Genomic DNA, 57,671 nt, shown 5'->3' with positions numbered 1-57,671 from the left:
TGCCTTGGCCTATAAAGCTGTGGTGAAATAGACCCTAAGCCGTTTTCAGCAACCTTCTGATAGGCAGATTTTTCACAACTCCCTATACTTGATCGCAGCGATAGGAAAGAAATTTAGGAACGTGTATGAGTAGTTTAAAAAAAGCCATAATAACGCTCTGTATGCTTTTTACATTAGCGGTACCGATGACATCGGTATTGGCTGAGGACAGTACCGACCAATCAAATGACACGGCAGCGACTAAGGTGGATGCCTCGGTCGAACTGCCGAAGATGCAAGTTATTCTCGATAAAATTAAAGGGCAAGTATCAAGCGTCACGGATGAAACGCAACTGGCACAATTAAATGATATGGCGGTCGAGCTGGGCGAAAATGCGAGCACTCTATCGCAGAACTTGGTTCCTCAAAGTCAACAGATTGACGCGCAGCTTGCGGTCTTGGGACCGGCCCCTGAAGCAGGAAGTGGGGTAAAAGAAACGTCTGACGTTACCAGTAAGCGTCGCCATCTACTGGCGCAAAAATCACGTTTAGATGATCAGGTTAAACAAGCGAATGCGCTACAAAACGGTGCGTCGGTATTGTCGTCACAGATTTTAAATTACCGTCGTGACCGCTTAAAAAATCAAGTGAGCTTAAACACTGGCAGTATAGTAGCCGCGAAATTTTGGCAGCCTCTTTATAATAATCCTGTTGATGGGCCCAAAATTATCGCTTTTGCACGAGATCTTGAACAGAGTGTGCAACTCTCTTTCTCACCCGGCTACCGTTTTGGTACGGCAATGTGGTTTGTTGCAGCAGTACTGGTGATGGCAATAGGCCGCCGTTATATGGAAGAGTTTCTGGCTTGGGTCAGTATTAATAAACTCTCTGAGGGGAGACTACGCCGCAGTTTTTTAGCCTGTGCGATTGTTATGACGACACTGCTCGCGATAACGCTATGCTGTAACTTCTTAGCATTAGCCTTCGCTCGTCATCCTGATGTTGCCGATGATGTTCGTGATCTGGTCTCAAGCTTAGGCATTCAAAGTTTATTAGCAGGACTTATCGCAGGCTTAGGTCGAGCGTTTCTTTCGACCCGGCGTCCGAGCTGGCGTCTACCGGTCATCAATGATGAGTTAGCAAAGGCATTAAAACCTTTCCCGATTGTGATTGCTACCTTGGTATTTATCTTTCAAGGGCTTGAAGCTTTTAATCGGGCAATTGAAACCAGTGTCAACACAACTATTTTCGGCAATGGTCTTACGGCAATCCTCATCGGTTTACTCTGTTTGATGATGGTAATCCGCACACGTCGTATTCGCCGAAAATTAGAAATTAACGGCCATGAAGTTGAACGTTCACGTATTGCCGGGTTAGTGGATATTGCAATGATCCTTACCGGCATAACGATCCTTATCTGTTTGGTTATCGGATATGTTGGACTGGCTCGATATTTAAGCTACGAAGTTATTTGGATAGGTATTTTATTAAGTACTTTTTACTTCCTGAATGCACTTGCGATTGATGGTTGCCAAGTCCTTTTCTCCACCAATAGCGGCCCCGGAAAATTAGTGACTCGTTCACTGAATCTGAACGAAAAGACTTTACTGCAATTAGGTAGCCTGTTTTCTGGCTTATTAAAATCGGCATTGATCATTATGCTGATCTTGTTATTGATGAACGGCACTATCTCGTCATCAAGTCCTGGTGAGATCCTCAGTCGCATTATTGATTTCTTTGCGGGCCGTGGTCTAGAGAAGCTAAATTTAATCCCGTCACATATTGTTATGGCCTTAGTGACGTTGATTGCAGGGATTTATGTCCTGCGTTCAGTGCGTAACTGGCTCGACAATGATTTCCTGCCGCAAACGTCAATGGATGCGGGAATGCGTGTGTCAGTAGTGACACTATTTAGTAATATTGGATTTGTTCTAGTATTGCTAATGACCTTATCGGCTATCGGCGTACAGTGGAATAAGCTGGCATGGATTGTCAGTGCCCTCTCGGTGGGGATTGGTTTCGGTCTGCAAGAGATCGTCAAAAACTTCATCTCGGGATTGATCTTATTAACTGAACGACCGGTCAAAGTAGGGGATTTGGTGACAATAAGTGGTATTGAAGGGGATATTCGTCGTATTAATGTCCGTGCCACCGAAATATTACTCACAGATAAATCGACGGTTATTGTGCCAAACTCACAATTTATTTCACAAAACGTACGCAATGCCACCATGGGGAATGCTCAAGGCGTGGTCACCATTCCGTTAACCTTCCCCTTGGATATTGATCCGGTACAAGTAAAAGAGATTTTGCTTGGAGCGTTCAATGATAATGAGAAAATTTTAGATAATCCTGCACCCTCGGTGAGTTTTAAAGATCTCTCAGCGCAAGGAATCCTTTTAAGCGTCACAGGTAATGTCAACTCACAGCGATTAATATCTTCCACCCGCAGTGAATTATTGTTTGAAGTACTGGTGAGATTACGAGCAGCCGATGTTGAGCTATCGTCCCCACAAACCATGGTTATTGAACAAAAAGTTTTAGAACCGGTTCAACCCGTCGATCAGCAGTAAGTCTTAATAAGGTACGACGTATGACGTCGTGCCTTATTAATTTATTTTCTCTTTTTTACAGGATTCTGACATTATCATTACTCAATCATCTTCTCCCCTCAGCGCGTGAGTGGTGGGGGGTATCTCAAAGAGAGTTGTTAATGAAATCGATGTTTCCACAGGCTGTTGTCTTCCCTCTCGCACTTTTCTCAGCATCCCTCTTTGCCGAGCCACCCACTCTTCAGGCCTCGAATGAGACTCAGCGTGATCACTTTGTCTCTGCATTATTAAAAAAAATGACGTTGGACGAAAAAATTGGGCAGTTACGACTCATCAGTGTCGGTCCAGATACGCCTAAGTCAACGATTAAACAGATGATCGAAAAAGGGCAAATCGGCGCTATCTTTAATACGGTTACTCGCCCAGATATTCGTATTATGCAAGACCAAGTCATGCAGTTAAGCCGTCTCAAAATACCCTTGTTTTTTGCTTATGATGTGGTGCATGGCCAGCGCACCATATTCCCTATTCCTCTTGGCTTAGCAGCAAGTTGGGATACCCAAGCCGTGACAACCGTTGGCCGTATTTCCGCGTTAGAAGCTGCACAAGATGGACTGAATATGACCTGGGCACCGATGGTGGATGTCAGTCATGAACCACGCTGGGGTCGAAGCTCAGAAGGATTCGGTGAGGATACTTACCTGACGTCAATGATGGGTCAAACGATGGTTAAAGCGATGCAAGGTAATGATCCTGCCGATCGTAATTCTGTCATGACCAGTGTTAAGCATTTTGCCTTATACGGCGCGGTGGAGGGGGGCAGAGAATATAACAGTGTTGATATGAGCCCCCAGCAGATGTTCCAGCACTACCTACCTCCTTATCAAACTGCATTACAAGCAGGCAGTGGTGGGGTAATGGTCTCGCTTAATTCGATCAATGGGGTGCCCGCGACAGCCAATCGTTGGCTGCTCACCGATCTCCTACGTCATCAATGGCATTTCAAGGGGATTACCGTCAGTGACCATGGTGCGATTAAAGAGTTAATTAATCATGGTGTTGCCAGCGATCCCGCCGATGCGGTACGGATTGCGATCAAGGCGGGTATTGATATGAGTATGAGTGACCAATACTACAGCCAATACTTACCAGGACTGGTGAAAAGTGGTGCGGTCACTGCTGCGGAAGTCGACAATGCTGCCCGCCATGTACTCAATGTTAAATACGATATGGGGCTATTTCGTGATGCCTACAGCCATTTAGGTCCGGTGGGTAGCGATCCTAAAGATACTAATGCGGAGGATCGCTTGCATCGTGCACAAGCTCGTGAGGTGGCAGCGCAAAGCCTGGTGCTACTCAAGAACTGGCATCATATTTTACCGCTCAAAAAGCAGGGAACCCTGGCATTGATTGGTCCTTTGGCCGATAGCCAGCGGGATATTATGGGGAGTTGGTCGGCAGCGGGCGTGGCAAAACAGTCTGTTACCCTGTTACAAGGGATGCGTGAGGCTGTAGCCGGTAAAGCCACGCTACTTTATGCTAAAGGATCGAATATTACCGATAATGCCAAGGTTCAGGCCTTTTTAAACCTCTACGAACCTGCAGTAGAAGTGGATAAACGTAGTCCACAGCAACTCCGTGATGAAGCGATCTCAGTGGCTAAGAAGGCAGATGTTGTAGTGATGGCGGTGGGTGAATCACAAGGGATGGCGCATGAAGCCTCCAGTCGGAGTGATATTCGTCTTCCCAAGGCGCAGCGCGATCTGATAGACGCGATCAAAGCGACAGGAAAACCGATAGTATTAGTCCTGATGAATGGCCGTGCGCTGGACATTACGCAGCAAGATCAGCAAGCAGAAGGGATTTTAGAGACCTGGTTTAGTGGAACAGAAGGGGGGCATGCTATTAGCGATGTGTTATTCGGTGATGCTAACCCATCCGGTAAATTACCAGTGACCTTCCCTCGCTCAGTCGGACAATTACCGCTTTATTATAATCATCTCCCCACGGGACGTCCTTACGATTTTACCCATCCCAATAAGTATACGTCTCACTATTTTGATATCGATAATAGTCCGCTGTATCCCTTTGGATTTGGATTAAGTTACACCGAGTTCACGCTATCACCGATTTCTCTCTCGTCGTCCATGCTCACGGCGAAAGGTCAAATGGTGGCGTCGGTGACGGTAACGAACAGTGGTAAACTCGCAGGTGGCACCATCGTTCAGCTCTATTTACAAGATCCTGTTGCATCCATCAGTCGCCCAGTAAAAGAGTTAAAAGCATTTGAAAAAGTCCAGTTGCAGCCGGGTGAGTCAAAAAGGGTACAGTTTACCCTGAGTAAAAATGACTTAAGTTTCTGGAACCAACAGATGAAGTGGGTCGTCGAACCCGGGCAGTTCGTCGTGATGATCGGCACTGACTCTGTGCATACTGAAGTGAAATCATTCACCTACCAGTAGCGACATCGCTCGGGAATAACGCAGCTGCCTTACGATAAGGCAGCTTTTTTTTATGTAAGACTGCTACACTTATTCTTCAAAATGCCAGAAATGTGGTGAAAGCATGGAAAAAATCGACGTTATATTGGTGGATGAACACGATAATCCACTGGGGCAAATGGAAAAATTGGAAGCGCACCGTCAAGGTCGACTGCATCGCGCCATCACCGTGTATGTGTTCAATACACAGCAACAGCTTATGCTGCAGCAACGGGCGTTCAGTAAATACCATTGTGGTGGTTTATGGAGTAATACTTGCTGTGGTCATCCTTTTCCTCATGAAGGCACACAACAGGCTGCCGAGCGACGTCTCGACGAAGAGATGGGGCTAAAAATGCCACTGAAGGAGATCACGCAGACTTATTATAATTTACCGGTGACGGATGGTTTAATTGAGCATGAATATGGGCATATTTTCACGGGGTATACCGATCAGTTACCGGTACTGAATCCAGACGAAGCAGAAAATTATCGGTTTGCTTCACTATCAGAGATTGAGAAAGAACTCGTCTCCTTCCCTGAACGTTTCACTCCTTGGTTTAAAACAACCTTTCCGATGCTTGCTAAGCAGTTGAGAGCGGGGGACTAAAACTCCCCCCAACGCTGAGGGTTTATTTTCCGATGACAATCGAGTATCCTATTAGCGCTACGCCGCCGATACCCCCCACAGCCATCAGTAAGAAAAGAAGAATAAAAAAAATTTTTTTGACGTTCATTTAGAGAATCTCGGAGATATTTTAGGGGAATGATACTCCTAACCAGATGCTGAATAAAGACATCAGCGGCATCAGGTTTTTATAAGCGAATCCTATGACACTTTAGGCGGTTGCACCGGTAGAATCGTGTTTAAAGGAGAAAATAATGATTATTTCCCGTATGACTTCACCCATAGCGAGTGAAGACTTGAGGCAATTAACAGCATTAATGCAGGAAGCGGTCAGCTTGGGAGCGAGTATTGGTTATACCGATGCCACTCAGCAGGTTGATGCAATGCATCATTATTGGCAGCAGCAGAGTCATGCTATCACTGAAGGCAATGTCCAGTTTTTCTGTGCACGTGTAAATGATCAAATAGTGGGTGTGATCGGTTTAGAGCGTTGTGGAAAATATAATGGGACACATCGCGGTGAGATATTCAAGTTAATGGTCAGTCAAGCATGGCGTCGTCAGGGCATTGCAAAAAAACTGATGCAAACCGCCATCGATAGCGCGATACAGCTAGGGCTAAAGTTATTAGTACTCGATACACGCAGTGAAGATTTCACAGTGAAACTTTATCGATCCTTAGGCTGGATCGTCGTTGGGGAAATTCCGCACTATGCGCAGTCGACCTCAGGGGAGTATCAAGCGACCACCGTCATGTTTCTACACCTCAGTCGCTAATTAAAAATATTCCTCACAATTACTGACGTTGAGTAGATACTGTGTAAAAATACAGTCTGTTTCAATTTAACGTTGGTTGTTATGGCACTCACTTCAGCAGTAAAAGCGCAAATCAGCGATTGGTATAAAAAACTTCAGCGTAATGTTGATGATTTTATTCCTCGGCTGGCACAGCGTCAGATGATGGCGGAAGTAGCCAAAACCTTAGCCGGAGAATCGGGACGCCATTTGGCAATCGAAGCTCCCACCGGGGTAGGTAAAACCCTTTCATACCTCATCCCAGGTATCGCTGTCAGTCGTGAAGAGAGTAAAACCTTAGTGGTGAGCACGGCTAATGTCGCGTTACAAGACCAAATTTACGGTAAAGATCTTCCTCTCCTTAAACGCTTTATCCCCGATCTGACCTATACCACGGCATTTGGTCGACGGCGTTATGTCTGTCCGCGAAACCTCTATTTTACAGGCGATAATAGCCAGCCGGATCTTCTCTATTTATTGGATGATGACTCATTAAGCAGTCAAGCACCCGGAGCCATCACGCCGCTTGAACAACAGCAGTGTGAACAGTTACAGCAGGTGTTGGATGCCGGTAGTTGGGATGGTGTGCGGGATCACTACCCAGAGAATATCAGTGATCGTCTATGGGCCCGTTTATCGACAGATAAAGCTCATTGCCTGGCTCATCATTGCCAATGGTATAAGGAGTGCCCCTTCTTCTCGGCACGACGCGATATTGATAATGTCGACGTGGTGATTACTAATCATGCACTGGTCATGGCTGCATTGGAGAGCGATTCAGTACTTCCGCCGGCTAAAGATCTTTTGCTCATTATGGATGAAGGGCATCATCTACCCGATGTCGCCCGTGATGCATTAGAAATCAGTGCGGAAATTACGCCGACCAGTTTATCATTCCAACTCGATCTTTTTGCTAAAACCATAGAGCAGATTACCGCGCAATTTACCCTTAAGTCCCCCCCAGCTTTGGCAAAGCCTGAACGGTTTGCCGCACACCGTGAGACGATTGACGAGCTGGTCATGTCCTTTGCCCAGATTCTGTTGCCACAGGTTAAGGCAGCACCTGAGCAGCGTTATCGCTTTGTGATGGGGGAGCTTCCCGATGCGCTCAGAGAGCAATGCGAACAACTTTATAAGCTCTATGATGGATTGCGTGCAGCAGCAGAGACGCTCCTGAATTTTCTTGGGGAGCAGACAGGTAAAGCGGATATGGTGAGGATCCACCGTGGGATGCTACAACTTAATCGTTTCTTCGGCCACTTTGAAGCGCAGTCGAAATTATGGCGCTTGGCAGCATTACGGCAACTTTCTGGGGCACCTGTCTCAAAATGGGCGACGCTGGAGACGGCAGAAGAAAAACCGCAACTTTGGTTACATTGTGCAGGGATACGAGTGAGTACTCAGTTGAAGAATATTCTCTGGTCAAAAGTGCCGCATACCATTTTAACCTCGGCAACTTTACGTAGCCTAAATACCTTTAGTCGTTTTCAGGAACTCTCCGGGTTAAGCGAAAAATCAACAGACCGCTTTGTCTGTCTTGATAGCCCTTTCAACCATGCAGAGCAGGGTAAACTGGTTATTCCTACCATGCAGTATGAGCCTGACTTCCAGCACGAAGCGTTGCATTTGGCTGAGATGGTGAGCATTTTCCGACAGATGCTAGTCGAATCTGAGCATAAGGGGATTTTAGTTTTGTTCTCCAGTATGCGAGCATTACAGCAATTTGTGACATTGATGGTTGATAAGCGGTTGTCTATGTTGGTGCAAGGCGACCAACCTCGTACTCGATTGATCGAACTCCATCGTGAGCGGGTTCTGGCAGGACAACAAAGTATCTTGGTTGGCGTACAATCTTTTGCAGAGGGGCTCGATCTTAAAGGTGAGTTGTTGACGGCGGTGCATATTCATAAAATTGCGTTTGCCCCTATCGATAGCCCTGTTATTGTGACGGAAGGTGAGTGGTTGAAGAGCAAGCAGCGTTATCCTTTTGAGAGTCAGAGTTTACCTACGGCTTCCTTCACGTTAATCCAACAAGTGGGAAGGTTAATTCGCAGTCATCATTGCCATGGTGAGATCATTATTTATGATCGTCGGTTAATCACGCGTAATTACGGTAGTCGACTCTTAGCCTCTTTACCTGTTTTTCCTATTGAACAACCTAAGTTTACGCCAAGTGAAGTCAGCGTTGTTCCTTCAGCGTTAAAAAAGAAAACAACACATCGCCGCGCGTCGCGTAAGTAGAGAAATCATGGATATTAAACAAATTATTAAAGAGATAGGTCGTGGCAAACTTCATGCGCGTCATCTCGATTTAGACAATGCCACGGCACTTTATCGCGCGATATTGGGGGATGATGTCGACGATCTCTCTTTAGGAGCGATCTTGATCGCATTACGCATTAAAGGTGAAGGCGAAGAGGAGCTACTCGGTTTCTACCGCGCACTGGAGGACTGTTTACCTCAGTGGTCAGCGCTGCCACATACCGTCGTTATTCCCAGTTATAACGGTGCTCGGCGACAGGCAAATATGACGCCACTGTTAGCCTTGTTACTGCACAAGTTTGGGGTGAACGTCTTTTTGCACGGGATTCATTGTGACCCGACTCGTATTACCAGCGCAGAGATCCTTGCGGCAATGGAGATTAAGCCTGCAGAGACTATCGCTGAAGGGCATCGACAAATGTTGGACACAGGCTTTTCGTTTATGACGATCGATACGCTGTGCCCGCCGTTAGCCAAGCAACTCGACCTGCGGTGGCACTTAGGCTTGCGCAATAGCGCCCACACGCTGGCCAAGCTAATATCACCTTTTACTGCGCAAGCGGGAGTGAGACTAACGAGTGTGTCGCATCCTGAATATTTACCAAAGGTAACGCAATTTTTTCGCGATATTCACGCTAAGGCACTGGTGTCTAATGGGTGCGAAGGTGAGGTCTATCTCAATCCGCAGCGCCCTTCAGCGATACAGTATGTGAATAATGATGGCAGTGACGTATCAGAAATGATCCCACGGGGAGTACCTGCACAAACGCCGTTAGCCTCCAATAAAGACATTGAGACGACGGTTAACTGGATGCACGCCGTTTTAGAAAAAAAATATCCCATTCCGCTACCGTTACGCGAGCAGATTATCAGTAGTTTAGTCGTCTGCGAACGTTTTAATTCGCTGAGTGAAGCAGGTTCATGGCTCGCAGAGCAAGGTTACTAATGCATCCAAGAAATCGTTATCAAGGCCACTATGATTTAGCGGTACTCTTTAAACTAGAACCTAGGCTCGAAGCTTGGTCAATGTTGACCCCTAGTGGCAAGCTAAGCCTTAACTTTAGTGAACCTGAAGCCGTAAAACTTCTCAATAAAGCGCTATTAAAACAGTGGTATCAATTGCAGTGGGCGTTGCCCGATGATCACCTTTGTCCCCCCATCCCTGGTCGAGCCGATTATATTCATCACTTAGCGGATTGCTTAGCAGAAGATCTCCCGACAAATCATGGCCCCCAGATTTCGGTGTTAGATATTGGTTGCGGGGCCAATTGTATCTATCCATTAATTGGCAGCGCTGAATACGGTTGGCGTTTTACTGGAAGCGATTGCCAACCTGAATCTATCCGCGCTGCCCAACAACTGCTAGCGATGAACACTGGCTTGACGCGATCGATTCGGTTACGGCGTCAAAAAGAGCAGAGTAAGATTTTTGATGGCATCATTCAGCCTAAAGAGTTTTATCACGCTACGCTGTGTAATCCTCCGTTTCATAGCTCTGCACAAGCCGCTGCAGAAGGGACAGCTCGTAAGAATAATCATCTGGGGATAGCTGAACATCAGCTCAATTTTGCTGGCCGTTATCACGAGCTATGGTGCCCTGGGGGAGAAGTCGGATTTATCACTAAAATGATTGAAGAGAGTGTGTTATTCCAACAACAAGTATTGTGGTTTAGCACTTTGGTCGCTAAGCAGCAAAGTTTAGCCCCGCTAAGAAAAGTATTAACGGATCATTCAGTGCCAGTGAGAAGAGAAATTGAAATGGCGCAAGGAAATAAAAAAAGTCGTTTATTGGTTTGGAGTTTTCATAATAAACGGCAGAGAAAGGAGTTAGTGAAGCCAGCCTGAACTGGCTTCATAGCTATTACTCGATGTTGGCCTCGATGAACCATAGGAATTTGTCTAAATCACGTGATGCTGCAGTAAAGATATCTGCAGTATCTTCGTCATTCACATCGCTGATTGCTTTACGAACATCGTTAGCCACTAACGCGTAACGCTCAGCCAGGGCAACGAGGTGATCCTGAACACTATGAATGTTCAGCGGGTAGCTTTTCAGAGGGGTCTTATCATTAACAACTTGAGTTGAACCCAGTGCCACACCACCTAATTGCACCGCGCGTTCAGCGACGTTATCTTGGTGTTCAGTAATAGCTGTACGGAAACCGTCCAACATTTCATGAACCGCCATAAAGTTCGCGCCACGCATATTCCAGTGCGCTTGCTTGGTGATCAGTGATAAATCAATCAGTTCAACCACGATCTTATTTAAGACTTGAATCGTTGCCGCTTTATCTTCATCAGAAACATCGTTACGGGTATAAAGCAGTTCAGTATTATTTGTTTTAATAAGTTTTGCAGTACTCATGAAAAATTCCTTCTCGTTATGAACCTATTGAACTCTACTGAAATGAGTATAGCAGCGCTTTTTAAAACTGCAGCAAGGTGTGGCCTATTAGTGAGATAGACTGAATGATAAAACCCTAATGAGAATGATTTTTCTTCTTAATCTTAATCCGTTTCATGCGGCTCGCCTTAGATTTCATGGTTAATGCAGAACCTGCAGAAGCCAAAATTATCGCCAGCAGCCCGGCAAGTTGAGTGAGTGTTAGGTGTTCGTTGAGAAATAAAAAACCTGAGAATGCGGCAACGGCGGGCTCCATACTCATTAATGTGCCAAATACTCTGGCGGGTAAGCGCGTCAGCGCCATCATTTCAAGAGAATAGGGAATCGCATTCGAAAGTAAGGCGACTAACAGCCCAATGGGAATAATTGACCAATGCCAAATTCCCGGTTCTGCCATGACTAAACCGGTGGGCACAAAAACCAATGAAGCAATGAGTAATCCTACCGCTACCGTAGCTGCCCCGTGTTCAGACCCGGCTTTTTGGCCGAAAATAATATAAATTGCCCAACAAGCCCCAGCAGCTAGTGCAAAAAATGCACCGAGTGGATCAATATTATTCGCACCACCGTGCACAGGTAGTAACAACCATAGCCCGCTTACCGCTATAATAATCCACAGAAAATCAGTCACCTTACGAGAATTCGCGAGCGCTAGCGTCAAAGGCCCGACAAACTCAAGGGCGACACCGATCCCTAATGGGATGGTACGTAATGCCATATAAAAGAGAAAATTCATTCCTCCCAATGCTAAGCCATAAAAGATTAGTGGCCGCCGCTGCTCTGGAGAAAAATGTAAACGCCAAGGTTTAAACATTACCCATAACATGATGGTGGAGAGGCCCAAGCGCAGCGCAGCGACACCTGGGGCACCCACCTCAGAGAACAGCGATTTAGCTAGGGAAGCTGCTCCTTGTAATGTAAACATTGCAATTAACAGCAGGCCGATAGGATAGAATACCGATGCAGTGCTTTTTTGTGGATTGCCCATAGAAAGCCCGAATTGGGTGAATGATGGGGTAGAATTGTATTGAAACGTGAAGAAATAGCTATAGAGATTCAGAATATGCTTAAAGATTTATTATTTTAGAAAAAAATTGCGCCGCTGTTTTTTAGCAACTTAACGATGTATATCAGTTAGATAAGTGTCGTTGTACACGTTATGTTACATGTTACTCGGGGTTGGACAACAAAATTCGGGCAGAGTTTCTTACTTTTTTTTGTTATATTTCATTTGTTGTCAGTAAAAATAAAAGTAATTTCACATTGAGGTTATTATGAAAAAAATTGCATGTCTTTCAGCTTTAGCTTGTTTACTCGCCGTTTCTGCAGGTTCTGCAATGGCTAAAAGCACCGTTACTGGTGGTTACGCACAAAGCGATTACCAAGGTGTTTTAAACAAAGCTAACGGTTTCAACTTAAAATATCGTTACGAAGATGAATCTAACCCATTAGGTTGGATTGCATCATTCACCTATACCGAAAAAGACGCTAACAAAGATGTTAACGACTATCGTAAAGGTCAATACTACGGTATCACTGCAGGTCCAGCTTACCGTCTAAATGACTGGGCAAGCATCTACGGTGTTGTAGGTATCGGTATCGGTCGCGTTCAAAACAACGCTGAAGGCCATGGTCCTGCAGGTTACAACAGCAAGAGCAACAGCGATGTTGGCGTTGCTTACGGTGCTGGTCTGCAATTCAACCCATGGGAAAACGTTGCACTTGACGTTGGTTACGAGCAAAGCCGTATCCGTAACGTTGATGTGGGTACTTGGATCGCTGGTGTTGGTTACAGCTTCTAATTGTACTGTTCCTAAAAAACGACCCTTAGGGTCGTTTTTTTTTACCTAAAAAAATTCGACCTAACCGTTTCAAAAGGTAAAGGCGTAATTGGAAAGGGGAAAGTGTAGCGTAGCCGAAAAAGGAAGGCTGAGAAGATGAGCGGTGAGCACAGGTTGACGTCTGAGGCAACTCTTTATCATAGTTCATGTTCAACCCCCTAATCAATGAAGGCAAAAATAATCAGCTATAGTGATTTATATATAGCACAGGCTATATTCTTTAGCTAATGCTATATGAGAAAAGAGTTGAGCTTGATCTCATCTCGTTTAAGATAGTGAGCATGGTCGACTTGGTCGACATTGGCCTTTGTAAGGAATTTCGATGAATCACCCAAATACTCGTGTAAAGCCATCAATTGGTCCGATTAAAAATCTTGAAAACCATGTTGAAGGTTTTAAGCAGGTTAGAGAAGCGCACCGACGCGAACTAATCGATGATTATCTTGAGTTAATTTCTGATCTCATTCATGAGTTTGGTGAAGTACGTCAAGTTGACATGGCTGCACGCCTAGGGGTTTCTCAACCGACTGTCGCAAAAATGCTAAAACGTTTAGCTGCCGCAGGGCTAATTCAACAAATTCCTTATCGTGGAGTTTTCCTTACCCAGGAAGGGGAAAGTTTAGCGCAACAGAGTCGCGAACGTCATGCTATCGTTGAAGATTTTTTATTGAGTTTAGGAATCTCACCCGAAGTTGCTCATTGTGATGCAGAGGGAATCGAACACCATGTCAGCGATGAGACGCTAGCGGTGTTTAAAGCCTTTATCAGTAAACAAAATTGTCGGCCTTAGATTTTTTCGCGATATCTTTATCATTACCCTATGAATAGTAGGGGATAAATACTAGTTTTTACTTTTACTCCCTTGTAAGTTTCGGTCAGTATTTCAACATCATCGAAAACTTACCTTTACCCCTAATTATTGTTTATCAAAAGAATTATACTAATTAATCAAAATTCTCTTACACAATAAGAGAATGTATTGAGCACAAATGGAGAATGGAATCAGTCCCAGAATTATCTGAAACTGGTTTTTTGTAATAAAAGATATTTAGCCTTTAGATTAAGAGTGTTTAATGATTACCAATTTTAAAGGTAATGAATTTGTAATGAAGGTGTCGGATTTCTTTACCTAGAAATAGTATTTATTTTTAGAATTATTATTTTCTAATTTTCTATTTATTTTCTAAACTAATTTCGGTAACCTTGCCGATATTGTGATTTTTTAAGTTTATAGAAAGGGAAAAATAATGAGCGACATTTTTAAACTACTGAACAATATCCGTACACTTCGTGCGCAAGCTCGTGAAGTTGAGTTAACTGATCTAGAAGAAATTCTAGAAAAATTAACCACTGTTGTGACTGAGCGTCGTGAAGAAATTGAAGCCGAAGAAGCATTAAACCGTGAGAAAGCAGAAAAGCTTTCTAAATACCGTGAGTTATTAGCAGCCGAAGGTATTGACCCTAGTGAATTATTAGGCGCGGCTGAGACTAGCAAAAAACGTACTAAACGCGCACCTCGCCCAGCTAAATATGCTTACACAGATGAAAACGGCGAAAAGAAATCGTGGACTGGCCAAGGTCGTACCCCAGCTGCGATCAAAAAAGCGCTTGATGAAGGTCAATCACTAGAAAGCTTCTTAATCTAAGTTTTAGTGCTACCTAAGAGCCAGCGTTCGCGCTGGTTTTTTTATTGCTTTTCTCTCTGTACTATACAGAGAATCCTTCAAATGAGTTATAATCTCTTCATTGTGTAATGATTATACAGCGGTAATTACTGTTAAGTCATACTCCATCAGTGCCCAATCCCATTAATTAAAAGGCTTAAACGTGTTAGTAACCAACAACGTAACTATGCAATTTGGTAGTAAACCACTATTTGAAAATATTTCCGTGAAATTTGGCGGTGGTAACCGCTACGGGTTAATAGGTGCGAATGGTAGCGGCAAATCAACCTTTATGAAAATTTTAGGACGTGATTTACAACCAACAGCAGGTAACGTAGCGTTAGATACTAATGAGCGTATTGGTAAATTACGCCAAGACCAATTTGCTTTCGAAGCTTTCAGTGTTTTAGATACGGTTATCATGGGCCATGATGAACTTTGGCAAATAAAACAAGAAAGAGACCGTATCTACGCTTTACCTGAAATGAGCGAGGAAGAGGGTTATAAGGTTGCTGATCTCGAAGTACTGTACGGTGAGATGGATGGTTACAGTGCGGAAGCTCGCGCGGGTGAACTTCTATTAGGCGTGGGTATTGAAGTAGATTTGCATTATGGTCCTATGAGCGAAGTCGCTCCTGGTTGGAAGCTGCGTGTGCTACTCGCACAAGCGCTTTTTTCAAATCCCGATATTCTTTTATTAGATGAACCGACGAACAACTTGGATATTGATACGATTCGCTGGTTGGAACAGACGCTTAATGAGCGTGACAGTACTATGGTTATTATTTCCCACGACCGTCATTTCCTGAATATGGTCTGTACGCATATGGCAGATTTAGATTACGGCGAAATTCGTGTTTATCCGGGAAATTATGATGAATATATGACCGCTGCGACGCAGTCTCGTGAGCGTCTGCTCTCTGATAATGCGAAAAAGAAAGCGCAAATTGCTGAGCTACAGTCATTTGTTAGCCGTTTTAGCGCGAATGCCTCAAAGTCTCGTCAGGCAACCTCTCGCGCTAAACAGATCGACAAAATTAAATTGGATGAAGTAAAAGCCTCAAGTCGGCAAAATCCATTTATTCGTTTTGAACAAGATAAAAAATTATTCCGTAATGCTTTAGAAGTTGAAGCGTTAACGAAAGGATTTGATAACGGCCCGCTATTTACCAAACTGAGTCTTCTGCTCGAGGTTGGAGAAAAATTAGCAATTATTGGTGCAAACGGCATTGGTAAAACGACGCTACTTAAAGCGCTAGTCGGAGAACTGACTCCGGAAAGTGGTAGCATAAAATGGTCTGAAAATGCGTCGATCGGTTATTATGCCCAGGACCATGAATACGAATTTGCGAATGATTTAACTGTTTTTGATTGGATGAGCCAATGGAAACAGGCGGGCGATGACGAGCAAGCGGTAAGAAGTATATTGGGACGATTGCTCTTCAGCCAAGATGATATTAAAAAGCCAGCTAAAGTTCTTTCAGGGGGTGAGAAAGGGCGGATGCTATTCGGTAAATTAATGATGCAAAAACCCAATATTCTGATTATGGATGAGCCAACTAACCACTTAGATATGGAATCCATTGAATCCTTGAATATGGCGCTAGAAATGTTTGAAGGGACCTTAATTTTCGTTTCACACGATCGGGAGTTTGTGAGCTCCCTCGCTACGCGTGTACTGGAAATTAAACCTGGTAAAGTCAGCGACTTTACTGGTAATTACGAAGACTATTTAAATTCCCAAGGGATTGCCTAGTTTGCGTTGTGCCTAACGTAAGTTTAGGTTAGGCACAAAGAGAACAGTGTGGATTTCGCTTTACCTTTAATGGGGTAAAGCTGAAATTCATTGCATCATACAGTAAATACCTTCCTTCGGTTTGGCATCCATAGTGCGTTAAATGCCGTATGGCTTCCATAGCTTGTAAACTGCCAATTACCCCCGTCAACGGTGACATTACGCCGTTCTCCACGCAGCTCCCAACAGAGTTCCCAAAACGATGGCTAAGGCATTCATAGCAAGGTTCGTCTTTCTTCCAGGTAAAACTGATCACACAGCCTTCCATACGAATTGCTGCCCCTGATATGAGCGGGACTGAGGTGGTGAAACACAGGCGATTTATCTGTTGGCGGCTGTAAAGTTGGTCGGTGCAGTCAATGATCATGTCATGTTCTGCACAACGCTCAAACCATATCTCGGAGTCATCGATTGCATACGGATAGGTAACGATGTGACAGTCTTTGTTGCGTAAGGCGAGCTGTTGTTTAGCGACGTCAACTTTTGCTTTCCCACAGTCGTCCTCAGTGAACAGTATCTGCCTCGGTATATTTGAGAGGCTTACGGTATCGGGATCGACCAGCGTCAGCCGACCAATACCGCTCGAAGCCAGGTAGGTTGCTACAATACAACCTAAGCCTCCCATACCCACAATCATCACGTTAGCCGTTGCGAGTTGCTGCTGTTTTTCAATATCAAAGTCTTTTAGGACAATTTGGCGATCGTAGCGTAATAACGCTTTATCGGATAAAGACATTATGCACCGTCTAAGAAATCAGGGAAAGGTTGAATAGTGACTGTCTCTCCTTGCTCCACTGAGCCTGTTTCACGCGGTAAACAGATAAAACAGTTGGCATGAGTAAAGGTGCTAAACATATGCGATCCCTGCTTTTCATCCGCAGTGACGTGATACTCTCCTTGATGAGACGAGAAAACCCCACGCTGGAATTCAGTTCGACCTGGCTGCTTAGAGATAGGGGCGGTGAGTACAGCCGTGAGTGGTGTGAAGGGCGCTGCGGCAATTCCTTGTAGACGAAGGATCATCGGGTAAACAAGCTGACAAAAGGTCACTACCGCAGAGACTGGATTGCCGGGGAGCCCACAAAATAAACTATCGCTTAATCGGCCAAAGGCAAAAGGCTTTCCGGGTTTCATGGCCAATTTCCAGAAAGTGATATCACCACATTCGAGCAACACATCTCTTGTGTAATCAGCAGCCCCCACAGAGACTCCCCCAGTGCTGATGACGAGATCGGCTTGTTGATCTGCGCGGTGAAGAGCATCAGTGAGCAGTGTTTTATTATCGGGGATGATACCCAGGTCAATTACTTTGCAGCCTAAGCGTTGTAGCATTAGATCAATCGCGAAGCGATTCGTATCATAAATCTGTCCGGCAGCAAGTGGATTACCTGGTGAAACCAGTTCATCACCGGTGGAGAGAATAGCCACACTAAGTTGTCGTTTAACCCTAACTTGCTGAATACCTAAAGAAGCTAAAAGGGGAAGATCTTTAACTTTTAGGCGCACACCGGATTCAAGCACCACTTGTCCCTGACGGATATCCTCACCGATACGGCGAATATTTTGGCCTGCACTAACGGCTGCCGTGAGTCGAATACCTTGTGCTTCTTTTTCGGTCTGCTCTTGCATCACCACGGCTTCGCAGCCTTCTGGCACAGGGGCTCCGGTCATGATCTGAATGACCTGTCCTGTTGGAAGAGGGCCTGAATAGGGGTGACCAGCGAAAGCTCGACCGGCGACAGGTAAAGGTTGCTGGGAGTCAATATCAGCGAGGCGTAAGCCATAGCCATCCATCGCAGAATTATCGAAACTCGGGACATTAATCGGTGAGATAATAGGCTCAGCCGTAACCCAGCCCAGCGCCTCATTGATACTAAGAGTTCGCGACGCCGTGATTGGGGGTAAGTCACGCAGTAACAATGCCTGAGCAGCTTCAACAGAGAGTAGGTCAGCTGTGAAAGGTTCCATCTCAACTCCATTCAGTGTGGGAATCCAGTACAGAATAACACGTTAGTGACTCATCATTGGTGGATTGTCATGATTATTATCCTCCCCCTTATCGTGTCGGGAGAGAAGGAGTATTATGGCTAAGGCAAGGCTAACATACTTTTAAATATGTCCTTCATCTAACACTGACCCGACGTCACGACTCTCTAAATCCCCACGCATAGGGGAGGCAGTTTGATACCTTGGACCCGTGTTAGCGACAGCAATGGATTATGCTCAAGCTGAGGAACATAGTAATGTAAGTCGCTCGGTACTATTTCATCACTCAGCGGGCCAGTAATTGCTAGTACTTTGCGGATGGGTGTCCAAGCCGCCCGTTGCAATCACTTTACCGTTTACGTTTAGCGTTTCGGCTATGGCTTGCAAGGATTTTTGCACCGCACTATCGATAAATTGGCAGGTGTTGACGATGACTCAATTTTTGTTTTAAGGGCATTATTATCTAAAAGAGTCGAGATGACTTAGCTTCCAGTATCAGTAGCGCAGCAACGCGCGGGTTTAATTCAACCTAAAAAAGAGAATATTTATTTAATGGATGCAAAAAAAATGTAAATATTTTAACACGACTGTAGATACCAACACTCCGGCAGGATATCCTCATTTTCAACGAGTTAAATTAGGACTGAGTGAAAAATAATGCACCCATCAAAGATATCGACCCCGCTACGCCCAGCGTTACTTGCTGTAATGCTCATTACCCCATGCGTTACTTTTGCAGACCCTCAACCTAATGCACCTCAGGTTGATGCGAAAGCATGGATTTTAATCGATTATGATAGCGGTAAGGTGCTAACAGATTCTCACGCAGATGACCGATTGGACCCGGCGAGTTTAACGAAAATGATGACCAGCTACGTCGTCGGTCAAGCGTTGAAAAGCGGTAAAATTAAGTCAACTGATAATGTAACTATTGGGCAAGATGCGTGGGCTACAGGAAATCCAAAACTTCGTGGTTCGTCGGTAATGTTCCTTAAACCAGGCTCACAGGTCTCTGTTGCGGATCTCAATCGCGGCATTGTGATCCAATCGGGTAATGATGCTTGTATCGCGTTAGCCGATTATGTTGCCGGTAGCCAAGATACCTTCATTGGCTTGATGAATAATTATGGTCAAAAACTCGGTCTAACGAACACACATTTTACGACCGTTCACGGTTTAGATGAGCCGGGTCAGTATAGTACTGCACGGGATATGGCGTTGCTCGGCCAAGCGTTGATCCGCGATGTACCGGAAGAATATAGCCTGAATAAAGAGAAAGAGTTTAGTTTCAATAATATTCGCCAACCTAACCGTAACCGCCTGTTATGGAATTCATCACTCAATGTCGATGGGATCAAAACCGGATATACCTCAGGCGCGGGTAATAATTTGGTCGCTTCGGCAACTTCTGGCAACATGCGTTTAATCTCAGTGGTGCTTGGTGCGAATACCGATAATATTCGTTTTCGTGAAAGCGAGAAGCTGTTGAATTGGGGTTTTCAAAATTTCGAAACGCTTTCGCCGATTAAAGCGGGTAAACCTTTTGTACAAGCCAAAGTCTGGTTTGGTGATACTAAGCAGGCTTCACTTGGGGTGATGAATAATGCCTCAGTGACAGTGCCTAAAGGTCAAGTTAATGCTTTGAAGGCAGACTATACCTTAACTCAAACCCAGCTTTCTGCACCACTCACTAAAGGACAAGTTGTAGGACAGGTTAATTTCCAGATCAACGGAAAAGTGGTCGATCAAAAACCACTAGTGGTATTGGAAGAGGTTAAGGAGGGCGGAATGTTTAGTCGTTTAGTCGACTACGTATGGCTTCATATCTCCTCACTGTTTGCGAAATGGTTTTAATCGTCTTTTGACGAGATAAATAAAAAAAGCCAGGGTAGTGAAGTCACCTGGCTTTTTTAGTCTCAGACATTGTTAGTGTTGTATCCAACCCCAGCGGATCGGCAACGCAAAAAGTTGTCGGTAAATTTTACGGGCAATGTTTAATAGTGCTTGACCATAAAATTTCCAACCGAGCTCCGCGGTTAAACAGCCGATCATTCCGACCAATAGACCACCCAACATATCAAGCGGCCAATGTACGCCAAGGTAAATTCGCGACCAAGCGATTAATACACCCACCGCGAGTAGAGCTACTCCAGACCAAGCGCGATGCCAGAACATAAAGGCTAAGCTAAAAGTAAAGATAAAGGTGCCGTGATCGCTAGGGAAGGAGGTATCTGGTGAATGATTTAACCAGTGATATCCAAGGCCAATAGCAAAAGGACGAGGGTGTGGAAACACCTTACCAATGACAAAAGAGAAAACGATAGCATAGACAAGCGCGGTAGCCGTTTTAAGGACGAGTTCACGGCGTGAGTCGATAAATTGTTTCGGTGACCAAAGCCATAAGCCGACGACCAGAAGTGGAATGATACCGATAACATCCTTAGCTAAAATAGTGGCAAAATTAATCAGCCAACGTGGAGAATCTGGAGTCGCATTAAGCCATAAAAAAAGCTGAGTGTTTAACTGCTCCATAATATAAGTGTTCTCCTAAAGGGGATAGCATTAAATGTTAATTTTCAATGTTAATATAATTAATGTTTATCGGCTAGGGTGAAAAGTCTTATCTTTTCACCTTACAAGGTCAACCACCCGGCCACAACATCACGACTAGCGTTCCAGCGAGCGTTAAAATGACGTTTGCAATAGCATAGGTTCCTGCATAGCCTAGTGCTGGAATGCTGCTTCGTGCCGTATCGCTAATAATTTCTAGCGCGGGCGCACAGGTTCGCGCACCCATCAATGCACCGAAGAGCATTGCTCTGTTCATTCGTAACACGTAAGCGCCAAAACAATAACAGATCACCACCGGTAACAGGCTGACGACAACGCCGCATAACAGCATGGAGATGCCGTTCTCACCTAATCCGTGATGCAGTCCACTGCCTGCGCTTAAGCCGACACCGGCCATAAAGACCAGCAAACCAAACTCTTTTACCATGGTCAGAGCCCCTTGCGGGATATAACCAAAGGTTGGGTGGTTGGCTCGTAGGAAACCGAGCATGATCCCCGAGAAAAGCAGTCCGGCGGCATTACCAATGCCAAATCCAAAATTACTAAACTGAAAGGTAACCATACCGATCATCAACCCAATGATAAAGAATGAGCAGAAGGCAAGTAGGTCGGTCATCTGACTATGAATTGCGACGAAACCAATACGGTCGGCGATACTTTTAACCCGTCTTGTTTCACCACTAATTTGTAAGATATCGCCCTTATTTAATAAGATATCGTCATCAATTGGCATTTCGATCTGGTTACGAATGACCCGGTTAAGAAAGCATCCATGGTCGGTAAGTCGTAATTTCCCTAATCGTTTATTCACGGCATTATGGTTTTTCACCACGATCTCTTCTGTGACGATACGCATATCCAAAAGATCGCGGTCAAAGACTTCTTTACCATGTCGAAAACTTGGATCTAGCCGAGCGTGAGCATCGGGATAACCCACTAATGAAATATCATCCCCTTCTTGCAGTACAGCATCGCCATCTGGGCTAGCCAATATCCCGTTACGTCGAATACGCTCGATATAGCAACCGGTGTGGCGATAAATCCCTAGTTCGCGTAAATTTTTACCGCCACTCCACTCCACTAACTCTTTTCCAACTCGATAAGCCCGTATAACTGGTAAAAAGACCTTACGTTGGCTGTCTGCATCAAGTCCGCGTTCGCGTGCGATTTGTTGCGCACTTGTCGGCAGGTCTTGGTGTTGTATGCGCGGAAGGTAGCGGGCGGCAAATATTAAACTTACTAATCCGACCAGATAGGTCAGTGCATAGCCCAAGCTGAGGTTATCTTGAAGTAACGCTAATTGTTGTGGGTCGGTAATGACTTGCCGCAGAGTGTCTCCCGCGCCAACCAGTACCGGGGTTGAAGTCAGGGATCCTGCTAAGATTCCGGCTGAAAGACCAATATCCCAGTGAAAAAGCTTACCCAGACCTAATACGATCAGCAATGCACTGCCAACCATAACCAGTGCGAGCATTAAATAGTTTTTTCCATCGCGGAAAAAGATTGAAAAGAAGTTAGGTCCGGCTTCAATTCCTACGCAGAAAATAAACAGCATAAAACCTAAGCTCAGCGCATTAGTATTAATAGAGTAATGTTGTTCGCCTAGCAGTAGTGAGACCACCAGTACCCCGATTGAACTGCCGAGTTGGATACTCCCAAGCCGAATTTTTCCTAGACAAAGACCAAGAGAGAGAACAACAAAAAGAAGCAAGACATCATTGGCGCTGAGCAGATTTGCAACGTTTATATTCACGAGTCAATTTTCATTTAATAAGTCGGAGAAATGATGCCGTCAGTATGCCATCGGCTAATACTGACGGTTCTAAAAAAACCGTCTCATTCTAATCGTTCACTTACACAACTGCTATGACTGATTGATGGAAAAATGGTTTTACTCAATGGGATGATGGGTACTGATTACTCAGTACCCGATGGGATTATTGATATAATCCGAGATGTTGTTTGGCATAGGCTTCAAATTCGGTGAAGCCGCCGACGTGAGATTCGTCGATAAAGATTTGTGGAACAGTTTCCACAGTCTTGCCTGCACTTTTCGACAAATCGTCTTTACTGATTCCTTCAGCGTGAATATCCACATAGCGATAGCTAAAATCATCGCGCTCGTCAGTCAATTTATCGGCTAACTCTTTCGCGCGGACACAATATGGGCAGCCTGGGCGACCAAAAATTACCACAAACATAACAGCTCCTTTGAGAAATGGAAGATTTATCATGCCTTGCCAATTGAAAGATTGGAAGCCGTGAAGAGACGTGCATACTGATTTCGCACAATCGGTGAGTTCATAAGGGTGTCAGGCAGTGTAGTAATGACTACACTTACCTCTTTGTGACATTTTTTGGAGCCAGTCATGACACCGACCATCGATCTTCTTCGCCAACACCGTTCCATACGTCACTATAGCGACGAACCGATAAGCGCTGAGCAACGTGAGGCGATCCTATTAGCGGCGCAATCTGCTTCCACCTCTAGCCTGTTACAGTGCGCTTCGGTGGTGCGGATTACCGATAAAACGAAACGTCAACGCTTGGCAGAACTCGCCGGTAACCAAAGTTGGGTGATAGAAGCTGCTGAGTTTTGGGTGCTATGCGCCGATTTCAACCGGCATAAGCAAATCAGTGAGCAAGCGGAATTGGGCTATGCGGAACAACTGATCTTGGGCTGTGTCGATACAGCCCTTTTAGCGCAAAATGCTATGGTTGCTGCCGAATCGTTAGGCCTAGGCGGTGTATTTATTGGTGGGCTACGTAATCAGCCGCAGGCGGTCAGTGAATTACTCGATTTACCTAAATTCGTATTACCGCTATTCGGACTTTGCTTAGGCTGGCCAACTGATAAGCCTGTGCTAAAGCCTCGCATGTCACTCTCTATGCTGGTTCATGATAATACCTACCAGTCTATCGAGACTGAAACACTTGCGGCTTACGACCAACACTTAGTGGATTATTACCAACATCGCAGCAGTGCCAATCGGCATGAGACTTGGAGCGAAATGGTGGAGAGAATGGTGACTAAAGAGAGCCGACCTCATATGCTCGCATTCTTACAGCAGCAAGGATGGATCACTCGCTAACCGATACGGCGGGGTGAGAGAAATAGAATTTCATCCCGCTTCAATGCTATACTACCGCGCCCCAATTCACTATCTTCCATAGGTAATCTATGTTTTGCCCTCGTTATGACGCGGGTCAGTGCCGCTCTTGTCAATGGCTCCCCAAAAAATACGTCACGCAACTTGCCGATAAGCAGGCGAAGATTGAACAGCTCTTAACAGATGTACCTGTGGCAGAGTGGCGGCCCCCTGTTCCGTCGGCGCAAGAGCGATTTCGTAATAAGGCAAAAATGGTGGTGAGTGGCTCTGTGGAGCGGCCTATTTTGGGGATCATCAATGCCGAGGGTGAGGGTGTTGACTTAATAGATTGTCCACTCTATCCAGAGACTTTCGCACCGGTCTTTCGACAATTGTTACCCTTTATCGCCAAGGTAGGATTAACGCCTTACCATATTGCGCGGCGCAAAGGGGAACTCAAGTATTTGCTACTAACGGAAAGTACCGAAGGCGGCATGATGCTGCGCTTTGTCTTACGTTCAGAGAAAAAGTTAGCACAACTCAAGTCCGTCCTTCCTGAACTTCAGCAATGCTTACCGCAATTGATCGTGATTTCGGTGAATATTCAGCCAGTGCATATGGCGATTATGGAAGGGGATCAGGAGATCATCCTAAGTGGTGCATCGGCTTTAGCAGAGTCTTTCAATCATATTCCTCTTTGGATCCGCCCACAGAGCTTCTTCCAAACCAATCCCAATGTTGCAGCCAAACTCTACCTGACCGCGCGCGAATGGACCCAAGGGTTAAAGCTTGACACATTATGGGATCTGTTTTGTGGTGTGGGCGGGTTTGGGTTACATTGCGCTAGACCAGAAACACAACTCACGGGTATTGAAATTTCACCCGAGGCGATTGCCTGTGCACAAGACTCCGCGACCAAACTTGGATTAAAAAATACGGAGTTCCGGGCGTTAGATGCCACCCGTTACGCCCTTAACGAGACCAATGCACCTGATTTGCTCCTGGTCAATCCACCTCGACGCGGTATTGGTCAGGAACTCTGTGAGTTTATTGTCAGTGCTAAGCCTGCAGCAATCCTTTACTCAAGCTGTAATCCAGAAACCTTGGCAAAAGATATTGCTAGACTGAGTGGGTATCGGCTTGAGCGTGTTCAATTATTTGATCTGTTTCCCCATACCGCACATAGCGAAGTACTCTCATTACTCATTCGAGAGGAATAAGTTGCCCTAGGGCAACTTATTCTTTATGTACGACGCTCAAAGCGTAGGGCATATGCCTCGATAGCGCGCATCAATAACGTCAATAGGCCGTTAATGCAGAGATAGATGATACCTGCCGCAATGAAGACGTTGACGTCATAGGTTCCGCCATAGAGTTGCTGACTTAATCCCATCACGTCCATCAGGGTAATCGTATAGGCTAACGAGGTGCTCTTAAAGACCAACACAACCTCATTTGAGTAGGAAGAGAGGGCGCGTTTGAAAGCATAAGGCAACAGCACCTTTAACGTTTCTCCACGCGTCATACCCAAGGCGTAACAGGACTGCCATTGTCCTGCCGGAATTGCCTTAACCGCCCCGTACAATAATTGCGTTGTATAAGCTGCACTATTTAACGACAACGCCACCACAGCACACAATCCGGGTTGAGAGAGAATCGACCATAAGGTTGGATACTGTTGCAATATTGGAAACTGTCCTGGCCCATAATAGATCAAGAAGATTTGCACCAATAGAGGTGTACCGGTAAATAGCGTTAAGTAACAATGGATCACTGCATTGGTCAAGCGGTTACGCAGCGCTAAAAGAACGGTTAGGGTCACGGCAATCAGCAAAGCGATAAGCGCTGCACTGAAGGTAAGACCAAGGCTGACTGGTAAGCCAGCACTGAGTTTCAGTAAATAGTCACTCATCATTGTTGCTCCAACTCAAAGCGCGTAACGCGGCGCTCAGCAAATTTAAGAATTGCTTGGCTCAACAATGTAATAATGAGGTAGATCCCCGCCGCGACGAGATACCAGGTAAAGGGCTGTTCGGTACGGGTCGCAATACCCTTAGTCTGTAGCATTAAATCATTCACACTGATTAGCGAGACTAATGCGGTATCTTTCAAAAGAACTAACCACTGATTACCTAACCCAGGTAACGCGTGACGCCACATCTGAGGCAATACAATGGTGAAAAATACGGAACCTTTACTCATTCCGAGGGCAAACGCCGATTCACGTTGCCCTTGAGGGACCGCGCGTAATGCACCGCGTAGGGTTTGTGATGCATAGGCAGAATACAGCAGCCCAAGGGCAATCACCCCGCATAAGAACGGACTTACATCAAAATTTTCGATGTTAAGCTGTAGGTGCAGGGTCGTGAATCCTAATGGCAGGGTAAAGCCATCGGAGAGGGTAAGTAATAATTGTGATGAACCGTAATAGATACCCAACACCACTAAAATCTCCGGTAAGCCACGAATTAACATGACTAGTAGACTGCCTAGCCATGCAATCGGTTTACAGGAGAGGGATTCCCAACTGGCGAAAATCATCGCAAGCGTTAAGCCAACGACTAGCGCGCAAAGCGCAAGGCCGACGGTTATCCCGCCGGCATTGAGTAAATAAAGTAATTCATTCATCAGCAATTATTTCTGAAACCACTTGTCATAAATTTTTTGGTATTCACCCTCGGCTTTAACTTTTGCTAAACCTTGGTTAAATTGCTGTTGTAACGCGCTATTCCCTTGGCGTACCGCAATCGCGACACCCGTACTAAAGTAGTCTTTGTCTGTGACTTTATCACCCACCGGGGCCAGTGAAGGGTTGTTCTTCAATGACTCATTAATCACCGCGGTATCACCGAATACGGCATCCACGCGGCCATTTTTTAAGTCAAGAATCGCGTTTTGATAACTATCATAAGGGACCGCTGTAATTTCGCTGTGTTTATCGGCAAGGTATTTTTGGTGGGTCGTTCCATTTTGTACGCCGACTTTTTTGCCTTTCAGCGCGGCTAAACTCGCTACTTTCCCTTTTGCTGCGACGAATAGCGCAGAGTTAAGATAGTAAGGAGTACTGAACAACACCTGTTTTTGACGCTCAGGCGTAATGTCCATACCCGCCATTGCGGCGTCGATACGACGGAATTTCAAGCTCGGGATTAAGCTGTCAAACGATTGGTTGGTAAAGCTACAGCTTGCATTAATTTGTTTACAAACTGCCATCGCCAAATCAACATCAAACCCTTGAATTTTGTTATCACTGCCGACAAATTCAAAAGGTGGATACGACGCTTCCGTCCCAAAACGGAGCGTTTGAGCCGCGAATGCAGAGGCTGACAGGCTGGTAAGAAGTGCAGCGATAAGAATTTTTTTCATGGTAACCCTGTCCTTAATGTGAAAGATAGTTCGCAAATTCGCGTGTTTGAGGATGTGTGAAACGTTCAGCATTTCCTTGCTCAACAATACGTCCATTTTCCATATAGACAATATGAGAAGCGGTTTTTTTTGCTACCTCAACTTCATGTGTCACGATCACTTGTGTGATGTTGGTGGCCGATAATTCATTGATAATCTGCACCACTTGCCCGGTAATTTCAGGATCGAGGGCCGCGGTCGGTTCATCAAACAGTAAAACCTGCGGCTCCATCATTAGCGCGCGGGCGATAGCCACCCGTTGCTGCTGTCCTCCTGAAAGATGAAGGGGATAGCGATGAGCGTAATCGGTCAAGCGTAACCGCTCAAGATACTTTTTAGCACGTGCTTGGGCATCGGCTCGGCTTAAACCCAATACTTTACAGGGGGCTTGAATAAGATTTTGTTCAACGGTGAGGTGCGGCCATAAATTATATTGTTGGAAAACCATCCCAACATCTTGGCGTAGCGTTCGAATCGCCGCAGTGGAAGGGCGTTGTGCAAAATCGAACTGTTGATGAGCAATGGATAACTGGCCTGAACGCGGGATTTCTAATAAGTTTAATACACGCAGCAATGAGCTCTTTCCTGCACCGCTCGGGCCGAGCAGCACTAGCGTCTCTCCCTGAGCACAGTTCAAAGTAATATCGTACAGGGCCTGTTGACCACCGTAGAAACAATTTACGCCTTCTAAATGAATGCTCATGCGATAAATCTGACTTTTATAAGAGTGTATTTGCCCAGATAGTAATTCATTATGCATAAGTATGCAATTATGGTGCGGGCTTTTTCTTACCTCAACCTTATCCCATTTGGTCAATCGTGCGAACAAAGGTAAAGTAAAGCATCACTCGTTAAAGGGGGTAAAAATGAAAAAGGGATTTCTCATTATGCTGGCGTTATTGTCGGGTTGTCAGGCTCATACGCCGCCCCTGAACTCTGCACATCAGGCAATAAATACGACTTACGTCGCGTTGGGTCATCAACCGCGAATTAACGCTATTGTGATCCATTACACGGTGGCAGATGAGCAGCGTGCTTTAACGCTGCTCACGGGCAAGGAAGTCAGTAGCCATTATCTTATTGCTCAGTACCCTAAGGGTAATGCGTCGTTACCAGAAATTTATCAGCTCGTACCTGAAGACCAGGCTGCTTGGCATGCAGGGATCAGTGCATGGCGAGGAACCTATAATCTGAACAAAACCTCAATAGGGATCGAGATAGTTAACAAAGGCCTCACCAAACCCACTGACCAGCACTATGGATATTGTGAAAGCTACCCGCCTCAACAAATCACGGCGTTAATTCAACTGGTGAGTGATATAGCCCACCGCTACGGTATCGAGCCTGAAAATATTATTGGGCATAGCGATATTGCGCCATTAAGAAAAGTGGATCCAGGACCTTGTTTCCCGTGGCAACAGCTGGCTAAACATGGACTGGGGGCTTGGCCTGATCATGAATTAGTTAAGAAGTTATTAGCGGGGCGTGCACCGGATACCCCGGTCGCCAAAGCATTGTTGCTACCGCTACTTAGGCAATATGGGTATGCCATCAACGCACATGCTACGCCGGCGGAGCAGCATCAACTCATTCGGGCGTTCCAAATGCATTTCCAACCCGAGAACAGCAGTGGCTACGGCGATCAATTAACCCTTGCTCGTTTGCAGGCACTTTTATTGCAATATCCATGGCGTAAGTAATCACCAGTACCAGGTGGGAAAGAGATGAGACGGGCCAAGGTAAGGCGCGTAAAATCGTTCTAGTCGTTTAAATGTGAAGCGTAAGGGTCATTCAGTGTTGCAGTACTAACTGTGCTGAGCAACCAGCAGCCCTTTACAGTACAAGCACTGATCTCCTATTTGCAGCAGGAGTAATGCGGTGATGGAAAACTTCTTCGGCACACTGAAATCGGAGTGTTTTTACCTGAACAGGTTCAGCGATCTGAATGAACTTAGGAAGGCGATAGAAGACTATATCCATTACTATAACAACGAGCGGATCAGCCTGAAGTTAAAAGGCCTGAGTCCGGTAGAATACCGAACCCAGGCCCAGAAAGCCGCTTAATATGAACTGTCCAACTTTTGGGGTGCAGTCCAAACAAGGGGCTGTTTATTAACCAAATTGGGCTAGCGGAAGAGATTAGTTTTCGCTAAATCGATGATTTCACTGCCTTGGCCATTGATGATCGCTTTTAACATATAAAGGCTGAATCCTTTTGCCTGTTCAAGTTTTATCTGCGGCGGCATAGCTAACTCATCTTTAGCCGTCGACACATCGATAAGTGCTGGGCCCGGATGGTCGAAAGCCTGCTGTAAAACATCGCTCAACTCTGAGGCTTTTTGCACGCTAAAGCCTTCTATATTACAAGCCTTAGCGATCGCGGCGAAATCAGGATTATCTAGCTCGGTACCATTAGTCAGATACCCACCCGCTTTCATCTCCATTGCCACAAAGCCAAGTACACTATTATTAAAAATCACGAGTTTTACCGGTAACTTATGTTGGGCAATCGTTAATAAGTCGCCCATTAACATCGCAAACCCGCCGTCGCCACATAACGCCACAACTTGGCGCGACATATCGACCGATTGGGCACCCATGGCTTGGGGCATAGCATTGGCCATCGACCCGTGGTTAAACGACCCCAGTAATCGTCTTTTACCGTTCATGGTCAGATAGCGAGCTGCCCAGACAGTCGGGGTGCCTACATCGCAAGTGAAGATGGTCTCATCAGTGGCGAGCCGGTCAATTTGTTGGGCAAGATACTGAGGATGAATGGGGCGATCATCATTAGCCACCGCTAAATCATCTAATTGTTGGCGGCTTTTCTGATAATGTTTGACGGATTTTTCAAGGTGCGTTGAAGCATGGGAGGTGGTGAGTAATGGTAGCAAGTCAGTCACCGTTGCCTTCACATCGCCGATTAGCGGGAAGTTAACATGGCAATGTGATCCGATGCTTGAGGGGTTGATATCTATTTGAATAATCTTCGCCGACTCGGGATAGAAAGCACGGTAAGGGAACTGTGTACCGAGTAACACCAGTGTATCCGCGTCAAGCATCGCATGATAACCTGAAGAAAATCCAATCAGGCCAGTCATCCCGACATCATAAGGATTGTCGTATTCCAGATGCTCTTTGCCCCGCAATGCATGCACTATTGGCGCTTGAAGTTTCTCTGCCAAGGCAACCACTTCATCATGAGCGCCGGCACAACCACTCCCACACATTAGCGTTATATTGTGAGCGTTGTTCAGTACATCAGCCAGCTGTTCGAGTTCTGAGGTGACAGGTTTCACTTCAGGAAGCGAAGGCGGGTACCACTCGAGGTTATCCGGAATCTTAATGCTTTGTAGGGCAACATCGCCAGGAAGTACGATGACCGCGACACCTCGTTTAACAATTGCCGTGCGTAACGCAATGGCGAGAATTTGTGGAAACTGTTCTGGGTTGCTGACGAGTTCACAGTAATGGCTACACTCTTTAAAAAGTTCCTGGGGGTGGGTTTCCTGAAAATAGTTACTGCCGATTTCACTCGAAGGGATATGTGCAGCAATAGCGAGGACCGGTTGATGGTTTCGATGGCAATCGAACAGACCATTTATTAAATGTAAGTTACCTGGGCCACAGGAGCCTGCGCAAACAGCCAATTCATTAGTGACTTGTGCTTCGGCACCGGCAGCAAAAGCCGCCGCCTCTTCATGGCGCGTTGACATCCAAGTAATTGCTGACTGCTTATTTAAACTATCGCTAATACCATTAAGCGAATCACCGGTTACCCCCCAAATGTGCTTAACGCCTACCTCTGTTAAGGTCTCGACCAGTAATGCAGCGACTGTCTTTTCCATTTACCACTCCGATTGGATTCACGTTATAGTCTTTTAATATAGTTCATCAATGACCACTGATAGTCGTTGCGCCTAAACCTAGAATGCGATCGTGCAAAGAAAAGTCGGCTAACGGCTTGTAATGAGGTTTTTTTTGGTTGTATTGTTCCAATAGGGCTAGACTGAAATAAGGTCGGTTCTGCTAAACGCCATGGTTCGTGGTAAACTGGTCGTAAAATTGCGCTTTTCTTTCAAGTATTGCTGGGTAATTATGGCTAACACGCATCATGGTTTTGACTTCGAACAACTTTTAGAGAGTAATCTCGACGAGGCGCTAAAACCGCCCTCAATGTATAAAGTTGTTTTACTGAATGACGATTACACCCCTATGGAGTTTGTGATCGAAGTTTTACAGAAATTCTTCTCGCTGGATATTGAGCGTGCAACGCAACTGATGCTTACTGTGCATTACGAAGGCAAAGCGATCTGTGGTGAATTTACCGCGGAAGTGGCTGAAACTAAAGTGATGCAAGTGAATCGTTACGCGAAGGAAAATGAGCATCCGTTGCTATGTATGCTGGAAAAAAGCTAAACAGCCCATATATCTAGGCTGAGACCTAAGCGTTAACCGATCGGAGGTACCTAATGCTCAATCAGGAACTGGAACTCAGTTTAAATATGGCTTTCGCCAGAGCGCGTGAGTACCATCACGAATTTATGACAGTCGAGCATCTGCTTCTCGCGTTAATCAGCAACCCTGCTGCGCGTGAAGCGCTTGAGGCCTGTTCTGTCGATCTCGCCGCACTGCGTACAGAATTGGAGACGTTTATTCAGAAAACGACTCCAGTGCTTCCCGAAGCGGATGAAGAGCGAGAAACGCAACCTACGTTAAGCTTCCAACGCGTTCTGCAACGTGCGGTTTTTCATGTCCAATCTTCCGGGCGCAGCGAAGTGACTGGCGCAAATGTGCTGGTAGCGATATTCAGTGAACAAGAGTCGCAAGCGGCTTACTTACTAAGAAAATATGAAGTAAGCCGATTAGACATTGTCAATTACCTCTCCCATGGTACGCGTAAAGATGACAGTGCCGAGGATAAGCCGTCTGATAACGCCTCTTCATCGGATGAAGCAGCTAGTGGTTCCAGTGAAGAGCGTATTGATAGTTTCACCACGAATCTTAATCAACTGGCTCGCGTGGGCGGGATTGATCCGTTAATTGGTCGCGAGCAAGAGTTAGAAAGAACGGTACAGGTCTTCTGTCGCCGTCGTAAAAATAACCCGCTGCTGGTGGGGGAATCTGGCGTAGGTAAGACGGCTATCGCGGAAGGGCTAGCGTGGCGAATCGAGCAAGGCGATGTGCCTGATGTCATGAAAGAGTGCGTCATCTACTCGTTAGATATCGGCTCTCTATTGGCAGGCACAAAGTATCGCGGTGATTTTGAAAAGCGCTTCAAGGCACTGTTAAAGCAACTTGAGCGAGATGAGAACAGTATTCTTTTTATCGATGAAATTCATACTATCATCGGTGCCGGTGCGGCATCAGGTGGGCAAGTCGATGCCGCCAATCTGATTAAGCCACTGCTTTCGAGCGGTAAAATTCGAGTGATGGGTTCCACCACTTATCAAGAGTACAGCTCAATTTTTGAAAAAGATCGTGCCTTAGCGCGCCGTTTCCAGAAAATTGATATTGTCGAACCTACTATGGATGAGACAGTAAAAATTCTCACTGGTTTGAAACCGAAATATGAGAAGCATCATGATGTGCGCTACACCGCTAAAGCAGTCCGCGCAGCAGTGGAGTTGGCGGTGAAATATATCAACGATCGTCATCTACCCGATAAGGCTATTGATGTGATCGATGAGGCCGGCGCACGGGCGCGTTTATTACCTAATAGTAAACGTAAAAAAACCATCAATATTCAAGATATTGAAACCGTTGTCGCGCGAATTGCTCGGATCCCGGAAAAAAGTGTTTCCGCCACTGACCGAGATACCTTACGCAGTCTCGATGACCGCTTGAAGATGTTGGTATTTGGTCAAGATAAAGCGATTAATGCGTTATCGGAAGCGATCAAAATGAGCCGTGCGGGCTTAGGAAATGAGCACAAACCTGTCGGGTCATTTTTATTCGCTGGACCTACCGGTGTGGGGAAAACAGAGGTTACGGCACAACTTGCCAAATCACTGGGTATTGAGTTATTGCGGTTTGATATGTCCGAATATATGGAACGCCATACCGTTAGTCGCTTGATCGGTGCTCCTCCAGGTTATGTCGGTTACGAACAAGGTGGCTTATTAACGGACGCGGTGATTAAACATCCGCACTCGGTGGTGCTCCTTGATGAAATTGAAAAGGCGCATCCAGACGTATTCAATCTGCTGCTGCAAGTGATGGATAACGGTACGTTAACGGATAATAATGGCCGTAAAGCCGACTTCCGTAATGTGATCTTAGTCATGACCACCAATGCGGGTGTCCGTGAAACTGAACGCAAAACCATTGGCTTGATTCAACAAGATAACAGTACTGATGCACTGGAAGAGATTAAGAAAATCTTCACTCCTGAGTTCCGTAATCGGCTTGATAATATCATCTGGTTCGAGCATCTCTCTACGGCAGTCATTCACCAAGTGGTGGATAAATTTATCGTGGAACTTCAAGCTCAGCTTGACCCTAAAGGCGTTTCGTTGGAAGTGAGTGATGAAGCCCGAGAATGGCTAGCTGAGAATGGCTACGACAAAGCAATGGGCGCTCGCCCCATGGCCAGAGCAGTACAAGAAAACTTGAAGAAACCGTTAGCGAATGAGCTACTGTTTGGTTCGTTAGTCGAGGGTGGGTCAGTATCGGTTGGATTAGATCGCAAAAAAGACCAACTGACATACCATTTTGAAAGTGCGGCAAAGCAGAAAGCGGAAGGGACTGTTCACTAGAAAATAAAAAAGGCCGGAATATCCGGCCTTTTTATGGTAGTCATTAAACTAATGATTAACGACTACGGAAGACAATGCGACCTTTGGTTAAATCGTAGGGGGTCAGTTCAACGGTGACTTTATCACCGGTAAGAATACGAATGTAGTTTTTACGCATTTTACCTGAGATATGAGCAGTAACAACGTGCCCATTTTCGAGTTCTACACGGAACATGGTGTTGGGTAACGTATCTAATACGGTGCCCTGCATTTCAATATTGTCTTCTTTGGCCATCGAATCCTCTGAATGGACTAACTAAGTGTTTACTCGACAGAATAATGCCGAAGTCTTATACCTGTGTAAAGAAAAGGCGACCAATTTGGTCAGCGCTTGGCGTCAAGCGAGCGATCTTTACGTGAATTTGGGTGTTATGTCGTTTGCAGAACACGTTAGTAGTAGGGCATTGATCACCATCTACCATAACGTTATTCCGCAAGGGAAGGGTGGGGTAAAAAGAAAATAGCGTGTTAACTAAACCGCCACCAGCATAACAAGCGCCAGTATTATACTACCTTTTTCTTGAAAAAGCCTGTTAAACATTCACCCTGATTTAAAATAACCGCTTTTTAACCCAGCATTCTGGCGGGATAATCTGTTTCTGAAGTTCTGTTAATTGCGTCAGAAACTGCTGGCGAGAAATTTCGCGCGCACCTAATGAGCGGGTATGTGGATTCAATATTTGACAATCGATGAGTTTGCCACCATAAGCTGAAAAATGACGGCAAAGTTGAAATAATGCGAGTTTGGATGCGTTAGGTTGGCGGCTAAACATTGACTCACCGCAGAAAATTCCGCCTAACGCCATCCCATAAATACCGCCAACCAGTTCATTCCCCAACCAAACTTCTAGCGAGTGTGCCCGGCCCGTTGCTGCTAATTCGCACCAAGCGGTAGTGACGTCTTCAGTGATCCACGTCCCCTCGTGATGGGTGATGGCGCAGCCCTCAATAACCGCTCTGAAATCGTGATTAAGCGTGACCTGATAGGGGCAGTTACGTAAAAAACGTTGCATGCTACGACTAAGGTGAAAAGCATCTATCGGCAGCACCGCGCGCGGATCTGGGCTCCACCATAAGATGGGATCTTCCTCTGAGAACCAAGGGAAAATCCCCTGCTGATAAGCAGAGATTAACCGCTCTGGAAGAAGATCGCCGCCGTAAGCGAGCAGCCCTTGCGGAGAAGTCAAGGCTGAATCCGGGGAAGGAAATTGGGATAGCGGTTGATGATCTAAGCAGGGCAGATAGATGGCCGTCATAGTCCGTATTGACCTTGTTGGCGCTGACGGAAGTCGTAATAACGCGCTTTTTGCGTCATAAGTTGCTGATGAGTCCCTTCTTCAATGATATGCCCTTGGTCCATAATGCAAATTTTATCGACCGCTTCAATACCCGTCAGTCGATGTGTGACCATTAATACGGTTTTCTCTTCAGTCACCTTGAGTAAAAGTTGCATAATCAGATGTTCAGTTTGTGCGTCTAAGCCTTCAAGTGGCTCATCCAGTAACCATATCGGCGCGTTATGCAATAAAGCCCGAGCAATGGCTAAACGGCGTCGCTCACCACCGGAAAGCGGTCTACCACCTTCCCCTAACCAACGGTCTAAACCGGCATCAGCGAGAAGATTACTTAATCCCACCACACGAAGGCTTTCAGCCAGTTGTGCATCATCAGCGAGAGGTTGGGCAAGTGTCAGATTGTCACGCAACGTTTGATTAAATATAGCGACACGCTGACTGACCACAGTGATCATTGAGCGCAGCTGTGACTCAGAATAGGCAGCCAATGGCTGATGATTAACGCGAATCGCGCCAGTTAATGGGTCCCAAGCTCGCGTCAACAATTGTAATAAGGTTGTTTTTCCACATCCAGTGCTGCCCAGCAATGCCACTTTCTGTTTAGCCGCAAGATGAAGGGTCAATTGATGCAAAACCCTAGGTCCTGTGGCGGTATAAGCAAAATCAATGTCCTCTATAGATATTTCACCGGCTGTTTCATTGAGAGTAAGCGTCTGTGGGGAAAACGTAACCGTCGGCGTTTGCGCTAACAAGTGATGCAGGCGCTCTGCGACGATAGAGACTTCCGATAAATGCAGGAAGGCGATTGCTACAGGTCCAAGAGACTCGAAGGCTGCGAGTACACAGAAGATTAATAAAGCACTATCGGCCGTGGCGATTTGCGCCAATTGATGGCGAGACATAATGATAAAGACAGCAACAATAGTTAAGCCAGTCAGCAAGATAATAATACTTTGCGCGAGGGCATTGAGATTCTGTTGCCGTGCTTGGGTCGCCAACCACTTTTTCTCGGTTTGTCCGAGTATCGCTCGCCAATCTTCCTGAGGTGGGAACAGTAAGAGTTCAGACATCGCGCTTAGGTGTGTTGTCAATTGTTGGCGATAAGCGCTACTTAATGTGGCAATTTGTTCACCAGCCGGTTTCCCCACACGGTAAAAAATAGGCGGGAATAATAGGATAACGCTTACCATCACGCTGGCGACTGCCAGCGCAGCTTGAAGATTGATATAACTTAATCCCACTCCCACTGCCAGCGTTACGAGTAGTGCGCCGACCATCGGTGAGATGACTCTTAAGTATAAATGGTCTAGCGTTTCGACATCGCCGACAAAACGATTCAGTAAATCACCCTGACGAAATTGCTGCGTGCCTGCAGGCGCGAGGGGATAAATTTTACTGAAGATTGTTACACGCAGATGTTTCAAGACCTTAAAGGTAGCGTCATGGCTCACTAAACGTTCGAGATAACGTGCTACCGTGCGCAGTATAGCCGCCCCGCGCACCCCTGCTGCGGGCAGCATGTAATTGAAAGTATAAATACCGGCACTCCCGGCCATCGCTGAAGCAGCGAGAAACCAGCCAGAAAGGCTCAATAGTCCGACACTGGCGAGTAGGGTGAGGGTTGCTAATAAGATACCCAGCAATAACTGCCAACGATGCCTACGCCACAGTATTAAAAAAGGGAATAATGCTTTCATTATTCAATCTCTCCTGAGCGATGACTTAACAACCGTTGAAATAGGCCTGTTTCAGCTGCGAGATCTGTAAAATCGCCCATCTGAATGATTTTTCCTGCTTCCATTACTATGATGGTGGGCCAGTCCGCCAATTGGTCAAGCTGATGGGTGACCAGTAAAGTCATTTGTTGATGGCTCGCCTGTTGCAAGCTCTGCATAACGTGCTGTTCATGATGGCGATCTAAACTGGCGGTGGGCTCATCTAAAAGCAAGAGATCACCTTGTTTCGCCAGAGCGCGAGCCACCGCAATTCGCTGTGCTTGGCCAACGGATAAGTTCTGACTATCTTCACTGACCTCGGTAGCTAAACCCTGTGGTAAGCGTTCAAGAAACTCATCAATGCCGGTCTGTGCGAGCAGCTTATGTAACGTCTCTTTGTTTAGCTTTGCTTGAGGAGAAATATTCTCTGCGATGGAGCAGGGGAATAGGCGGGGATGCTGCCCCACCCAACTCACCGATTTCAGCCAATTGTCACGCGAAAGCGTTTTCAGCTCTTTGCCATTTATCAATAGCGATCCGTGATAGGGAAGAAATCCAAGCAATGCATTAAGCAGCGTACTTTTACCGGAACCGCTAGGACCCACTAACGCGATCCGTTGGCTCGCCTTAAAATGAAAACTAAGCGGACCGACTAACTGTACGCCATCCACAGAGGTAATCACCCAATCACGTGCCTCTATCGTTAACGGGGCAGTATGATGACAGGAAAGACTGTGCGGTTGCGCTGACGGGAGTAAAGTTTCCGTTTCAGTGAGGAAGGTTTCAATCTCATCGGCGGCACCAGCCGCTTGCGCTTTAGCGTGGTAGAAACTGCCTAAGTCACGCAGCGGTTGGAAAAATTCTGGCGCAAGAATTAAGGCAATAAAGCCAGTAAATAGCGTCACTACATTGTGATAGCTACCAAAATGAAAAACGCCGAGGTACGAGAAGCCAAAGTAGACGGCGACAATTGCGATGGAGACAGACGCGAAAAATTCTAGGACAGCTGAGGAGAGAAAGGCTATACGTAATACTTCCATGGTCCGTAAACGAAACTGTTCCGAACTTTCAGCAATGGCTTGCTCCTCCGCCCGACGTCGATTAAACAGACGTAAGGTATCCAAGCCGCGTAATCGATCTAAAAAATCGCCGCTCAGCCGAGCAAGAGCGGCGAAATTTCGACGATTTGCATCTGCCGCCCCCATACCCACCATTGCCATAAAGAGAGGAATCAGTGGGGCAGTGAGGAATAAAATGGTCGCAGCCGCCCAGTTAATCGGAAAGAGGGTTATGAGAATTAATAACGGGATCACTGCTGCCAAGGTCATTTGAGGAAGATAACGGGCGTAGTAGTCGTGCATTTTTTCAATCTGCTCATGCAGCAACGTCGTCCAACTTCCGACAGGGCGAGAAGCGACCCAAACTGGCCCTAACGCCTCTAAGCGGTCTAAAACAATTTGGCGAATAGCCTGACGCAAGGCCTCGCCTGCTTTAACGCCGACTTTTTCACGGCAGTAATGCAGAACAGCCCGCAGAGCAAAACAGCCCAGTAGCAACGCTAGCCAATGATAAAGATGGGGAAGCGGCTGGTGATCGATTAAGGCACGTTGCAGGAGTTCTGCTAGACAATAGGCCTGGAAAAGAAGAGTGAGTGCGCTACAGGTGCCCAATAATACGGAGAGTTTACGCCAACGTTTAGCATGGAAACGTTGTGCTTTAAGCCAGCGGGTGAGCTGTTTTTGTCTTGATTTATCCACGGAAGAGTCACTGACCTGTTGGAATTGAACATCGACTATCTGAAATTTCCGTTAACTCTAGCACGTGAGGGATAAAAAAGGCGACAGATAACCTGTCGCCGGGATTAACCTAGATCATACAATTAACAAATTAGCGATTTTCGCTTACTAATCCATCTAAATAACGTTCAGCATCGAGGGCGGCCATACAACCGGTCCCTGCCGAAGTGATGGCTTGACGGTAGTTATGATCCATTACATCGCCCGCTGCAAATACACCTGGAATGCTGGCTTGGGTAGCGTTACCTGCCAAGCCGGATTGCACAACAATATAGCCGTCTTGTAACGTCAGTTGTTCAGCAAAGATGGCAGTATTGGGTTTATGTCCAATAGCGATAAACACACCAGCTACCGCGAGCTCATCGATACTCTCATCATGAGTCGACTTCAGTTTAACGCCCGTTACGCCCATTTCGTCGCCAACGACTTCTTCAAGGGTGCGATCGGTGTGCAGGATGATATTACCGCTGCTCACTTTATCCATGAGTCGGTCGATTAATATTTTCTCTGCGCGGAAATTATCACGGCGGTGGATTAAGTGAACTTCCTCAGCGATATTAGATAAATAGAGCGCTTCTTCAACAGCAGTATTCCCGCCGCCGACGACAGCCACTTTTTGTTTACGATAGAAAAAGCCATCGCAGGTCGCACAGGCAGAGACGCCACGGCCTTTAAACGCTTCCTCGGAAGGAAGACCAATGTAACGCGCTGAAGCACCCGTGGCGATAATTAGCGCATCCGCAGTGTATTCTTCGCTATCGCCAAAAAGGCGAAATGGGCGCTGTTGTAAATCAACGCGGTGAATATGGTCGAGAATGATCTCAGTCTTAAATTTAACCGCATGTTCGTGCATACGGTCCATGAGGAGAGGGCCGGTTAAATCGTTTGCATCTCCTGGCCAGTTTTCGACTTCCGTCGTCGTGGTCAATTGCCCTCCTTTTTCAACACCCGTAATTAAAACAGGGTTTAGGTTGGCACGTGCAGCATACACCGCAGCGGTATAACCCGCAGGACCTGAGCCTAGGATTAAGAGTTTGCTGTGTTTGGCCATTTTTATTCCTCAGTAATAAATCATAATTTTGTTGATTGTAGGGAAACTTCATCTCGAAAAAAAGCATCTGGTGATTTTGTTCTCTATTACTGCGATAGGTCACGTAAATGTCAGAGGAATTTATCGGAGAAATTTGTAGGAAAGCGCGACAAAACCCGTTTCTATGTCTCTTATAATCGTACCTTACGGATAAAAATAAAAAAAATACCGAATGTTGTACTGAAAAAAGATGTTTTGCTTTGACAATCCGCTATTGTTTTGCGAAAACAGGGGAGGTCGTTAATCGCATCAGCATAACGCCACTAAGCTACGACACAACATAAGCGGGCCAAACAATCCCCGGGCACAGGGGCGGGCTTTGCATTCAAGCTCGGAAATAAAAGAGATAATCAAAAATGGTAGATAACAAAAAGCGTCCTAGTAAGGACCTTGATCGTATAGATCGCAATATACTTAATGAATTACAGAAGGATGGGCGAATTTCTAACGTAGAACTTTCAAAGCGAGTGGGTTTATCGCCAACACCTTGCTTAGAACGTGTACGTCGTTTAGAGCGCCAAGGTTTCATCTTGGGTTACACTGCGCTATTAAACCCTCATTATTTAGATGCCTCATTACTCGTCTTTGTTGAGATAACTCTGAATCGTGGTGCACCTGATGTCTTTGAACAGTTCAATGCTGCGGTTCAAAAATTAGAAGAAACCCAAGAGTGTCATTTAGTCTCTGGCGATTTTGATTATCTCCTTAAAACCCGCGTCCCTGATATGTCTGCCTACCGTAAACTCCTTGGCGAAACGCTATTGCGTTTACCGGGTGTGAACGACACAAGAACCTATGTTGTGATGGAAGAAGTTAAACAAAGTAATCGTTTAGCGATTAAAACTCGCTAAATCTGACAGGTGCAAAGGCTGAATTTTTTCGGTACACTCCTGTAAATGCATACAGGAACAACGTCATGAACGTTGTTCCTTCCTCCCTAGACAGGCACCTGGAGAGTACTCTTGAGCCAGGAATACATTGAAGACAAAGATATTGCATTAACCCCTATGAGTAGTGGACGTCGGTTATTAGAAGCGTTACTGATTCTGGTTGCGTTGTTTGCCGTCTATTTAATGATCTCATTAGTGAGTTTTAACCCTTCTGATCCAAGTTGGTCGCAAACCGCTTGGCACGAACCTATCCATAATTTGGGTGGTGGAATCGGTGCATGGCTTGCGGATACCTTGCTCTTCATCTTCGGGATGATGGCCTATGCTATCCCTGTCGTTATTCTCGGATTATGTTGGATTGCGCATCGCTATCGCTTCAAAGAGCAACATTATATTGACTTTTTCGCTATTGGATTGCGTTTAATTGGCGTACTTAGCTTAGTGGTAACAACTTGTGGCTTGGCTTCGCTCAATGCAGATGATATCTGGTATTTTGCATCAGGTGGCGTTATCGGGAGTTTAGTGAGTAGTGCCATGTCGCAGTATTTTGCTCCAGCCTTAGGCACGCTGATTCTGCTCTTTATCTGGGCTGCGGGTATCACGCTATATACTGGCTGGTCCTGGCTCACTATCGCCGAAAAAATTGGTAATACAGTGATGCGCATCGTGACCTTCGCTAGCCATCGCCGGGGAGAAGAGTACTGGGAGGAAGAGGAGGAGTCTGAACATCCTACTACTCAGACCGCTATCAGCGCGGACGCTCCAGCACCTAAAAGTGGCAGGAGTATATTCCGACGCTTCGTGACTAATACCAAACCTGATATGATGGTTGCAGATCAAGATGATCCGCTGCTGGCACCACGCCCCGCAGCCTCTACTTCTGCCACGAAAGACGATTATGACCCATTGCTGGATTATGATCCGTTATTGGATTACCAGCCAACTACCGTGCAGCCGACGGTCAAGCCTGAAGTGGAAATGAACCAACCGGTTGAGTTCGCGCCATCGGCGATTGACCATACGCCAAGTGTGGATCCCATCGTTGTTCAGCATGCCGATGCGCAGCGCCCTACACCGGTTGCCCCGTCGAGTTCGAGTGCAGAAACCGTTGTGCCTCCCGCACAAATGCCTGAGCATTCTGTCTCTGCAACGGAACCCCTATCACAGCCGGTTTATCATTTTGAGATTCCAGCAGAAAGCCGTGAGTATCAACCCGTCTCACACCGAACGACGCACGTTGAGGCCGTCACGCCAACCGTTGCTCCACCAGTCAGTTATCCCCCAGTGGATGTGCCTCAGACGCCCTCAACGGCCGCTAGCACAGCAACCGCTGCGGCGACTGCTGCGGCGGTCAATTCGACAGCTAAACCGCTATCGCCTTTTGCCGCTGCTGCCAGCATGGGGAAATTGACCACACCAGATTTATCGGGTCAAAAACTTAAGGAATCAGGAAATAGTGGCCAGGTGAAACAAGGCATTGGTCCGGAACTACCGCGTCCTAATCCCGTACGTATCCCGACCCGACGTGAACTGGCTTCCTATGGCATTAAACTTCCATCACAACGACAAGCCGAAGAAAAACTGCGTCAACATGATGCAGTCGCTGATCATAATGACGTCAATGATGATGAGCAGGCAGAGCATAATGCCGAACTTGCTGCACAGTTTTCTGCTCAGCAAACACAACGTTATGCGCAGGTTGCCCCTTTAGACACTTCTGAACCTGATCTCGACGAGCAGGCACAGCAAGAAGAGTTAGCACGGCAGTTCCAAGCGACTCAACAACAACGTTATGAGCAGCCTGAAGTGACCGATAATACTCATAAATCGCCGCTGTTAGACCTTTCAGACTTTAGTTTCTCACCGGTGGAAGATTTGGTGACTGAGGCGCCAAGTGAGCCGCTCTTTACGATCACTCCCGCGGAGCCGTCAGCACCGACTCAAGCGGTGGTCTCACCGGAGCCTGTCGTAGTCGCTGATGCAGAGAGTCCGGTGCAGAGCGTTGAAAAGCACACGCCTACTGAGGTCGATACACAAAGTGCGGTAAAAGATAGCTTATTCCACCCTTTCTTGGTGAGACATGAACAGCCTTTAGCAAAACCGACGACACCATTACCGACGCTAGACTTATTAACGGCACCGCCTGCTGAAGAAGAGCCGGTAGATATGTTTGCGCTAGAACAGACAGGGCAACTCGTTGAAGCAAGACTCGCAGATTTCCGAATCAAAGCGGATGTCGTGGGTATCTCGCCGGGACCAGTGATTACTCGATTTGAGTTAGATCTCGCACCAGGGGTGAAAGCCGCGCGCATTTCGAATTTATCACGTGACTTAGCGCGCTCACTGTCAGCTATAGCAGTACGGGTAGTGGAAGTGATACCGGGTAAACCCTATGTTGGCCTTGAACTCCCGAACCTGCATCGCCAAACCGTCTATCTTCGTGAAGTACTTGATTGTCCAGCGTTCCGTGATAATCCTTCTCCGCTGAGTGTGGTATTAGGCAAAGACATTTCCGGCGATCCGGTAGTGGCTGACCTGGGTAAAATGCCACACTTACTGGTAGCCGGGACAACGGGGTCGGGTAAATCCGTCGGTGTCAATGCGATGATCCTCAGCATATTGTATAAAGCAACGCCAGATGAAGTGCGCTTTATCATGATTGACCCGAAAATGTTGGAGCTATCGGTGTATGAAGGCATCCCGCATCTGTTAACCGAAGTGGTTACCGATATGAAAGATGCTGCCAATGCCTTGCGCTGGAGCGTCATGGAGATGGAACGACGCTACAAATTAATGTCGGCATTAGGAGTTCGGAATTTAGCTGGCTACAACGAAAAAATTGAACAAGCGGAAGCCATGGGACGCCCAATCCCCGATCCGTTCTGGAAGCCGGGTGACAGTATGGATACTCAGCCTCCGGTACTGGAAAAACTCCCTTATATCGTTGTGATGGTGGATGAGTTCGCCGACTTAATGATGGCGGTGGGTAAAAAGGTTGAAGAACTTATTGCGCGTTTAGCACAGAAAGCGCGTGCCGCAGGGATTCACTTAGTGCTCGCCACTCAGCGTCCTTCGGTCGATGTGATCACCGGATTGATTAAAGCGAATATCCCAACGCGTATTGCCTTCACCGTTTCAAGTAAGATTGACTCGCGTACCATCCTTGACCAAGCTGGGGCGGAGTCCCTATTGGGTATGGGTGATATGCTTTATATGCCGCCGAACTCATCGATGCCGGTGCGGGTACATGGTGCTTTTGTCCGTGACCAGGAAGTACATGCAGTGGTTCAAGATTGGAAAGCGCGTGGTCGCCCTCAATACATTGATAGCATTACCGCGGGTGATGAGAGTGAGAATGGTGCTGGGGGACTCGACGGTAATGGCGAAGATCTCGACCCACTCTTTGACCAAGCGGTAGCCTTCGTGGTGGAAAAACGTCGGGCGTCTATTTCAGGTGTTCAGCGTCAATTCCGTATTGGTTATAACCGGGCTGCACGCATTATCGAGCAGATGGAAGCACAAAGTATTGTCTCTGAGCCGGGAAATAACGGTAACAGAGAGGTTCTTTCACCGCCACCTCACGAGAGGTAATCACTCTCTTGGTGAGCGCAATAGGCCAGAGTTTACTCTGGCCTATTGTTTATGCAAAGAATGCCCCCATATCCTATTTAAACCCATTCTGCTGTTCGATCGGCAAAGTAGTGGCTACAGTTATTCAACCTCGAGCAAGAATTTATAAGGAATTATCAGTGATGAAAAAGATGATCGTTGCCACAGGATTGATGGCTGGTTTACTTTCTACACAGGCTTTTGCAGATGATGCCTCGGTTCTCCAATCACGCCTGAATAAAGTTAATAGCTTCCATGCAAGCTTTACCCAAACGGTAACGGATGGTTCTGGCGAGAATGTGCAGCAGGGACAAGGGGAACTATGGGTAAAGCGTCCCAGCCTTTTTAATTGGCACATGACCGCGCCAGATGAAAGTACTATTATTTCAGATGGCAAAACGCTCTGGTTTTATAATCCCTTCGTCGAACAAGTGAGTGCCACATGGCTTAACAATGCGACCAGCAACACACCGTTTATGTTAATTGCCCGTAACCAACGTTCAGATTGGAAAAACTACAACGTGACTCAACAGGGCGATCACTTCGCGCTGACACCTAAAAATGGTAGCGGTAATCTGAAACAGTTTAGTATTGATGTCACGCCAGAAGGGACAATCAATCAATTTAGTGCGATCGAGCAAGATGGCCAACGTAGCAACTATCAATTGAAAAGCCAAAAAAATGGCGCTATCGATGTTGCGAAATTCCAGTTCACTCCGCCGAAAGGTGTTACGGTGGACGATCAACGTCAATAAGTGATAAAGGTTTACCGTGAGTAATTTATCGTTAGATTTTGCGCCTGCTGAATTTCAACCCCTCGCTGCGCGAATGCGTCCCACTACGCTTGACGAATATGTGGGACAGCAGCATCTTCTCGCCCCCGGTAAACCTTTAGCTAAAGCGATCAAAGCCGGTCATCTCCATTCCATGATTCTGTGGGGGCCTCCCGGTACAGGGAAGACCACTCTGGCTGAAATTATGGCATTCTATGCGCAAGCACAGGTTTCACGCGTTTCGGCAGTTACCTCAGGCATTAAAGAGATCCGTGAAGCGATAGAGTTAGCCCGCATTAACCGCCAGTCAGGGCAGCGCACTATTCTTTTTGTTGATGAGGTACACCGTTTCAACAAAAGCCAACAGGATGCTTTTTTACCGCACATCGAAGATGGCACCATCACCTTTATTGGTGCAACCACGGAAAATCCTTCTTTTGAGCTCAACTCCGCACTGTTATCACGCGCACGCGTCTATCTTCTCAAATCTCTGACCAACAGTGAGGTTGAGAATATCATCGATCAGGCGATGGCTGACAGCTCACGCGGTCTGGCCGGACAAAACCTCCTTTTACCGGACACAACACGTAAAATGATTGCGGAATTGGTCAATGGTGATGCTCGTCGCGCGCTCAATACTCTCGAGATGATGGCAGATATGGCGGAAGAGTCCGCTCAAGGGCAACGGCAACTCACGCCAGAACTGCTGACGGAGATCGCTGGCGAGCGCAGCGCGCGGTTTGATAATAAAGGTGACCGTTTCTACGATTTAATTTCGGCTTTGCATAAATCGGTGCGCGGCTCCTCCCCGGATGCGGCACTGTATTGGTATGCACGCATTATTACTGCTGGAGGAGACCCGCTTTATGTGGCGCGTCGCTTATTAGCGATTGCTTCGGAAGATGTGGGAAATGCTGATCCACGTGGTATGCAAGTGGCGTTAGCCGCATGGGACTGTTATACCCGGGTTGGCCCAGCAGAAGGGGAGAGAGCTATCGCTCAAGCGCTGGTCTACTTAGCCTGTGCACCAAAAAGTAATGCCGTTTATACGGCTTTTAAACAAGCGATGCATGATGCGCGCCACTCGCCAGATTATGATGTTCCAGACCATCTGCGTAATGCGCCTACGACGTTAATGAAAGAGATGGGATTAAAAAAAGAGTATCGCTATGCGCATGATGAACCCCATGCTTATGCGGCGGGTGAGAACTATTTTCCGCCGGAAATAGCTGAAACACACTATTACCATCCGACTTCGCGCGGGCTAGAAGCGAAAATTGCCGAAAAACTGGCCTGGCTTACTGAACAGGATCATAATAGTCAGACAAAACGCTACCGCAGCAATTAACATTCCGGTAATCTGATACTTATCATCGTCGTTAACCACGACAAGTCTTTTTCACTTACTTAAACAGGATTAGCATGCTCGATCCCAATCTGCTGCGTAATGAGCCAGACGCAGTTGCAGAAAAACTGGCACGCCGAGGATTCACTCTAGATGTAGAAACACTACGCGGTCTGGAAGAACGTCGTAAGGTTCTACAAGTTGAAACGGAAACGTTGCAAGCCGAACGTAACGCACGATCGAAATCAATTGGTCAAGCGAAAGCGCGCGGGGAAGATATCGAGCCATTGCGTCAAGAAGTGAATATGTTGGGTGAGAAGTTAGATCAGGCTAAAGCCGATCTGGACACGCTACTCAACGAAATCCGTCAGCTAGCCTTGACCCTGCCTAACCTCCCTGATGATATCGTCCCAGACGGTAAAGATGATACTGAGAATGTAGAAGTTTTACGCTGGGGTACGCCAAAGCACTATGAGTTTAGCGTTAAAGATCACGTCGATTTAGGTGAGTTAAGTGGCGGTATCGACTTCGCTTCTGCCGTCAAATTAACCGGTTCTCGTTTTGTGATATTGAAAGGTCAAATTGCACGACTTCATCGTGCGTTAGCGCAATTTATGTTGGACCTGCATACTGAACAACATGATTACACCGAACTCTATGTCCCTTATCTAGTGAACCACGATTCACTGTTTGGTACTGGGCAACTGCCGAAATTTGGTAACGATCTGTTCCATACCCGTCCATTGGACGAAGAAGCAGGAAATAGCCAGTATGCCCTGATTCCTACGGCGGAAGTGCCGGTCACTAACCTCGTTCGTGACGAGATCATTGACGAAGAGGCACTCCCTCTCAAGTATACTGCCCATACGCCATGCTTCCGGTCTGAAGCTGGCTCTTATGGGCGTGATACCCGTGGGTTAATCCGTATGCACCAGTTCGATAAAGTAGAAATGGTGCAAATCGTGGCACCTGAACACTCAATGGATGCACTGGAATCGTTGACTGGACATGCCGAAAAAGTATTGCAGCTATTAGAACTGCCTTACCGTAAAGTACTGCTATGTACGGGTGATATCGGTTTTAGCGCGTGTAAGACTTATGATCTAGAAGTGTGGTTACCGGCTCAAGAGACGTATCGTGAAATCTCATCGTGTTCCAATATGGGGGATTTCCAAGCTCGTCGTATGCAAGCTCGTTGTCGTTCGAAGAGCGATCGTAAAACACGCTTGGTTCATACCTTAAATGGTTCGGGCCTGGCAGTGGGCCGCACACTCGTTGCGGTGCTGGAAAACTATCAACTTGCCGACGGTCGAATTCAAGTTCCAGAGGTCTTAAAACCTTATATGAAAGGCCTTGAGTTTATCGGCTAATCACCACGATTAGCGAGAAGCTCCATCGGTAACGATGGGGCTTTTTTTTAGTCCGAAACAAAAAGTGCCCTCTACTATTTCCCTCGATTGACTTTGCCGTAATCCCTGCCATTATGCGCTCACTTTTTTTCTTCTGAGCTACCCCAACCATCATGTCGGCGCTATCACGTCCAGTTATTCTGCTATTAAGTGGCTTGCTACTTTTAACAGTATGTATTGCTGTGCTCAATACACAGATTCCTTTATGGCTCTCCCATGAGTCATGGTCTACCCTGCAAATAGGATTAATCAGTTCTGCATTCTTTACCGGAAATTTAACCGGTACCTTGTTTGCCGGTAAACTGATTAACCGTTTAGGATTTAACCGTAGCTACTATTTAGCCACGGCGATTTTTGCGATAGCGACACTAGTCTTAGTGTTTAGTCACTCTTTTGAAAGCTGGGCGTTTTGGCGTTTTATCGCGGGGAATGGCTGTGCCTTACTCTGGGTAATTGTTGAAAGTGCATTACTGTGCTCTGGAACGTTAGCGAATCGAGGCCGTCTTCTCGCCGCGTACATGATTATTTACTACCTTGGGACAGTTTTTGGGCAAATTTTCATCAGTGCGATGCCACTCTCTGTCACCGCATTAGTCCCAGCGTTAGTAACCTTGATGATGTTGGCGATTATTCCGCTGTTATTTGTGGCCGTGACGGCGGGGGAAGCTGAAGAGGCTTTGGAAACCCCAAAACAACCCGGTGTGATGAAGATGTTTTTTCGTCGTCAATCACGCTTAGGGATTAACGGCTGTATTATCTCTGGTGTGGTATTGGGATCACTCTATGGACTCATGCCGCTCTATCTTTCTCATAAAGGCATGAGTGACAGCAACGTAGGCTATTGGATGGCTTTGCTGATCAGTGCAGGGATTATCGCCCAATGGCCATTAGGAAAATTGGCCGATCGCTACGGACGCTTACTGGTGTTACGCGTACAAGTCTTTGTAGTGATCCTCGCGGCGATTACCATGCTGATGAATGCATCATTGGTAGCAGGATTATTTATTCTCGGCAGTGCGGGGTTCACCCTCTATCCGGTGGCGATGGCCTGGGCATGCGAAAAGGTAAGTAAGAGTGAGCTTATTCCGATGAATCAGGCTTTACTTTTGAGTTACACCGCGGGGAGCCTAGCGGGGCCGGCGATCACTTCATTGCTGATGGAAACTTGGTCAGACAACGTATTGTTCGTGATGATTGCCATTGTCTCATTTGTTTACTTGATGATGTTACTGCGCAAAACAGACCAGCAAGCAACGCCTATTGCTCACGCATAAAAACAAGGCCTCAATCGAGTAATGCCAGTCAGTTGCTTAACTGATCGGCATTACCTCAATCGAGGCCTTTTAATTATATTACGTTAGCCTTGCGCATGTTGACGTTTGGCCGCTTGAAGCTTTTCGTAAGCCGCGAGTAAAGATTGATGTGCAGGAAAAGCCGTTAAGGCCGCATCGACTTCTTGTAACCCATAAAACGGCGCTTCGCCACTGACGGCTGCAGACGCTGCCTCGACGGTTGCTACCCCATACATTTTATTAAAAGCATTGAGATAATCAATGGCTTGGCGTTCGTCTTCCAGCGCCAACAGAAGCAGAGTTTGTAAGCAACGATAATAATTGGCGCGCTCAGCACTGAAGACCGAACCGTTAAATTCGATCGTCCATTCCGCCCAGGTTAATGCCTGATCAATATCGCCACCGGCTAACGCCAGCATCGATTTTAACTCACCGACGCGTAACGTTGACCAGCCATTATCTTTACCGGTTGCAATGCCTAACAGCTCACGCACACGGGTAAAGTCATCTAAACCATGGTCGTCAAGCGTAGAAATCAATTCTAAGTACTCTTCCGGTTCCCACTCAGAGCCTGGCAGTGACAGGATAATCTGGCGTAGGTTGGCACCCATATTGTTATTGGCTAATAATAGGTCTTCGGCCGGATAAATATCTGACATGCCTGGTACAATAATGCGGCACGCGTAAACACCTAGATGTTCATAATCAGCAATATACACTTCTTGCTGTTCCTGATGGAAAATTGACATCAAGGTGGAGAATTCTTGCTCGGTCGAGCCAGTGAATGACCAATCCACAAAGGAATAATCAGCACCATCTTTAAACATATCCCAAGAAATTAAACCACTGGAATCAATAAAGTGGGTTTCGAGGTTAGTGTGTTCAGCCACTTCTTCATCATCAAAGGTAGGGGGGGTAAAGACATCAAGGTCTTTTAAGCCCCGACCTTGCAGCAGTTCTGTCACAGTGCGCTCTAACGCTACGCCAAAATCTGGATGCGCGCCAAATGAAGCGAAACAGGTACCATTGCTAGGATTAAATAACACCACACAGATGACCGGATATTTACCGCCTAGTGAGGCATCGTAAGACAGAATGGGGAATCCTTCTGCTTCTAAACGGGCAATCGCTTCGGTAACGTTAGGGTAGCGGGCTAAAACTTCAGTCGGGATTTCAGGCAGGCTGATCGATTCGGCGATGATTTTATTTTTAACATAGCGCTCAAAGACTTCGGATAGCCCTTGAACCCGTGCTTCATTAGCTGTATTCCCTGCAGACATTCCATTAGAGACATACAGGTTGCCAATAATGTTCATCGGGATGTAGACGGTTTGCAGATCAGATTGGCGAGTGAAGGGTAGAGCACAAATCCCGCGTTCAGGGTTACCGGATTGTAGATCAATCAAGTCTGAGCCACTGAGTTCATTTTCTGGATCATAAAACTGGCGGAGTCGAGTATCCAGAATACCGTTTGGCAGCGAGTCATCTTCGCTCAGAGGGAACCACTTTTCATTCGGATAGTGGACAAAAGGGCCGTTCGCCACATCATCGCCCAACCAAAAGTCGGCAAAGAAGTAGTTAGTCGACAAACGTTCAAAATACTCGCCTAGCGCTGAAGCTAAGGCAGCCTTCTTGGTCGCCCCTTTACCGTTGGTAAAGCACAGCGCGCAATCTTTATCACGGACGTGCACCGACCAGACATTGGGAACAGGGTTAAGCCATGAAGCTTCTTCAATCGTGAAGCCAAGCTGCTGAAGTTTATCTTGAAAACGACTGATTGAATCTTCAAGGGCGGCATCTTTGCCGGGGATAAAGGTTTGCGTCATGGTGGCGCTCTCTGGTTAATCTAGAAATGATAGCGGCTATCATACGTTTTTTCACCGCGAGCGGCTATCGTTGTGCAGGGTTTTACAGCAATCTTTGTCCTTAAAGAGATTATCTATTGCAGCAATATTCTGGCAGTGATAAAACCGAAGGCTCAGCACAAATTCTTTGACAGAATAATAAAGGGTGAAGGTCAATGACGCAGGTGTTCAATTTTAGTTCCGGTCCCGCTATGTTACCAAAAGCAGTGTTAGAACAAGTTCAAACAGAGTTGCTCGATTGGCAAGGACTGGGAACCTCAGTAATGGAAATCAGTCACCGTAGTAAAGAATTTATCGCTGTTGCCGAGACAGCAGAGCAAGACCTCCGTGACCTACTTTCCATTCCTGCTAACTATAAAGTGTTGTTTTGTCAGGGCGGTGCACGGGCACAGTTCGCGGCGATTCCTGCCAATCTGCTGGGTTCAGCCCAACATGCTGATTATATTGATGGTGGCTATTGGGCCCACAGTGCGATCAACGAAGCAGCGAAATTTTGTACTCCTAATGTTATTGATATTAAAACCACGGAAAATGGCAAGGTTGCATTATTACCCATGGATCAATGGCAGTTAAATGATAATGCCGCGTATGTGCACTATTGCCCAAATGAAACCATCGACGGTACTGCGATTGACGAAGAACCTGATTTTGGCGATCGTGTGGTGGTTGCCGATCTCTCGTCCACCATTCTTTCCCGTCCGTTAGATATCAGTCGTTATGGTGTGATCTATGCGGGAGCGCAAAAAAATATCGGTCCAGCAGGCTTAACGCTGGTGATTGTACGTGAAGATCTTTTAGGTAAAACCTTCCAACAATTCCCTTCGGTATTAGATTTCAAAACCTTAGCGGACAGTGATTCGATGTTTAACACGCCACCTACTTTTGCGTGGTATTTATCGGGTCTGGTATTCAAATGGCTTAAAGCGCAGGGCGGTATCGAGGCGATGGCCAAGCAGAACCAAGCTAAGGCTGATTTGCTCTATGGCACCATTGATCGCAGCGACTTCTATCGTAACAATGTGATTGCACGTAACCGCTCTAAAATGAACGTCCCCTTCCAATTAACGGACGCTAATCTCGATAAGCTGTTCTTAGAAGAGTCACTGGCAGCCGGCTTGCATGCGCTAAAAGGACACCGTGCCGTCGGCGGAATGCGCGCATCGATTTACAATGCAATGCCGCTAGAAGGCGTTCAAGCGTTGACTGCCTTTATGCAAGACTTCGCACAGCGTCATGGTTAATTTTTAACATCACACTTTCCCTTCGCAAGCGGGGAAAGTGGCAATACGAGTATCTTAATGCAATCTTTGACTTTACAACCTATCTCCCACGTTAGCGGGACAGTAAACCTTCCGGGTTCCAAGAGCGTTTCCAACCGTGCACTGCTTCTGGCTGCGATGGCACAGGGCACCACACGCCTGACTAACTTGCTAGATAGTGACGATATCCGTCATATGTTAACGGCATTGACCGCACTGGGGGTGGATTATCAACTTTCAGATGATCGCACCGTTTGTACGGTAGTTGGGATCGGTGGTCCATTGCAGAGTCATGAACCATTGGAGCTATTTTTGGGGAATGCGGGAACAGCTATTCGCCCTTTAGCCGCAGCGCTTTCTCTTGCTGAAAACGATATCGTGTTAACCGGCGAGCCGAGAATGAAAGAGCGACCGATTGGTCACCTAGTCGACGCCTTACGCGAAGGCTGTGCGACGATCTCTTATCTAGAAAATAAGCACTACCCACCTATCCGCCTGCAGGGCGGTTTCAAGGGCGGTAACCTTAGTGTTGATGGATCGGTATCCAGCCAGTTTTTGACCTCACTCCTTATGGCAGCGCCGTTAACGCAAGGCGAAACGGTGATTACCATTAAGGGTGAGTTGGTCTCCAAACCCTATATCGATATCACGCTCGATTTAATGGCGTCGTTCGGCGTAACAGTCGAGAACCAAGATTACCAACGCTTTATCGTACAAGGTCAACAACAGTACCAAGCGCCGGGTGAAATTTTGGTAGAAGGTGATGCCTCTTCGGCGTCCTATTTCTTAGCGGCTGCCGCAATTCGTGGCGGAACGGTCAAAGTTACCGGCATTGGCCGTAACAGTGTGCAGGGTGATGTGAAGTTCGCCGAGGTGCTTGAGAAAATGGGCGCAACCGTCGAATGGGGGGATGACTTCATCGCTTGTACCGGCGCGCCCTTACAGGCTATCACGATGGACATGAACCATATCCCCGATGCGGCAATGACGATTGCCACAGCCGCGCTCTTTGCGCAAGGTACCACCACTATGACCAATATCTATAACTGGCGGGTGAAAGAAACCGACCGTTTGTTTGCGATGGCGACAGAATTGCGTAAAGTCGGGGCAGAAGTCATTGAAGGGGAAGATTACATCACTATCACCCCTCCAAGTCAGTTACAGCATGCTGAAATTGGGACCTATAACGACCACCGCATGGCAATGTGCTTCTCTTTGGTGGCACTCTCCGATACGCCGGTTACGATTCTCGACCCGGGTTGTACGGCGAAGACATTCCCTGATTATTTTGACCGACTCAAGTCGATCAGCCAGTTCTCATAATTATTCAAGCGAGCGTTTAAGCTCGCTTTTTTTTGCTTACAGGTGATGAGGTTAATAATGCAACGTAAAATGCTCTCTATGTCAATGATGGCACTACTAGGACTGGGTACGCTCACGATGGCCCAAGCGGCGGTTGTGCCGGCGGGGACGACACTCGCAGACCAGCAACAGATTACGCGGGGAAATGGTTCGGATCCTGCTACGCTCGATCCGCAACTGGCTTAGAGTAACGAAGCCTTTAATATTATTCTCGATAGCTTTGCAGGAGTCGTGGCCTTAGACAGCGAAGGGAAGGTGCATCCAGAATTAGCGGAGAAGTGGGACAATCAAGATAATAAAGTCTGGACCTTCCATTTACGCCCTGGGATCACGTGGTCGAATGGTCAGCCTATTACCGCCGACGATTTAGTTTACAGTTGGCAACGTTTGGCTGATCCGAAAACGGCCTCGCCTTATCAATCTTATATTAGCGCCGTGCATCTGCTGAATGCTGACGCGGTGATGAGTGGTAAGCTTCCCCCTTCAGCTATAGGCGTGAAAGCAATCGATCCGCAGACTTTCCAAGTCACACTTTCTCAGCCCGTTTCGTGGTTTTTACAGGCAGCAGCCTCACCCAGTTTTTTCCCAGTAAATAAAAAGGTTGTTGCCCAATTCGGTGATCAATGGACTCAACCTGCCAACATTGTGGTCAGTGGTGCTTTTAAACCGAATAAGTGGGTGATAAACGAACGCTTCGTCTCCGTCCGTAATCCGCATTATTGGAACAATAAGGCGACCGTTATTAACCAAGTGACCTATCTGCCCATTGCTGAACCTTCAGCAACGTTAAACCGTTACCAAAGCGGCGAGATTGATATTACGGATACCATTCCTACCGTCAATTTTGCGCAGATTAAGAAAACGATCCCTGAGCAAATCAAACAAACACCACTGCTGGGCGTCTATGAATATTGGTTCAATATGAATAAGGCGCCGTTTAACGACCCACGCGTGCGCATGGCGCTCAATTTAGCCGTCGATAAATCGATCATCACCGATAAGATTTTGGGTATGGGGCAGAAACCGGCTTGGACGCTGATGCCTTTACAGATTGGCGGAGAGACCTATCAACCTACTGAGATTGCAAAATGGACGCCTGCCCAGCGTATCGCCCAAGCGAAGAAATTATTGGCAGAAGCTGGCTTTAGCGCCGATAAGCCGTTAAAAGCAGAGCTGCTTTATAATACCTCTCAAGATCATTTAAAAATTGCGATTGCCTTAAGCTCGATGTGGAAAAAGAATTTGGGCGCACAGATCACGATGCGTAATCAAGAGTGGAAGACGCTTATTCAGACTCAACATAGCGGCGATTTCCAACTGATTCGTCAATCTTGGCTCGCCGATTATGATGCGCCGCCTTCGTTCTTAAATAACTTTATGACCGGTAACACGCAAAATGATGGCAAATACAGTAACGCGGATTACGATAAACTCGTCAATGCGGCGGCAGCTGAGAGTGATCCGGTAAAAGCCAAAGCGGATTATCAACAAGCGTTAGATATTTTAAGTAAAGAAGTGCCGGCCATACCCCTTTATTACTATGTGCAAAATATCCTAGTGAAACCTTGGGTGGGTGGCGTGTCAGTCAACCGGTTGAGCTTCTATAAAACGCAGGATATGTATATCCGTAAGCACTAACGAAAAAGGCCATGGTAAAGTCCGCCATGGCCTATCGATTATTTCTTATCTTCGCTTACATAACGCTCTTTCGCATCTTCTGCGTCTTGACGTGTAGTGTGCTGACTAATCAGGGTGTCAGGATATGGGTGATCGGCTCTCAATTCGTAGTGACCCACTTTGTCTTCACCTTGACCATCTGAAACCTCAATAATCCATGCCTTACGGGGATACGGGGGATGACCTGCCATAACTCGCCTCCTAGATAGCTTATCTCTATGATTATCGTTTGTTTTTCACAACATTAAGTGTAGACAAGCTTGTGCGTTGTGCAAGTCACCCTACCGACAGAGGGTACTGTTTACACCTCGAATCAGGTATACTTGTGGGATTTTATTGCCAAGCAGTAAGGAGTAAGGGATGACTACCATTCCCGTCATTACAATCGATGGTCCAAGCGGTGCAGGTAAAGGCACACTGAGTAAAGCCTTGGCTGAACAGTTATCATGGCATCTGTTAGATTCAGGTGCGATCTACCGAGTCTTAGCGTTAGCCGCACTGCATCATCAAGTTGATATTACCCAAGAAGAAGCTCTAGTCCCTCTGGCGGCGCATCTTGATGTTAAGTTTGTAGTCGAACAGCACCGCAGCCAAGTCATCTTAGAAGGCGAAGAGGTGACCGCAGCAATACGTACTCAAGAAGTCAGTAATACGGCTTCAAAAGTAGCGGCATTTCCTCGCGTTAGGGAAGCTCTATTGCGCAGACAGCGCAATTTCCGCGAGTTACCGGGGTTGATTGCGGACGGACGTGATATGGGCACCGTCGTTTTTCCCGACGCTCCGGTAAAAATTTTCCTTGATGCCAGTGCTGAAGAACGCGCAGAACGTCGGCAGCAGCAGTTGCAGCAAGCGGGTGTAGATGTTAACTTTGAGCGCCTATTAGCCGAGACGGTAGAGCGTGATGATCGCGACCGAAATCGTGCCGTTGCACCCTTGGTTCCAGCCGATGATGCATTAGTTATTGATTCCACTGGAATTGATATCGACAAAGTGACCACAATTGCCCTTGAATATATTCAAAAAAAAATTGCCTAACTTCGGCATGTAATTGTGCTAAAATGATTAGAATGCTGTAGCTTCATTCCATGGATGGTGTGAAGAATGTTAAACAACCCCATTAGACATGAAGTCCAATGGACGTTAAATTGAAGAATCCTAAGATTATCAATATGACTGAATCTTTTGCTCAACTCTTTGAAGAGTCCCTGAAAGAAATCGAAACCCGTCCGGGTTCCATCGTTCGTGGTGTAGTTGTCTCTATCGACAAAGACATCGTTCTAGTTGATGCGGGCCTGAAATCTGAATCTGCAATTCCTGCAGAGCAATTCAAAAACGCAGCTGGCGAACTGGAAATCCAGGTTGGCGACGAAGTTGATGTTGCGCTGGACGCAGTAGAAGACGGCTTCGGTGAAACCCTGCTGTCCCGTGAGAAAGCTAAGCGTCACGAAGCTTGGATCACGCTGGAAAAAGCTTACGAAGATGCTGAAACTGTTACCGGTGTTATCAACGGCAAAGTCAAGGGCGGCTTCACTGTTGAGCTGAACGGTATTCGTGCGTTCCTACCAGGTTCACTGGTTGACGTTCGTCCGGTTCGCGATACTCTGCACCTTGAAGGCAAAGAGTTAGAATTTAAAGTCATCAAACTGGATCAGAAACGTAACAACGTCGTGGTTTCTCGCCGCGCGGTGATCGAGTCTGAGAACAGTGCAGAACGTGATCAATTGCTGGAAAACCTACAAGAAGGCATGGAAGTTAAAGGTATCGTTAAGAACCTGACTGACTACGGTGCATTCGTTGATTTAGGTGGCGTTGACGGCCTGCTGCACATCACTGATATGGCTTGGAAGCGCGTTAAGCACCCAAGCGAGATCGTGAATGTTGGTGACGAAATCAATGTTAAAGTCCTGAAGTTTGACCGTGAGCGTACTCGCGTATCACTGGGTCTGAAACAACTGGGCGAAGATCCATGGGTTGCTATCGCTAAGCGTTACCCAGAAAGCACCAAGCTGACGGGTCGTGTAACTAACCTGACTGATTACGGCTGCTT

Annotated in this window: 49 protein-coding genes and 3 pseudogenes (2 of these 52 cut by a window edge); 31 read left to right on the top strand and 21 right to left on the bottom strand. The window is 46.6% G+C overall.

What is annotated here, in order from left to right; all coding sequences use genetic code 11:
- The 4 genes from pbpG to idi form a co-directional block, all read left to right on the top strand.
- Positions 1-31, top strand: the final stretch of a protein-coding gene (gene pbpG / locus HH682_RS08440) for a D-alanyl-D-alanine endopeptidase (protein WP_214237137.1). It extends 875 nt beyond the left edge of the window; 31 of the gene's 906 nt are visible here — the last part of the coding sequence; the start codon falls outside the window, past its left edge; its stop codon occupies positions 29-31.
- A 94-nt stretch (positions 32-125) separates the two neighbouring features.
- Positions 126-2,552 carry a DUF3772 domain-containing protein gene (locus HH682_RS08435; RefSeq protein ID WP_214237136.1) on the top strand — a complete coding sequence of 809 codons (2,427 nt, stop codon included), beginning with the start codon at positions 126-128 and terminating at the stop codon, positions 2,550-2,552.
- Positions 2,553-2,692: 140 nt separating this feature from the next.
- Positions 2,693-4,993 carry a beta-glucosidase BglX gene (bglX, locus tag HH682_RS08430; protein ID WP_214237135.1) on the top strand — a complete coding sequence of 767 codons (2,301 nt, stop codon included), beginning with the start codon at positions 2,693-2,695 and terminating at the stop codon, positions 4,991-4,993.
- A 103-nt stretch (positions 4,994-5,096) separates the two neighbouring features.
- Positions 5,097-5,621 (top strand): isopentenyl-diphosphate Delta-isomerase, encoded by a 525-nt coding sequence (gene idi / locus HH682_RS08425; RefSeq protein WP_214237134.1) that lies wholly within the window; start codon positions 5,097-5,099, stop codon positions 5,619-5,621.
- Between the two features lie 22 nt (positions 5,622-5,643).
- Here idi and HH682_RS15805 read toward each other — a convergent pair whose 3' ends face one another.
- Complete coding sequence (locus HH682_RS15805) at positions 5,644-5,748, bottom strand: hypothetical protein (RefSeq protein ID WP_250318624.1); 105 nt, start codon at positions 5,746-5,748, stop codon at positions 5,644-5,646.
- 145 nt (positions 5,749-5,893) lie between these two features.
- On the opposite strand from HH682_RS15805, the gene HH682_RS08420 reads away from it, so the two are divergent.
- The 4 genes from HH682_RS08420 (at position 5,894) to rlmF (ending at position 10,540) form a co-directional block, all read left to right on the top strand.
- Entirely contained in the window at positions 5,894-6,415 is a 522-nt protein-coding gene (locus HH682_RS08420; RefSeq protein WP_214237133.1) for a GNAT family N-acetyltransferase, read from the top strand.
- Between the two features lie 81 nt (positions 6,416-6,496).
- Positions 6,497-8,674, top strand: coding sequence for an ATP-dependent DNA helicase DinG (gene dinG / locus HH682_RS08415; RefSeq protein WP_214237132.1), 2,178 nt, complete (start codon positions 6,497-6,499; stop codon positions 8,672-8,674).
- A gap of 7 nt (positions 8,675-8,681) precedes the next feature.
- On the top strand, positions 8,682-9,641 hold the full coding sequence (gene ybiB, locus HH682_RS08410) for a DNA-binding protein YbiB (protein WP_214237131.1): 960 nt from the start codon (positions 8,682-8,684) through the stop codon (positions 9,639-9,641).
- Entirely contained in the window at positions 9,641-10,540 is a 900-nt protein-coding gene (gene rlmF / locus HH682_RS08405) for a 23S rRNA (adenine(1618)-N(6))-methyltransferase RlmF (protein ID WP_420826195.1), read from the top strand. Before ybiB ends, rlmF begins: the two co-directional genes overlap by 1 nt.
- Positions 10,541-10,556: 16 nt before the next feature.
- Here rlmF and dps read toward each other — a convergent pair whose 3' ends face one another.
- Together dps and rhtA are read right to left on the bottom strand one after the other, a co-directional pair.
- A complete protein-coding gene (gene dps / locus HH682_RS08400) occupies positions 10,557-11,060 on the bottom strand; it encodes a DNA starvation/stationary phase protection protein Dps (RefSeq protein ID WP_214237129.1) in 504 nt (167 codons plus the stop codon).
- A gap of 115 nt (positions 11,061-11,175) precedes the next feature.
- Complete coding sequence (gene rhtA, locus HH682_RS08395; RefSeq protein WP_214237128.1) at positions 11,176-12,087, bottom strand: threonine/homoserine exporter RhtA; 912 nt, start codon at positions 12,085-12,087, stop codon at positions 11,176-11,178.
- Positions 12,088-12,373: 286 nt separating this feature from the next.
- Here rhtA and ompX point away from each other — a divergent pair, with 286 nt between their 5' ends.
- The 4 genes from ompX to HH682_RS08375 all read left to right on the top strand — a co-directional run bounded on the left by ompX (position 12,374) and on the right by HH682_RS08375 (position 16,360).
- Complete coding sequence (gene ompX / locus HH682_RS08390) at positions 12,374-12,901, top strand: outer membrane protein OmpX (RefSeq protein ID WP_214237127.1); 528 nt, start codon at positions 12,374-12,376, stop codon at positions 12,899-12,901.
- Positions 12,902-13,262: 361 nt separating this feature from the next.
- Complete coding sequence (mntR, locus tag HH682_RS08385; protein ID WP_214237126.1) at positions 13,263-13,730, top strand: manganese-binding transcriptional regulator MntR; 468 nt, start codon at positions 13,263-13,265, stop codon at positions 13,728-13,730.
- A gap of 457 nt (positions 13,731-14,187) precedes the next feature.
- On the top strand, positions 14,188-14,586 hold the full coding sequence (locus HH682_RS08380; protein ID WP_214237125.1) for an H-NS family histone-like protein: 399 nt from the start codon (positions 14,188-14,190) through the stop codon (positions 14,584-14,586).
- A gap of 181 nt (positions 14,587-14,767) precedes the next feature.
- On the top strand, positions 14,768-16,360 hold the full coding sequence (locus tag HH682_RS08375) for an ABC-F family ATPase (RefSeq protein ID WP_214237124.1): 1,593 nt from the start codon (positions 14,768-14,770) through the stop codon (positions 16,358-16,360).
- A gap of 28 nt (positions 16,361-16,388) precedes the next feature.
- Here HH682_RS08375 and moeB read toward each other — a convergent pair whose 3' ends face one another.
- From moeB to rimO, 3 genes and pseudogenes are all read right to left on the bottom strand, one after another.
- The gene (gene moeB, locus HH682_RS08370) at positions 16,389-17,135 is read right to left on the bottom strand and encodes a molybdopterin-synthase adenylyltransferase MoeB (protein WP_214237123.1); all 747 of its coding nucleotides are present in this window, start codon (positions 17,133-17,135) and stop codon (positions 16,389-16,391) included.
- The gene (moeA, locus tag HH682_RS08365) at positions 17,135-18,367 is read right to left on the bottom strand and encodes a molybdopterin molybdotransferase MoeA (protein ID WP_214237122.1); all 1,233 of its coding nucleotides are present in this window, start codon (positions 18,365-18,367) and stop codon (positions 17,135-17,137) included. The genes moeB and moeA overlap by 1 nt, the downstream gene beginning before the upstream one ends.
- 203 nt (positions 18,368-18,570) lie before the next feature.
- Positions 18,571-18,820, bottom strand: a pseudogene (rimO, locus tag HH682_RS15800) (30S ribosomal protein S12 methylthiotransferase RimO); the annotation flags it as partial.
- A 273-nt stretch (positions 18,821-19,093) separates the two neighbouring features.
- Here rimO and HH682_RS08360 point away from each other — a divergent pair.
- Positions 19,094-20,239 (top strand): serine hydrolase, encoded by a 1,146-nt coding sequence (locus HH682_RS08360; RefSeq protein WP_250318630.1) that lies wholly within the window; start codon positions 19,094-19,096, stop codon positions 20,237-20,239.
- Between the two features lie 72 nt (positions 20,240-20,311).
- Here HH682_RS08360 and ybjG read toward each other — a convergent pair whose 3' ends face one another.
- The 3 genes from ybjG to HH682_RS08345 all read right to left on the bottom strand — a co-directional run bounded on the left by ybjG (position 20,312) and on the right by HH682_RS08345 (position 23,157).
- Complete coding sequence (gene ybjG / locus HH682_RS08355) at positions 20,312-20,917, bottom strand: undecaprenyl-diphosphate phosphatase (RefSeq protein WP_214237120.1); 606 nt, start codon at positions 20,915-20,917, stop codon at positions 20,312-20,314.
- Between the two features lie 109 nt (positions 20,918-21,026).
- Positions 21,027-22,709, bottom strand: coding sequence for an aspartate:alanine antiporter (locus HH682_RS08350; protein WP_214237119.1), 1,683 nt, complete (start codon positions 22,707-22,709; stop codon positions 21,027-21,029).
- A gap of 184 nt (positions 22,710-22,893) precedes the next feature.
- The gene (locus HH682_RS08345) at positions 22,894-23,157 is read right to left on the bottom strand and encodes a GrxA family glutaredoxin (protein ID WP_092674586.1); all 264 of its coding nucleotides are present in this window, start codon (positions 23,155-23,157) and stop codon (positions 22,894-22,896) included.
- A gap of 168 nt (positions 23,158-23,325) precedes the next feature.
- Here HH682_RS08345 and nfsA point away from each other — a divergent pair, with 168 nt between their 5' ends.
- Together nfsA and rlmC are read left to right on the top strand one after the other, a co-directional pair.
- Positions 23,326-24,048, top strand: a complete 723-nt coding sequence (nfsA, locus tag HH682_RS08340; RefSeq protein ID WP_214237118.1) for an oxygen-insensitive NADPH nitroreductase — start codon at positions 23,326-23,328, stop codon at positions 24,046-24,048.
- Positions 24,049-24,137: 89 nt separating this feature from the next.
- The gene (gene rlmC, locus HH682_RS08335) at positions 24,138-25,265 is read left to right on the top strand and encodes a 23S rRNA (uracil(747)-C(5))-methyltransferase RlmC (RefSeq protein ID WP_214237117.1); all 1,128 of its coding nucleotides are present in this window, start codon (positions 24,138-24,140) and stop codon (positions 25,263-25,265) included.
- A gap of 23 nt (positions 25,266-25,288) precedes the next feature.
- On the opposite strand, the gene artM is transcribed toward rlmC, so the two are convergent.
- The 4 genes from artM to artP are packed head-to-tail and all read right to left on the bottom strand — an operon-like array spanning position 25,289 to position 28,153.
- Positions 25,289-25,957, bottom strand: a complete 669-nt coding sequence (gene artM, locus HH682_RS08330; RefSeq protein ID WP_214237163.1) for an arginine ABC transporter permease ArtM — start codon at positions 25,955-25,957, stop codon at positions 25,289-25,291.
- Positions 25,957-26,673: an arginine ABC transporter permease ArtQ gene (gene artQ, locus HH682_RS08325; RefSeq protein ID WP_214237116.1), complete on the bottom strand. Its 717-nt coding sequence runs from the start codon at positions 26,671-26,673 to the stop codon at positions 25,957-25,959. The genes artM and artQ overlap by 1 nt, the downstream gene beginning before the upstream one ends.
- Before the next feature lie 6 nt (positions 26,674-26,679).
- Positions 26,680-27,411: an arginine ABC transporter substrate-binding protein gene (gene artJ, locus HH682_RS08320; protein WP_214237115.1), complete on the bottom strand. Its 732-nt coding sequence runs from the start codon at positions 27,409-27,411 to the stop codon at positions 26,680-26,682.
- 13 nt (positions 27,412-27,424) lie between these two features.
- Positions 27,425-28,153, bottom strand: coding sequence for an arginine ABC transporter ATP-binding protein ArtP (gene artP / locus HH682_RS08315; protein ID WP_214237114.1), 729 nt, complete (start codon positions 28,151-28,153; stop codon positions 27,425-27,427).
- A gap of 163 nt (positions 28,154-28,316) precedes the next feature.
- Here artP and HH682_RS08310 point away from each other — a divergent pair, with 163 nt between their 5' ends.
- Positions 28,317-29,150, top strand: coding sequence for an N-acetylmuramoyl-L-alanine amidase (locus tag HH682_RS08310; RefSeq protein ID WP_214237113.1), 834 nt, complete (start codon positions 28,317-28,319; stop codon positions 29,148-29,150).
- A 172-nt stretch (positions 29,151-29,322) separates the two neighbouring features.
- Positions 29,323-29,514, top strand: a pseudogene (locus tag HH682_RS08305) (IS3 family transposase); the annotation flags it as partial.
- A 62-nt stretch (positions 29,515-29,576) separates the two neighbouring features.
- Here the strand turns inward: HH682_RS08305 and poxB are convergent.
- Positions 29,577-31,298 (bottom strand): ubiquinone-dependent pyruvate dehydrogenase, encoded by a 1,722-nt coding sequence (gene poxB, locus HH682_RS08300; RefSeq protein WP_214237112.1) that lies wholly within the window; start codon positions 31,296-31,298, stop codon positions 29,577-29,579.
- A 250-nt stretch (positions 31,299-31,548) separates the two neighbouring features.
- On the opposite strand from poxB, the gene clpS reads away from it, so the two are divergent.
- Positions 31,549-31,869, top strand: coding sequence for an ATP-dependent Clp protease adapter ClpS (gene clpS, locus HH682_RS08295; RefSeq protein WP_214237111.1), 321 nt, complete (start codon positions 31,549-31,551; stop codon positions 31,867-31,869).
- Positions 31,870-31,922: 53 nt separating this feature from the next.
- Entirely contained in the window at positions 31,923-34,208 is a 2,286-nt protein-coding gene (clpA, locus tag HH682_RS08290; protein ID WP_214237110.1) for an ATP-dependent Clp protease ATP-binding subunit ClpA, read from the top strand.
- Positions 34,209-34,263: 55 nt separating this feature from the next.
- Here the strand turns inward: clpA and infA are convergent, their stop codons facing one another.
- Positions 34,264-34,482, bottom strand: a complete 219-nt coding sequence (gene infA / locus HH682_RS08285) for a translation initiation factor IF-1 (RefSeq protein ID WP_028684310.1) — start codon at positions 34,480-34,482, stop codon at positions 34,264-34,266.
- A 25-nt stretch (positions 34,483-34,507) separates the two neighbouring features.
- Between infA and HH682_RS08280 the strand changes: the two genes are divergently transcribed.
- Entirely contained in the window at positions 34,508-34,711 is a 204-nt protein-coding gene (locus HH682_RS08280; protein ID WP_214237109.1) for a hypothetical protein, read from the top strand.
- 87 nt (positions 34,712-34,798) lie between these two features.
- On the opposite strand, the gene aat is transcribed toward HH682_RS08280, so the two are convergent.
- The 4 genes from aat to trxB form a co-directional block, all read right to left on the bottom strand.
- Positions 34,799-35,503 carry a leucyl/phenylalanyl-tRNA--protein transferase gene (aat, locus tag HH682_RS08275; RefSeq protein ID WP_214237108.1) on the bottom strand — a complete coding sequence of 235 codons (705 nt, stop codon included), beginning with the start codon at positions 35,501-35,503 and terminating at the stop codon, positions 34,799-34,801.
- Positions 35,500-37,239, bottom strand: a complete 1,740-nt coding sequence (cydC, locus tag HH682_RS08270; protein WP_214237107.1) for a heme ABC transporter ATP-binding protein/permease CydC — start codon at positions 37,237-37,239, stop codon at positions 35,500-35,502. Before cydC ends, aat begins: the two co-directional genes overlap by 4 nt.
- Positions 37,239-39,014: a heme ABC transporter permease/ATP-binding protein CydD gene (cydD, locus tag HH682_RS08265; protein ID WP_214237106.1), complete on the bottom strand. Its 1,776-nt coding sequence runs from the start codon at positions 39,012-39,014 to the stop codon at positions 37,239-37,241. The genes cydC and cydD overlap by 1 nt, the downstream gene beginning before the upstream one ends.
- A 130-nt stretch (positions 39,015-39,144) precedes the next feature.
- Positions 39,145-40,110 carry a thioredoxin-disulfide reductase gene (trxB, locus tag HH682_RS08260; protein ID WP_214237162.1) on the bottom strand — a complete coding sequence of 322 codons (966 nt, stop codon included), beginning with the start codon at positions 40,108-40,110 and terminating at the stop codon, positions 39,145-39,147.
- A gap of 389 nt (positions 40,111-40,499) precedes the next feature.
- On the opposite strand from trxB, the gene lrp reads away from it, so the two are divergent.
- The 6 genes from lrp to HH682_RS08230 all read left to right on the top strand — a co-directional run bounded on the left by lrp (position 40,500) and on the right by HH682_RS08230 (position 49,443).
- Positions 40,500-40,994 (top strand): leucine-responsive transcriptional regulator Lrp, encoded by a 495-nt coding sequence (gene lrp, locus HH682_RS08255; protein WP_214237105.1) that lies wholly within the window; start codon positions 40,500-40,502, stop codon positions 40,992-40,994.
- A 111-nt stretch (positions 40,995-41,105) separates the two neighbouring features.
- A complete protein-coding gene (locus tag HH682_RS08250; protein ID WP_250318622.1) occupies positions 41,106-44,624 on the top strand; it encodes a DNA translocase FtsK 4TM domain-containing protein in 3,519 nt (1,172 codons plus the stop codon).
- 161 nt (positions 44,625-44,785) lie between these two features.
- On the top strand, positions 44,786-45,397 hold the full coding sequence (gene lolA, locus HH682_RS08245; RefSeq protein ID WP_214237104.1) for an outer membrane lipoprotein periplasmic chaperone LolA: 612 nt from the start codon (positions 44,786-44,788) through the stop codon (positions 45,395-45,397).
- 16 nt (positions 45,398-45,413) lie between these two features.
- Complete coding sequence (locus HH682_RS08240) at positions 45,414-46,763, top strand: replication-associated recombination protein A (RefSeq protein WP_214237103.1); 1,350 nt, start codon at positions 45,414-45,416, stop codon at positions 46,761-46,763.
- Positions 46,764-46,837: 74 nt separating this feature from the next.
- On the top strand, positions 46,838-48,130 hold the full coding sequence (gene serS / locus HH682_RS08235) for a serine--tRNA ligase (protein WP_214237102.1): 1,293 nt from the start codon (positions 46,838-46,840) through the stop codon (positions 48,128-48,130).
- 152 nt (positions 48,131-48,282) lie between these two features.
- Positions 48,283-49,443, top strand: coding sequence for an MFS transporter (locus tag HH682_RS08230; RefSeq protein WP_214237101.1), 1,161 nt, complete (start codon positions 48,283-48,285; stop codon positions 49,441-49,443).
- 83 nt (positions 49,444-49,526) lie between these two features.
- Here the strand turns inward: HH682_RS08230 and ycaO are convergent, their stop codons facing one another.
- Positions 49,527-51,287 (bottom strand): 30S ribosomal protein S12 methylthiotransferase accessory factor YcaO, encoded by a 1,761-nt coding sequence (ycaO, locus tag HH682_RS08225; RefSeq protein ID WP_214237100.1) that lies wholly within the window; start codon positions 51,285-51,287, stop codon positions 49,527-49,529.
- Between the two features lie 194 nt (positions 51,288-51,481).
- Between ycaO and serC the strand changes: the two genes are divergently transcribed.
- The 3 genes and pseudogenes from serC (at position 51,482) to HH682_RS08210 (ending at position 55,585) form a co-directional block, all read left to right on the top strand.
- Positions 51,482-52,567 (top strand): 3-phosphoserine/phosphohydroxythreonine transaminase, encoded by a 1,086-nt coding sequence (gene serC / locus HH682_RS08220; protein ID WP_214237099.1) that lies wholly within the window; start codon positions 51,482-51,484, stop codon positions 52,565-52,567.
- A 57-nt stretch (positions 52,568-52,624) separates the two neighbouring features.
- On the top strand, positions 52,625-53,908 hold the full coding sequence (aroA, locus tag HH682_RS08215) for a 3-phosphoshikimate 1-carboxyvinyltransferase (protein WP_214237098.1): 1,284 nt from the start codon (positions 52,625-52,627) through the stop codon (positions 53,906-53,908).
- A 57-nt stretch (positions 53,909-53,965) separates the two neighbouring features.
- A pseudogene (locus HH682_RS08210) lies at positions 53,966-55,585 on the top strand (peptide ABC transporter substrate-binding protein).
- A 38-nt stretch (positions 55,586-55,623) separates the two neighbouring features.
- Here HH682_RS08210 and HH682_RS08205 read toward each other — a convergent pair.
- Positions 55,624-55,815, bottom strand: a complete 192-nt coding sequence (locus HH682_RS08205; RefSeq protein ID WP_214237097.1) for a YaiA family protein — start codon at positions 55,813-55,815, stop codon at positions 55,624-55,626.
- A gap of 169 nt (positions 55,816-55,984) precedes the next feature.
- Between HH682_RS08205 and cmk the strand changes: the two genes are divergently transcribed.
- Both cmk and rpsA read left to right on the top strand, forming a co-directional pair.
- Positions 55,985-56,659, top strand: coding sequence for a (d)CMP kinase (cmk, locus tag HH682_RS08200; RefSeq protein WP_214237096.1), 675 nt, complete (start codon positions 55,985-55,987; stop codon positions 56,657-56,659).
- Between the two features lie 134 nt (positions 56,660-56,793).
- Positions 56,794-57,671 carry the 5' portion of a 30S ribosomal protein S1 gene (gene rpsA, locus HH682_RS08195; protein WP_214237095.1) on the top strand. Its footprint extends 799 nt past the window's final position, so the window shows 878 of its 1,677 coding nt (coding positions 1-878); its start codon is at positions 56,794-56,796; its stop codon lies off the right edge, out of view.

Origin of the sequence: Rosenbergiella gaditana (genome assembly GCF_018494065.1) — a bacterium.
In the GTDB taxonomy this organism is placed as follows: Bacteria; Pseudomonadota; Gammaproteobacteria; order Enterobacterales; family Enterobacteriaceae; genus Rosenbergiella; species Rosenbergiella gaditana.
The sequence above is the reverse complement of the archived record's forward strand: the minus strand, read 5'-3'. Positions and strand labels throughout refer to the sequence as shown.

Excerpts from the sequence above, each read along its gene's own strand:
- HH682_RS08435 (WP_214237136.1), top strand. The coding sequence starts at position 126 with ATGAGTAGTTTAAAAAAAGCCATAATAACGCTCTGTATGCTTTTTACA.
- bglX (WP_214237135.1), top strand. The coding sequence starts at position 2,693 with ATGAAATCGATGTTTCCACAGGCTGTTGTCTTCCCTCTCGCACTTTTC.
- idi (WP_214237134.1), top strand. The coding sequence starts at position 5,097 with ATGGAAAAAATCGACGTTATATTGGTGGATGAACACGATAATCCACTG.
- HH682_RS15805 (WP_250318624.1), bottom strand. The coding sequence starts at position 5,748 with ATGAACGTCAAAAAAATTTTTTTTATTCTTCTTTTCTTACTGATGGCT.
- HH682_RS08420 (WP_214237133.1), top strand. The coding sequence starts at position 5,894 with ATGATTATTTCCCGTATGACTTCACCCATAGCGAGTGAAGACTTGAGG.
- dinG (WP_214237132.1), top strand. The coding sequence starts at position 6,497 with ATGGCACTCACTTCAGCAGTAAAAGCGCAAATCAGCGATTGGTATAAA.
- ybiB (WP_214237131.1), top strand. The coding sequence starts at position 8,682 with ATGGATATTAAACAAATTATTAAAGAGATAGGTCGTGGCAAACTTCAT.
- rlmF (WP_420826195.1), top strand. The coding sequence starts at position 9,641 with ATGCATCCAAGAAATCGTTATCAAGGCCACTATGATTTAGCGGTACTC.
- dps (WP_214237129.1), bottom strand. The coding sequence starts at position 11,060 with ATGAGTACTGCAAAACTTATTAAAACAAATAATACTGAACTGCTTTAT.
- rhtA (WP_214237128.1), bottom strand. The coding sequence starts at position 12,087 with ATGGGCAATCCACAAAAAAGCACTGCATCGGTATTCTATCCTATCGGC.
- ompX (WP_214237127.1), top strand. The coding sequence starts at position 12,374 with ATGAAAAAAATTGCATGTCTTTCAGCTTTAGCTTGTTTACTCGCCGTT.
- mntR (WP_214237126.1), top strand. The coding sequence starts at position 13,263 with ATGAATCACCCAAATACTCGTGTAAAGCCATCAATTGGTCCGATTAAA.
- HH682_RS08380 (WP_214237125.1), top strand. The coding sequence starts at position 14,188 with ATGAGCGACATTTTTAAACTACTGAACAATATCCGTACACTTCGTGCG.
- moeB (WP_214237123.1), bottom strand. The coding sequence starts at position 17,135 with ATGTCTTTATCCGATAAAGCGTTATTACGCTACGATCGCCAAATTGTC.
- moeA (WP_214237122.1), bottom strand. The coding sequence starts at position 18,367 with ATGGAACCTTTCACAGCTGACCTACTCTCTGTTGAAGCTGCTCAGGCA.
- HH682_RS08360 (WP_250318630.1), top strand. The coding sequence starts at position 19,094 with ATGCTCATTACCCCATGCGTTACTTTTGCAGACCCTCAACCTAATGCA.
- ybjG (WP_214237120.1), bottom strand. The coding sequence starts at position 20,917 with ATGGAGCAGTTAAACACTCAGCTTTTTTTATGGCTTAATGCGACTCCA.
- HH682_RS08345 (WP_092674586.1), bottom strand. The coding sequence starts at position 23,157 with ATGTTTGTGGTAATTTTTGGTCGCCCAGGCTGCCCATATTGTGTCCGC.
- nfsA (WP_214237118.1), top strand. The coding sequence starts at position 23,326 with ATGACACCGACCATCGATCTTCTTCGCCAACACCGTTCCATACGTCAC.
- rlmC (WP_214237117.1), top strand. The coding sequence starts at position 24,138 with ATGTTTTGCCCTCGTTATGACGCGGGTCAGTGCCGCTCTTGTCAATGG.
- artM (WP_214237163.1), bottom strand. The coding sequence starts at position 25,957 with ATGAGTGACTATTTACTGAAACTCAGTGCTGGCTTACCAGTCAGCCTT.
- artQ (WP_214237116.1), bottom strand. The coding sequence starts at position 26,673 with ATGAATGAATTACTTTATTTACTCAATGCCGGCGGGATAACCGTCGGC.
- artJ (WP_214237115.1), bottom strand. The coding sequence starts at position 27,411 with ATGAAAAAAATTCTTATCGCTGCACTTCTTACCAGCCTGTCAGCCTCT.
- artP (WP_214237114.1), bottom strand. The coding sequence starts at position 28,153 with ATGAGCATTCATTTAGAAGGCGTAAATTGTTTCTACGGTGGTCAACAG.
- HH682_RS08310 (WP_214237113.1), top strand. The coding sequence starts at position 28,317 with ATGAAAAAGGGATTTCTCATTATGCTGGCGTTATTGTCGGGTTGTCAG.
- poxB (WP_214237112.1), bottom strand. The coding sequence starts at position 31,298 with ATGGAAAAGACAGTCGCTGCATTACTGGTCGAGACCTTAACAGAGGTA.
- clpS (WP_214237111.1), top strand. The coding sequence starts at position 31,549 with ATGGCTAACACGCATCATGGTTTTGACTTCGAACAACTTTTAGAGAGT.
- clpA (WP_214237110.1), top strand. The coding sequence starts at position 31,923 with ATGCTCAATCAGGAACTGGAACTCAGTTTAAATATGGCTTTCGCCAGA.
- infA (WP_028684310.1), bottom strand. The coding sequence starts at position 34,482 with ATGGCCAAAGAAGACAATATTGAAATGCAGGGCACCGTATTAGATACG.
- aat (WP_214237108.1), bottom strand. The coding sequence starts at position 35,503 with ATGACGGCCATCTATCTGCCCTGCTTAGATCATCAACCGCTATCCCAA.
- cydC (WP_214237107.1), bottom strand. The coding sequence starts at position 37,239 with ATGAAAGCATTATTCCCTTTTTTAATACTGTGGCGTAGGCATCGTTGG.
- lrp (WP_214237105.1), top strand. The coding sequence starts at position 40,500 with ATGGTAGATAACAAAAAGCGTCCTAGTAAGGACCTTGATCGTATAGAT.
- lolA (WP_214237104.1), top strand. The coding sequence starts at position 44,786 with ATGAAAAAGATGATCGTTGCCACAGGATTGATGGCTGGTTTACTTTCT.
- serS (WP_214237102.1), top strand. The coding sequence starts at position 46,838 with ATGCTCGATCCCAATCTGCTGCGTAATGAGCCAGACGCAGTTGCAGAA.
- HH682_RS08230 (WP_214237101.1), top strand. The coding sequence starts at position 48,283 with ATGTCGGCGCTATCACGTCCAGTTATTCTGCTATTAAGTGGCTTGCTA.
- ycaO (WP_214237100.1), bottom strand. The coding sequence starts at position 51,287 with ATGACGCAAACCTTTATCCCCGGCAAAGATGCCGCCCTTGAAGATTCA.
- serC (WP_214237099.1), top strand. The coding sequence starts at position 51,482 with ATGACGCAGGTGTTCAATTTTAGTTCCGGTCCCGCTATGTTACCAAAA.
- aroA (WP_214237098.1), top strand. The coding sequence starts at position 52,625 with ATGCAATCTTTGACTTTACAACCTATCTCCCACGTTAGCGGGACAGTA.
- HH682_RS08205 (WP_214237097.1), bottom strand. The coding sequence starts at position 55,815 with ATGGCAGGTCATCCCCCGTATCCCCGTAAGGCATGGATTATTGAGGTT.
- cmk (WP_214237096.1), top strand. The coding sequence starts at position 55,985 with ATGACTACCATTCCCGTCATTACAATCGATGGTCCAAGCGGTGCAGGT.